The organism is Lentzea xinjiangensis, from assembly GCF_900110955.1.
In the GTDB taxonomy this organism is placed as follows: Bacteria; Actinomycetota; Actinomycetes; order Mycobacteriales; family Pseudonocardiaceae; genus Lentzea; species Lentzea xinjiangensis.
Window position 1 is genome coordinate 55,185 of record NZ_FOFR01000018.1, and the last position, 54,670, is coordinate 109,854.

Annotated in this window: 67 protein-coding genes (2 of these 67 only partly in view); 21 read left to right on the top strand and 46 right to left on the bottom strand. The window is 70.2% G+C overall.

All coding sequences use genetic code 11. The features are described from left to right. The 28 genes from BMW88_RS42260 to BMW88_RS30800 form a co-directional block, all read right to left on the bottom strand. On the bottom strand, positions 1-856 hold the 5' portion of the coding sequence (locus tag BMW88_RS42260) for a hypothetical protein (RefSeq protein ID WP_177221481.1). The gene continues 152 nt to the left of window position 1, outside the view; the window shows 856 of its 1,008 coding nt (coding positions 1-856); it begins with the start codon at positions 854-856; its stop codon lies beyond the left edge, outside the window. Then, entirely contained in the window at positions 853-1,062 is a 210-nt protein-coding gene (locus tag BMW88_RS30680; RefSeq protein WP_143116336.1) for a hypothetical protein, read from the bottom strand. Before BMW88_RS30680 ends, BMW88_RS42260 begins: the two co-directional genes overlap by 4 nt. Before the next feature lie 5 nt (positions 1,063-1,067). Further along, positions 1,068-1,259, bottom strand: a complete 192-nt coding sequence (locus BMW88_RS30685) for a hypothetical protein (protein ID WP_089957388.1) — start codon at positions 1,257-1,259, stop codon at positions 1,068-1,070. Then, a complete protein-coding gene (locus tag BMW88_RS30690; RefSeq protein WP_089957392.1) occupies positions 1,256-1,540 on the bottom strand; it encodes a hypothetical protein in 285 nt (94 codons plus the stop codon). The genes BMW88_RS30685 and BMW88_RS30690 overlap by 4 nt, the downstream gene beginning before the upstream one ends. Further along, on the bottom strand, positions 1,537-1,773 hold the full coding sequence (locus BMW88_RS30695) for a hypothetical protein (protein ID WP_089957396.1): 237 nt from the start codon (positions 1,771-1,773) through the stop codon (positions 1,537-1,539). Before BMW88_RS30695 ends, BMW88_RS30690 begins: the two co-directional genes overlap by 4 nt. 58 nt (positions 1,774-1,831) lie before the next feature. Next, a complete protein-coding gene (locus BMW88_RS42265; protein WP_177221482.1) occupies positions 1,832-2,008 on the bottom strand; it encodes a hypothetical protein in 177 nt (58 codons plus the stop codon). Further along, positions 2,005-3,189: a DNA cytosine methyltransferase gene (locus tag BMW88_RS30700; RefSeq protein ID WP_089957400.1), complete on the bottom strand. Its 1,185-nt coding sequence runs from the start codon at positions 3,187-3,189 to the stop codon at positions 2,005-2,007. Before BMW88_RS30700 ends, BMW88_RS42265 begins: the two co-directional genes overlap by 4 nt. Next, complete coding sequence (locus BMW88_RS42270; RefSeq protein WP_177221483.1) at positions 3,186-3,359, bottom strand: hypothetical protein; 174 nt, start codon at positions 3,357-3,359, stop codon at positions 3,186-3,188. Before BMW88_RS42270 ends, BMW88_RS30700 begins: the two co-directional genes overlap by 4 nt. Beyond that, complete coding sequence (locus BMW88_RS30705; RefSeq protein ID WP_143116337.1) at positions 3,356-3,562, bottom strand: hypothetical protein; 207 nt, start codon at positions 3,560-3,562, stop codon at positions 3,356-3,358. The genes BMW88_RS42270 and BMW88_RS30705 overlap by 4 nt, the downstream gene beginning before the upstream one ends. Positions 3,563-3,582: 20 nt before the next feature. After that, entirely contained in the window at positions 3,583-3,765 is a 183-nt protein-coding gene (locus BMW88_RS30710; protein WP_089957406.1) for a hypothetical protein, read from the bottom strand. Continuing rightward, positions 3,762-4,175, bottom strand: coding sequence for a hypothetical protein (locus BMW88_RS30715; RefSeq protein WP_089957411.1), 414 nt, complete (start codon positions 4,173-4,175; stop codon positions 3,762-3,764). The genes BMW88_RS30710 and BMW88_RS30715 overlap by 4 nt, the downstream gene beginning before the upstream one ends. Continuing rightward, positions 4,172-4,615 carry a hypothetical protein gene (locus tag BMW88_RS30720; RefSeq protein WP_089957414.1) on the bottom strand — a complete coding sequence of 148 codons (444 nt, stop codon included), beginning with the start codon at positions 4,613-4,615 and terminating at the stop codon, positions 4,172-4,174. Before BMW88_RS30720 ends, BMW88_RS30715 begins: the two co-directional genes overlap by 4 nt. Positions 4,616-4,689: 74 nt before the next feature. Further along, entirely contained in the window at positions 4,690-5,226 is a 537-nt protein-coding gene (locus tag BMW88_RS30725; RefSeq protein ID WP_143116338.1) for a zinc finger domain-containing protein, read from the bottom strand. Then, positions 5,213-6,193 carry a hypothetical protein gene (locus tag BMW88_RS41240; protein WP_143116339.1) on the bottom strand — a complete coding sequence of 327 codons (981 nt, stop codon included), beginning with the start codon at positions 6,191-6,193 and terminating at the stop codon, positions 5,213-5,215. The genes BMW88_RS30725 and BMW88_RS41240 overlap by 14 nt, the downstream gene beginning before the upstream one ends. A 43-nt stretch (positions 6,194-6,236) precedes the next feature. After that, the gene (locus tag BMW88_RS30735; RefSeq protein ID WP_089957422.1) at positions 6,237-6,503 is read right to left on the bottom strand and encodes a WhiB family transcriptional regulator; all 267 of its coding nucleotides are present in this window, start codon (positions 6,501-6,503) and stop codon (positions 6,237-6,239) included. Further along, positions 6,500-6,991, bottom strand: a complete 492-nt coding sequence (locus tag BMW88_RS42275; RefSeq protein ID WP_089957425.1) for a hypothetical protein — start codon at positions 6,989-6,991, stop codon at positions 6,500-6,502. The genes BMW88_RS30735 and BMW88_RS42275 overlap by 4 nt, the downstream gene beginning before the upstream one ends. 75 nt (positions 6,992-7,066) lie before the next feature. After that, positions 7,067-7,450: a hypothetical protein gene (locus BMW88_RS30745; protein ID WP_089957428.1), complete on the bottom strand. Its 384-nt coding sequence runs from the start codon at positions 7,448-7,450 to the stop codon at positions 7,067-7,069. Next, positions 7,438-7,809: a hypothetical protein gene (locus BMW88_RS30750; RefSeq protein WP_089957431.1), complete on the bottom strand. Its 372-nt coding sequence runs from the start codon at positions 7,807-7,809 to the stop codon at positions 7,438-7,440. Before BMW88_RS30750 ends, BMW88_RS30745 begins: the two co-directional genes overlap by 13 nt. Next, the gene (locus tag BMW88_RS30755; protein WP_143116340.1) at positions 7,806-8,117 is read right to left on the bottom strand and encodes a hypothetical protein; all 312 of its coding nucleotides are present in this window, start codon (positions 8,115-8,117) and stop codon (positions 7,806-7,808) included. Before BMW88_RS30755 ends, BMW88_RS30750 begins: the two co-directional genes overlap by 4 nt. A gap of 22 nt (positions 8,118-8,139) precedes the next feature. Next, positions 8,140-8,421 carry a hypothetical protein gene (locus BMW88_RS30760; RefSeq protein ID WP_089957437.1) on the bottom strand — a complete coding sequence of 94 codons (282 nt, stop codon included), beginning with the start codon at positions 8,419-8,421 and terminating at the stop codon, positions 8,140-8,142. Continuing rightward, on the bottom strand, positions 8,414-8,926 hold the full coding sequence (locus BMW88_RS30765) for a hypothetical protein (RefSeq protein ID WP_089957440.1): 513 nt from the start codon (positions 8,924-8,926) through the stop codon (positions 8,414-8,416). The genes BMW88_RS30760 and BMW88_RS30765 overlap by 8 nt, the downstream gene beginning before the upstream one ends. Beyond that, entirely contained in the window at positions 8,923-9,435 is a 513-nt protein-coding gene (locus tag BMW88_RS42280; protein ID WP_089957442.1) for a hypothetical protein, read from the bottom strand. Before BMW88_RS42280 ends, BMW88_RS30765 begins: the two co-directional genes overlap by 4 nt. Next, complete coding sequence (locus tag BMW88_RS30775; protein ID WP_089957446.1) at positions 9,435-9,686, bottom strand: hypothetical protein; 252 nt, start codon at positions 9,684-9,686, stop codon at positions 9,435-9,437. Before BMW88_RS30775 ends, BMW88_RS42280 begins: the two co-directional genes overlap by 1 nt. Beyond that, entirely contained in the window at positions 9,683-10,543 is an 861-nt protein-coding gene (locus tag BMW88_RS30780) for a recombinase RecT (RefSeq protein WP_089957449.1), read from the bottom strand. Before BMW88_RS30780 ends, BMW88_RS30775 begins: the two co-directional genes overlap by 4 nt. Continuing rightward, entirely contained in the window at positions 10,540-11,460 is a 921-nt protein-coding gene (locus BMW88_RS30785; protein WP_089957452.1) for a lambda-exonuclease family protein, read from the bottom strand. The genes BMW88_RS30780 and BMW88_RS30785 overlap by 4 nt, the downstream gene beginning before the upstream one ends. Continuing rightward, on the bottom strand, positions 11,457-11,690 hold the full coding sequence (locus tag BMW88_RS30790) for a hypothetical protein (protein WP_089957457.1): 234 nt from the start codon (positions 11,688-11,690) through the stop codon (positions 11,457-11,459). Before BMW88_RS30790 ends, BMW88_RS30785 begins: the two co-directional genes overlap by 4 nt. After that, complete coding sequence (locus tag BMW88_RS30795; RefSeq protein WP_089957461.1) at positions 11,687-11,977, bottom strand: hypothetical protein; 291 nt, start codon at positions 11,975-11,977, stop codon at positions 11,687-11,689. The genes BMW88_RS30790 and BMW88_RS30795 overlap by 4 nt, the downstream gene beginning before the upstream one ends. An 86-nt stretch (positions 11,978-12,063) precedes the next feature. Further along, a complete protein-coding gene (locus BMW88_RS30800; RefSeq protein ID WP_245778171.1) occupies positions 12,064-12,321 on the bottom strand; it encodes a helix-turn-helix domain-containing protein in 258 nt (85 codons plus the stop codon). A gap of 125 nt (positions 12,322-12,446) precedes the next feature. Here BMW88_RS30800 and BMW88_RS30805 point away from each other — a divergent pair, with 125 nt between their 5' ends. After that, entirely contained in the window at positions 12,447-12,884 is a 438-nt protein-coding gene (locus BMW88_RS30805; protein WP_177221484.1) for a helix-turn-helix domain-containing protein, read from the top strand. A gap of 131 nt (positions 12,885-13,015) precedes the next feature. Continuing rightward, the gene (locus BMW88_RS30810) at positions 13,016-13,339 is read left to right on the top strand and encodes a hypothetical protein (RefSeq protein WP_089957468.1); all 324 of its coding nucleotides are present in this window, start codon (positions 13,016-13,018) and stop codon (positions 13,337-13,339) included. 175 nt (positions 13,340-13,514) lie between these two features. Here the strand turns inward: BMW88_RS30810 and BMW88_RS30815 are convergent, their stop codons facing one another. Continuing rightward, a complete protein-coding gene (locus BMW88_RS30815; RefSeq protein WP_089957470.1) occupies positions 13,515-14,273 on the bottom strand; it encodes an alpha/beta hydrolase family protein in 759 nt (252 codons plus the stop codon). 19 nt (positions 14,274-14,292) lie between these two features. Between BMW88_RS30815 and BMW88_RS30820 the strand changes: the two genes are divergently transcribed. Then, on the top strand, positions 14,293-16,050 hold the full coding sequence (locus BMW88_RS30820; protein WP_143116342.1) for a hypothetical protein: 1,758 nt from the start codon (positions 14,293-14,295) through the stop codon (positions 16,048-16,050). A gap of 69 nt (positions 16,051-16,119) precedes the next feature. Here the strand turns inward: BMW88_RS30820 and BMW88_RS42285 are convergent, their stop codons facing one another. Beyond that, positions 16,120-16,296, bottom strand: coding sequence for a hypothetical protein (locus BMW88_RS42285; protein WP_177221485.1), 177 nt, complete (start codon positions 16,294-16,296; stop codon positions 16,120-16,122). Between the two features lie 168 nt (positions 16,297-16,464). Between BMW88_RS42285 and BMW88_RS30825 the strand changes: the two genes are divergently transcribed. Further along, the gene (locus BMW88_RS30825; protein ID WP_089957477.1) at positions 16,465-17,601 is read left to right on the top strand and encodes a cytochrome P450; all 1,137 of its coding nucleotides are present in this window, start codon (positions 16,465-16,467) and stop codon (positions 17,599-17,601) included. A gap of 84 nt (positions 17,602-17,685) precedes the next feature. Here the strand turns inward: BMW88_RS30825 and BMW88_RS30830 are convergent, their stop codons facing one another. The 6 genes from BMW88_RS30830 to BMW88_RS30855 are packed head-to-tail and all read right to left on the bottom strand — an operon-like array spanning position 17,686 to position 25,576. After that, positions 17,686-18,585, bottom strand: a complete 900-nt coding sequence (locus BMW88_RS30830; RefSeq protein WP_089957480.1) for a glycoside hydrolase family 18 protein — start codon at positions 18,583-18,585, stop codon at positions 17,686-17,688. A gap of 3 nt (positions 18,586-18,588) precedes the next feature. After that, a complete protein-coding gene (locus BMW88_RS30835; protein WP_089957483.1) occupies positions 18,589-21,495 on the bottom strand; it encodes an alpha-mannosidase in 2,907 nt (968 codons plus the stop codon). Positions 21,496-21,515: 20 nt separating this feature from the next. Further along, entirely contained in the window at positions 21,516-22,634 is a 1,119-nt protein-coding gene (locus BMW88_RS30840; RefSeq protein WP_089957487.1) for a glycoside hydrolase 5 family protein, read from the bottom strand. 4 nt (positions 22,635-22,638) lie between these two features. Continuing rightward, entirely contained in the window at positions 22,639-23,460 is an 822-nt protein-coding gene (locus BMW88_RS30845) for a carbohydrate ABC transporter permease (RefSeq protein ID WP_089957491.1), read from the bottom strand. Beyond that, entirely contained in the window at positions 23,457-24,326 is an 870-nt protein-coding gene (locus BMW88_RS30850) for a carbohydrate ABC transporter permease (protein ID WP_218148259.1), read from the bottom strand. Before BMW88_RS30850 ends, BMW88_RS30845 begins: the two co-directional genes overlap by 4 nt. Next, the gene (locus BMW88_RS30855; protein ID WP_089957495.1) at positions 24,323-25,576 is read right to left on the bottom strand and encodes an ABC transporter substrate-binding protein; all 1,254 of its coding nucleotides are present in this window, start codon (positions 25,574-25,576) and stop codon (positions 24,323-24,325) included. The genes BMW88_RS30850 and BMW88_RS30855 overlap by 4 nt, the downstream gene beginning before the upstream one ends. 97 nt (positions 25,577-25,673) lie before the next feature. Here BMW88_RS30855 and BMW88_RS30860 point away from each other — a divergent pair, with 97 nt between their 5' ends. Continuing rightward, a complete protein-coding gene (locus tag BMW88_RS30860) occupies positions 25,674-26,663 on the top strand; it encodes a LacI family DNA-binding transcriptional regulator (RefSeq protein WP_089957500.1) in 990 nt (329 codons plus the stop codon). 58 nt (positions 26,664-26,721) lie between these two features. Here BMW88_RS30860 and BMW88_RS30865 read toward each other — a convergent pair whose 3' ends face one another. After that, on the bottom strand, positions 26,722-27,624 hold the full coding sequence (locus BMW88_RS30865) for a LysR family transcriptional regulator (protein ID WP_089957505.1): 903 nt from the start codon (positions 27,622-27,624) through the stop codon (positions 26,722-26,724). A 472-nt stretch (positions 27,625-28,096) separates the two neighbouring features. Here BMW88_RS30865 and tig point away from each other — a divergent pair, with 472 nt between their 5' ends. The 5 genes from tig (at position 28,097) to BMW88_RS30890 (ending at position 33,004) form a co-directional block, all read left to right on the top strand. Beyond that, positions 28,097-29,440, top strand: a complete 1,344-nt coding sequence (gene tig, locus BMW88_RS30870) for a trigger factor (protein ID WP_089957508.1) — start codon at positions 28,097-28,099, stop codon at positions 29,438-29,440. 145 nt (positions 29,441-29,585) lie between these two features. After that, positions 29,586-30,173 carry an ATP-dependent Clp protease proteolytic subunit gene (locus BMW88_RS30875; RefSeq protein ID WP_089957689.1) on the top strand — a complete coding sequence of 196 codons (588 nt, stop codon included), beginning with the start codon at positions 29,586-29,588 and terminating at the stop codon, positions 30,171-30,173. Positions 30,174-30,207: 34 nt separating this feature from the next. Next, positions 30,208-30,822: an ATP-dependent Clp protease proteolytic subunit gene (locus BMW88_RS30880; RefSeq protein WP_089957693.1), complete on the top strand. Its 615-nt coding sequence runs from the start codon at positions 30,208-30,210 to the stop codon at positions 30,820-30,822. A gap of 246 nt (positions 30,823-31,068) precedes the next feature. Next, positions 31,069-32,349 carry an ATP-dependent Clp protease ATP-binding subunit ClpX gene (gene clpX / locus BMW88_RS30885; RefSeq protein WP_089957511.1) on the top strand — a complete coding sequence of 427 codons (1,281 nt, stop codon included), beginning with the start codon at positions 31,069-31,071 and terminating at the stop codon, positions 32,347-32,349. A 76-nt stretch (positions 32,350-32,425) separates the two neighbouring features. Beyond that, positions 32,426-33,004: an RBBP9/YdeN family alpha/beta hydrolase gene (locus BMW88_RS30890; RefSeq protein WP_089957514.1), complete on the top strand. Its 579-nt coding sequence runs from the start codon at positions 32,426-32,428 to the stop codon at positions 33,002-33,004. Positions 33,005-33,037: 33 nt separating this feature from the next. Here the strand turns inward: BMW88_RS30890 and BMW88_RS30895 are convergent, their stop codons facing one another. From BMW88_RS30895 to fdhD, 3 genes are read right to left on the bottom strand one after another with little or no spacing between them, the layout of a single operon-like run. Beyond that, a complete protein-coding gene (locus BMW88_RS30895; RefSeq protein WP_089957517.1) occupies positions 33,038-33,922 on the bottom strand; it encodes an alpha/beta hydrolase in 885 nt (294 codons plus the stop codon). Positions 33,923-33,961: 39 nt separating this feature from the next. Then, positions 33,962-35,092, bottom strand: coding sequence for a CaiB/BaiF CoA transferase family protein (locus BMW88_RS30900; RefSeq protein WP_089957520.1), 1,131 nt, complete (start codon positions 35,090-35,092; stop codon positions 33,962-33,964). Further along, positions 35,079-35,906: a formate dehydrogenase accessory sulfurtransferase FdhD gene (gene fdhD / locus BMW88_RS30905; RefSeq protein ID WP_089957523.1), complete on the bottom strand. Its 828-nt coding sequence runs from the start codon at positions 35,904-35,906 to the stop codon at positions 35,079-35,081. The genes BMW88_RS30900 and fdhD overlap by 14 nt, the downstream gene beginning before the upstream one ends. 65 nt (positions 35,907-35,971) lie before the next feature. Here fdhD and BMW88_RS30910 point away from each other — a divergent pair, with 65 nt between their 5' ends. Beyond that, positions 35,972-37,486, top strand: a complete 1,515-nt coding sequence (locus tag BMW88_RS30910) for a phytoene desaturase family protein (protein ID WP_089957526.1) — start codon at positions 35,972-35,974, stop codon at positions 37,484-37,486. Positions 37,487-37,538: 52 nt separating this feature from the next. Beyond that, positions 37,539-38,030 (top strand): hypothetical protein, encoded by a 492-nt coding sequence (locus tag BMW88_RS30915; protein WP_089957528.1) that lies wholly within the window; start codon positions 37,539-37,541, stop codon positions 38,028-38,030. A gap of 107 nt (positions 38,031-38,137) precedes the next feature. Here the strand turns inward: BMW88_RS30915 and BMW88_RS30920 are convergent, their stop codons facing one another. Both BMW88_RS30920 and BMW88_RS30925 read right to left on the bottom strand, forming a co-directional pair. After that, the gene (locus BMW88_RS30920; protein ID WP_089957531.1) at positions 38,138-40,426 is read right to left on the bottom strand and encodes an FdhF/YdeP family oxidoreductase; all 2,289 of its coding nucleotides are present in this window, start codon (positions 40,424-40,426) and stop codon (positions 38,138-38,140) included. Between the two features lie 147 nt (positions 40,427-40,573). Beyond that, complete coding sequence (locus BMW88_RS30925) at positions 40,574-41,428, bottom strand: hypothetical protein (protein ID WP_089957534.1); 855 nt, start codon at positions 41,426-41,428, stop codon at positions 40,574-40,576. Between the two features lie 136 nt (positions 41,429-41,564). Between BMW88_RS30925 and BMW88_RS30930 the strand changes: the two genes are divergently transcribed. The 3 genes from BMW88_RS30930 to BMW88_RS30940 are packed head-to-tail and all read left to right on the top strand — an operon-like array spanning position 41,565 to position 45,942. Then, positions 41,565-44,192 (top strand): valine--tRNA ligase, encoded by a 2,628-nt coding sequence (locus BMW88_RS30930; RefSeq protein WP_089957537.1) that lies wholly within the window; start codon positions 41,565-41,567, stop codon positions 44,190-44,192. A 5-nt stretch (positions 44,193-44,197) separates the two neighbouring features. Continuing rightward, positions 44,198-45,535, top strand: a complete 1,338-nt coding sequence (gene folC / locus BMW88_RS30935) for a bifunctional tetrahydrofolate synthase/dihydrofolate synthase (RefSeq protein WP_089957540.1) — start codon at positions 44,198-44,200, stop codon at positions 45,533-45,535. Continuing rightward, a complete protein-coding gene (locus tag BMW88_RS30940) occupies positions 45,532-45,942 on the top strand; it encodes a DUF4233 domain-containing protein (RefSeq protein ID WP_089957543.1) in 411 nt (136 codons plus the stop codon). Before folC ends, BMW88_RS30940 begins: the two co-directional genes overlap by 4 nt. Here the strand turns inward: BMW88_RS30940 and BMW88_RS30945 are convergent. The 4 genes from BMW88_RS30945 to BMW88_RS30960 are packed head-to-tail and all read right to left on the bottom strand — an operon-like array spanning position 45,926 to position 48,739. Beyond that, positions 45,926-46,969: a hypothetical protein gene (locus tag BMW88_RS30945; RefSeq protein WP_089957696.1), complete on the bottom strand. Its 1,044-nt coding sequence runs from the start codon at positions 46,967-46,969 to the stop codon at positions 45,926-45,928. The two genes, BMW88_RS30940 and BMW88_RS30945, sit on opposite strands and share 17 nt — an antisense overlap. Before the next feature lie 2 nt (positions 46,970-46,971). Beyond that, positions 46,972-47,277, bottom strand: coding sequence for a hypothetical protein (locus tag BMW88_RS30950; RefSeq protein ID WP_245778172.1), 306 nt, complete (start codon positions 47,275-47,277; stop codon positions 46,972-46,974). A gap of 9 nt (positions 47,278-47,286) precedes the next feature. Beyond that, complete coding sequence (locus tag BMW88_RS30955; protein WP_089957549.1) at positions 47,287-47,724, bottom strand: YbaB/EbfC family nucleoid-associated protein; 438 nt, start codon at positions 47,722-47,724, stop codon at positions 47,287-47,289. 37 nt (positions 47,725-47,761) lie between these two features. Further along, positions 47,762-48,739, bottom strand: coding sequence for a DUF6346 domain-containing protein (locus tag BMW88_RS30960; RefSeq protein ID WP_089957552.1), 978 nt, complete (start codon positions 48,737-48,739; stop codon positions 47,762-47,764). Positions 48,740-49,022: 283 nt separating this feature from the next. Here BMW88_RS30960 and BMW88_RS42290 point away from each other — a divergent pair, with 283 nt between their 5' ends. From BMW88_RS42290 to BMW88_RS42295, 6 genes are all read left to right on the top strand, one after another. Further along, a complete protein-coding gene (locus tag BMW88_RS42290) occupies positions 49,023-49,328 on the top strand; it encodes a PE domain-containing protein (protein WP_177221486.1) in 306 nt (101 codons plus the stop codon). A 4-nt stretch (positions 49,329-49,332) separates the two neighbouring features. After that, complete coding sequence (locus BMW88_RS30970; RefSeq protein WP_089957558.1) at positions 49,333-49,953, top strand: DUF3558 domain-containing protein; 621 nt, start codon at positions 49,333-49,335, stop codon at positions 49,951-49,953. Beyond that, on the top strand, positions 49,950-51,224 hold the full coding sequence (locus tag BMW88_RS41250; protein WP_143116343.1) for a PPE domain-containing protein: 1,275 nt from the start codon (positions 49,950-49,952) through the stop codon (positions 51,222-51,224). Before BMW88_RS30970 ends, BMW88_RS41250 begins: the two co-directional genes overlap by 4 nt. Position 51,225: 1 nt before the next feature. Continuing rightward, positions 51,226-51,924: an ESX secretion-associated protein EspG gene (locus BMW88_RS30975; RefSeq protein WP_177221487.1), complete on the top strand. Its 699-nt coding sequence runs from the start codon at positions 51,226-51,228 to the stop codon at positions 51,922-51,924. A 72-nt stretch (positions 51,925-51,996) separates the two neighbouring features. Next, the gene (locus BMW88_RS30980) at positions 51,997-53,505 is read left to right on the top strand and encodes an alkaline phosphatase D family protein (protein ID WP_089957563.1); all 1,509 of its coding nucleotides are present in this window, start codon (positions 51,997-51,999) and stop codon (positions 53,503-53,505) included. A gap of 21 nt (positions 53,506-53,526) precedes the next feature. Further along, positions 53,527-54,670, top strand: the 5' portion of a protein-coding gene (locus BMW88_RS42295; protein WP_177221488.1) for a hypothetical protein. Its footprint extends 98 nt past the window's final position; only the first 1,144 of its 1,242 coding nucleotides appear in the window; its start codon is at positions 53,527-53,529; its stop codon lies beyond the right edge, outside the window.

Here is a 54,670-nt window from a genome sequence, read left to right on the forward strand (position 1 = left end):
GGACCAGCCCCAGCTCGGTGGGCTCCAGGTCGCCCTCGCGCCACACCCTCGGCTCGCCTGGAGTGCGCACGGTGTCCGCGTCGAGGTCGAGGACTTCGTCCAACTCGCCGGCGGTGAGCGGTGCCGCCTCGGGCGGCCCGTAGTGGACCCAGCAGCCGTTCGTCTCGGGCACGCGCGGTTCGAGGCACTCGGTTCCGTCGTGGATCTGCCCGCATGCGGGCGGGAACGCGCGGTCGAACGCGGCGGCGCCGGTCAGCGATTCGAGGTCGACCTGTTCCTCGCGGTGCTCCTGAGGGCTGAACGCGTACCCGATCGACGGGCGGTGCGCGGCTTCGCGGTCGGCGCGTTCGGCCGCTTCGAGCGGGAACTCGGCGGCGGGCGTGAACCACGGGTTCGGCTTGGCGCGGCGGCGTTCGTCCTGCCGGACCCACCCGCTGATGATCCCGTCACGGGCCGCGAGCTCGGCGGTGAGACGCTGGACTTGGTCAGCGAGCCGCTGGTTCTCGGCGAGCATGGCCTCGTCGTTACGGCCCCAGTCCTCGACGGCCTGGGCGTGCTCGCTGGTCAGTTGTCGGTGCATCGCGTCGACGGCCCGGCGGTACTGGACCGCGCGCCGGGCCATGCCGCGCAGCAGGCCGGACAGCACAAGGTTGCGCTGCCGCACGAACTCGGCGAGTCGCTGGAACTCAGTCATCAGCGCGCCCGCGGACTCCAGTCGTTCCGAGACGATCTCCAGCACCGCGTCGGCCATCTGCTCGTACGTGGCGTCGGCGAGCGGTTCGAGTCCGAGCTGTCGGCCGTCGGCCTTGGCGATCGCCTCGGCGGCGCGCGCTCGCACTGCGGGCGGGATCGTCACAGGTCCTCCAGGTACTCGGGCGCGTGGGTGCGGTCGGGGTGTTCGGCCGCCCAGGTGAGCAGGTCGTCGCCGCGGGTGTTGCCGTCCGGCAGCGGCAGATCGGCCGGCTCGTCCGGCACGGTGTCGGGGACGTGCATGACCGCGACCACGACGATCGCGACGGCGACCACGACGATCGCGCCGAGGAACTGCACTGCGAACGCCACGCGCCTCACCGCCCCGGCTCCGCGGCGGGCCGCTTGCCGTAGAAGGCGAGCAGCATCCACGCGATGAGCACCAGGTCGGCGACGAGCACGCCGATCCGCCAGCCCGACACCTCGTCGAGCAGCTCGGTGACGTCGTCGAGCAGGATGACGGCGGCGAGCACGAGAGCCCAGCCGCGGGCGTTCAGGGGCCGGTTCACGGGTGCAACCTCCGGATGAGGCCCGCGACCAGCGGGCGGCGGGGAACGGGCTTCGGCTCCGGTCTCTCGGGCATCGCGGCAATCTCGTCCACGTAGGCGCCGTGGAACTCCAGCCCGCGGACCTCGGGCGCGATCGGCCGGCCGCGGTACGGCTCGACGGACGGGCCGACCGGGTACGGGGCGCCGGTGGGCGTCCAGCGCATCGCTCCGGCGGTCACCCACGGTCCGGGCTTGCACGTCCAGCAGCCGGGACGGCACGGCACGAACTCGTCCTCGGTCATCTCCCACCGTCCCCTTCGGCTGGCGGGTCGATGGCGTCCGCGAGCAGCGACAGGTCGCCCGAGTCCGGCCATTCGATGCCGGCGTTCTCGGCGTCGTCGACGAGCGCGGACAGGGCGCGCAGCACGGCGGCGGTGACGGCGGCGGCGGTCACTTCGAACTGTTCGGGCTCGATCGCGCGGGGCGGCCCCATCGCCTCGGTGGCTGCGTCGAGCAGAGCCTGGGTTTCAGACACGATGTCCTCCAGGGACGGTTAGCGGGTGAGGGTGGTGCAGGGGGCGGGCCGGCACCGGTCACGCGGCAGGGATCAGCGGTTCGAGCAGCGGACGCGCGTACCAGAGCGGCACCCAGCCGCCCGAGAACGTGCGCGGCCCGTGCTCGCCGGACGCCCACACGAGGCGGCAGTTGCGGCCGGCCGGGTCCAGCTCCCACAGGTCGCCGTGGCGGTCCCAGAACGCGCGGGGGGTCATGCGGCGCCCGCCTTGCGCTTGCGTCTCCGCCCGATTCCGAGCAGCAGACGCAGCAGGGCGGCCTCGCCTTGCTGCGGCACGACGCCGTTGCCGAGCAGTCGCAGCTGCTGCGACCGGGACAGGTCGGGCACGTCGGTGACCCAGCCGGCCGGGAGACCCATCAGCCACTCGACGAACCGCGGGTTGAGCACCCACGCCGGACGCAGCGATCCGCGCATGCCGACTGGCTTCGGGTGGCGGCACTCCATCCGGAGCTGACGCGCCTTGCGGTAGGCGGCGGACCACACGGTCGGTGCCGGGACAGGCCTGCCTAGGACGGCTTCCCAGCGTCGGATGGCGGGCTCGAACTGTCCCCAGTCCACGTGCGCGCGAGACTCGACAGCGACGGGCGCACCGCTGCGCCAAGGCTCGGCGACTGGTTGGTCCCGTAGTCCGCCGCGGTGGGCGTCGGCAGCAGCGCCCCCACGAGCGTCGGGTTGCCCCGCACGTAGGTCGCGCTCGACCGGTCCGCGTCCGCCGCAGTCGGTGTCGGCAGCAACTGCTCGTTCACCACCTGCGACAGCGGCGGCCTGAAGCCCGGTGACGCGCGCCGACCCGGCGTCCCGGTGTCCGAGGCCTTCGGCGTGGGCAACAACGCACCGCGCAGGCACGTTGTGTCGCCGCGTTGGTTCGGACCCTTGCCATCCCGCGCTGTCGGCGTCGGCAGGTGTGGCGTATCCGAACCAACGGTCGCGGCGGTGGGGTGCGCCGACGTCGGAAGCGCGTAGGCAAACCCAGCGGAGGTCATACCCGAGCGCGGCCAGGTCGGCGGCGACTCGGTCAAGTCCTCGAACAAGGAGGGCAGAGACGTTCTCCAGGACGACGTGTCGGGGTCGTAGAACGCGAACGGCTGCGACGACGTGGGACCAGAGGCCACTCTGCGCTCCTTCGATCCCGGCACGTTTGCCGGCGACGCTGATGTCGGTGCAGGGGAAGCCCGCGGCGAGCACGTCGACGGGCTCGACCTGCTCCCAGTCCACGCCCGTGATGTCGCCGAGGTTGGGCACGTCGGGGTGCCGGTGCTGGAGCAGGGTGACGGCGGAGGGGTGGTTGTCGCACACCCAGGCGAGTTCGCCTCCGAACACGGCGCGTGCGGCTTGGTCGAGGCCGCCGTAGCCGGTGAACAGGCTGCCGATTTTCACCGCGGGCTCACCTCGGTTTCGTGGACGCTCCAGCCGACGTTGCTGTCGACGGGGAGGACGGTGGGCCAGGGGCCGTCGGCGTCGAGGAGGACGGCTTCGGTGTCGCGCCAGGTGACGAGCTGGCCGGCGGTGTGGCCGACCGGCTCGTCGTGCACCTTGGGCGCGGTCACGCGTTGCCCCACTGCGGCGTGTTGGTCCACTCCTTGGCCGTGACCTCGTGGCCTGAGTTGTCCAGGTGCTGCGGCAGGCCGAAGCGGTACTCGGCGGTGGAGTGGCGCCAGCCGTTGAACTCGCTCCACACGGCTGGCTGCTTGCAGGTGTCGCACCAGGGGAAGCCGTCGACGGCTTCGCGCGGGATCTGGTCGTCAGCCACCGTGGTCTCCTCGTCCGCGCTCATGAGCTGGGGGTTTCGTAGGCCATGCACTGACCGCTTGCCTGGCCGTGTGCGCAGTCGCAGCGCTCCTTGCGGAGGACGCGGTGGCCGGGCTTGGTGGACAGGACCGTCTTGACGTGCCACGTGTCCGTGGTGTTGTCGTTGTCCTGCGGCTCAGGCTTGCTCTTGCTGAACCAGCTCACGGCTGCACCGCCTCGGCGGCCAACTCGCGCAGCTGCTGCGCGGTGAGCTCGTGGCGCTTCTCGTTCGCGTCGAGTCCGGCCTTGGCGTAGAACGCGACGGCGGTCGCGAAGTCCATGCCGGACCAGAGGCGCACGGGGTGCTGGTAGGCGTCGCACGTGATCGTGATGCCGAAGCGGTTGGACTCCTGCTCGATGACGACGTTGGCCTCGAACAGTTCGGCCCAGCCGGCGAGGTCGCTCGGCGTGGCGCGCGGCATCATCTGGATCTCGACGCCCGCTTGGGCGGTGATGGTCATCAGGTTGAAGTTGACGCCCGCGATCTGCGGAACATCGTCGATGATCGCGAGCTTGTTCAGGACCTCGAAGCTGATGCGCGCGAGGTCGGCGGCGAGCTGGTTGCGGTCGCTCATCGGGTCACCGCCGCGTTGTTGAGCTTGTCGACGGTGCCCTGCTCGACGCTGGGCCGGCAGCCGCCGATGAGGACGACGACGGCGACGCAGGCGAGCACGACCGTGACGCGGGCGACGGCGGCGAACCGCTCCAGCGGGCGGCGGTCGTCCCACCACTCGACGAGCGGCAGCAGCAGGACGGCGCCGACCGCGAGCAGGTCGTGCCGCAGCGGGTTGCGCTTGGGGACGTCGCGGCGGGCGATGGTGAGCGTGAGGCTCGGCGAGAGCGCGAAGCCCTGCACGGTGTCGGTCCAGATCATGACCAGGGCGCCGTAGCGGGTGGCCAGGTGGATGGACTGCCGTTCGCCGGTGGCGGGGTCGATGATCGTGTCGCCGGAGCGGAGGGCTCTGGCCTCGATGGTCTCGGTGCCGCTGGTCAGGCGGCTGGTTTCGGTCTGCATGTCGTCTCCAGTTGCTTGGTGTCACCTGAGGTGATGCGTGCACGTTAGTATACTACGTGCATGCATGCAAGTAGCTAGGCACGCGAAGACTCGTCAGAGGTGACACGAACTCCCGCCTGGGCGGCCTCGATGCGCGCCGGATGTGCCGGCGACTTCGTCAACGGCTGGCCCTTCCACGTCACGCACGGCCGGCTGGGCTCGGCTTGGCACACCGGACACGGCACCGACCGGTACAAGCGCCGTACCGCGGTCTCGCCCTCAGCGATCGCCTGCGCCGTGTTCAGGTCCTCCCCGGACTTCAGCGCCTTCCGCTCCACCAGGGCCGCCAGCGCGCGATCCACACCGGCTTGGATCTGCGCGTCGTTGCGCACCGCCCCGGCGCCGACCGGCGGCTGCTGTCGGCGGGCCCGCCAGTAGTTCGCGATGTCGTAGGGCGTGATCGTCTCCGACGTGCCCCGATAGTGGTGCCGGAACGCCTCCCGTGCCGCCGCAGCCGGGATGTCGGCCAGCAGCTCGTACCAGGCATCCAGCACGTCATCGTCTGCAGCCGGGAAGTACCGGTCCACACCGGACGCCACGCCCATCAGCACTGCGAGTTCATCCCGCGTCACGGGTGCCTCCTTCGATCATGCGAGGGGCCCAACCGGAGGGCTCCTCGGTGGTGGGTTGGGTGAGGCTCAGCCAGCCGCGGACCTTCTCGCCACGAGCCGACCGTGCGGGCGAATGCGCACGCGACCCCCGGACGTCCCGCGTGGAGTGCCCTCCGTTGGCCTCTGCTCGGGCTGCTCGGGCGGCTTCGGTGTAGGCGTGGGGGAGGTAGTTGGGTGATCGTCCTTCGACGGCCCAGAGGTCGAGGGCGTCTCGGAGGATGGGGAGTTGGGCGCCTTGGCTCAGGAGGGTGGTGACGTGTTTGGCGAGTTCGCGTTGTTGGGGTTTGAGCACGGGGGTGCTGAGGGTGTCGGCCCATGAGGCGACGAGTCGGTAGGCGTCGGGTCGGCTGGCGGTGGTGTTGAGTTCGGCGGGGGTCACGCGCTCGCGGGGGCGTGCGGGGGCGCGCTCGCGCGGGGGAGCGGAGCGACCTGCCTCTGTTCCCCTGTTCCCCTGTTCCTCTGTTCCAGTCGAGGGGGTGTCGCGAGGGTGTCGCGAGGGTGTCGCGGGGTCTTCTTCGTCGGGGGGTTCGGCGGGCGGCTCCCAGGTGTCCTGATCTGGGGTTTCGTCTGCGGGTGGGGGCGGGAGGTCGGCAGGTGGCCTGGGGTACCTGGGCTTGTTGGGGCGGTCGACGCGTTGGTGTCGGTCCCAGCCGGTGATGTGGATGTAGCGCTTGCCCGCGACCTCGTAGCGGGCTACCAGCAAGGCTCGCGAGAGTGTCGCGAGGCCGTCGCGAACGAATTCGCGGGTCTCGACGGGGTCGTCTTCGAGGCCGAAGCAGTCGGCGGCGATGGCCCGGTCGCTGTCGATGCCGACACCGTTGTCGTCCACGTAGGACCAGAGAGCGATGAAGAGGAGCCGGTGCTCGCGTGAGAGGCCGGCGATGTCGTCGCTGCGGTAGAACTCTGGCTTGATGGAGCGGATGCGCACGAGGGTTGCCTCTCCTGGTGAGGGGGAGTGGGGAGGCGGGGGTTCAGGCCGCGTCGTGATCGGGTTCGGCGTCGAGGGTGCCGCCGGGGTGTTCCTTGATGTTGCGCATGGCTACGCGTTGCCGGTTGCTGGTGCCGCCCCAGATGCCGTCGAGCTCGGGGCGGGCGACGGCGTAGGCGAGGCATTCGGCGCGGACTTCGCAGCTCAAACAGGTTCGGACGGCGTGGCGGATGCCGTCGCCCTTGGTCGGGAAGAACGCGTCGGGGTCGGTTTCGGCGCAGCGGCCGTGCATGAGGAAGTTGGGGATCATGCGGCGGTCCCGGTCTTCTTGGCGCCTCGTGCGCGGGCGGCGTGTTCGCGGACGACCCAGCGGTGGATGAGTGCGGGTTCGCCGTCGAGGTGGTCGCGGATCTCGTTCTCGGGCCAGCCGCGTTCGAGGAGGATGCGGACGACTTCGGCGCCTTCGTCATTGGTGAGGGCGTGTGCTGGGAGGTTGCCGGCGAGGGCGAGTTCGATCGCGAGGCGGGTGTTGATGTTCTGATGGGGGATGGGGAGTGCGTCGGTGCCGGGGTCGAGGTGGCGGACCCAGCCGAGGGTGTCTTCGGTGCCGCGGTTGGGGTCGGACATGGCGGCGAGGGTGACGGCGAGCGCGGTCCAGGGGTGGACATCGTCCGGTGCGTCGAGGGCGGCGATGGCGTCGAGCGCGGCGGTGGTGGCTGCGGGGCCTTCGTCGTGGACGGCGCAGACGAGGCGGACGGCGAGGGGGACGAGGTTGTCGAGGTAGGTGGCTCTGTCCACTGTGGTCTCCGTGGTGCGTGAATGGCTGTGCGGGCCGCGCCGAGGGGAAGTTGGCGCGGCCCGCGGGTGGACAGGTCAGGCGGCGGGCTCGTCGAGGAACCGCCACTCGATCCGGGTCACGGTGTCGTTCTCGGTCATGCCCTGTGCCTCGGTGAAGTAGCGGCGCACGAACTCGGCGGGCTCCAGGCCGGGGAAGCCCTCGCGGGTCATCTCTGCCTCGCCGTACTTCCGGCGACCCCAGGACGGCAGGACCATCCCGAGTGGCTCCCGCCACACCTCGACGACCTCGACCTCGGCGACGCGGACGAGCGGCTCGCCGGGCTTGCGGCCCATGACCTTGCGGCACAGGGTGAGGCGGTCGCCGGGCTTGAGGAAGGTCCAGCCCTTGCGGCGGGTGACGGTCTTGGTGCGGTTGCGCACGGCGTCCTCGGTGAACGCGACGCTCATCAGGCGGGGCACGGGAGGACCTGCTTTCCGTCGCGGGCGCCGCGCCAGTACGAGTTGCGGCTGCCCTTGCGGGAGCGGTTGCGGCTGGGGCTGAGTCCGGCTTCGAGCTCGCGAACGATCCGGCCGGCCTGTGCCCACGTGCCCATCACCGACGAGACGAGGTTGCGGTCGTAGCCGTCGGGCCGTTCGTGCCGGACGAGCTGGTGCACGTCGTCGGCGGTGAACGGGCGGTTGTTGCGGGCGCAGACGGCCACGGCGATCTCGATGACGGTGCGGTCGTCGCGGTGGCCGGTGGTGCCGGCGGCGAGGTTGGCGGCCTGTCCGGCACGCCGGTCCGCGTACGCCAGTTCGAGCGTGGTCTGGTCGGTCATGGCGTCCTCTCGGGGGTCGGCCAGGTGACGGTCATCGAGTGACCACCGGCCTCGGCTTGCGCCGGGGTGGTGGTACCGATGTGCGGGAGTGCGTGGTGCCTGTCGAGGCCACAGGCGATGCCCGTGGAACCCTCGATCTCGCGGCAGGTCGGGTGCTCGAAGGTGAGGTCGGCTGCCCAGGAGAACCGGGTGCCGTCGTCGCGTTCGATGACGAACGTGGGGCAGGCGTAGTAGCCGACCACGTGCCCGGCGTCGTGCGGCAGGCCCCCGCCGTTGGTGTACGTCAGGACCTCAGCCCGCTTGTGCACAGCTGCGTGGGGGTTGATCGGTTCACGAAGCGGCACGGCGGGCCTTCCTCTCCATCTTGCGGATGTGGCGGAGTTCGGCGCGGCGCTTCCATGCGCACACAACGGCTGCCCGGACGAGGTAGCGGGCCAAGCGGAGCGCGTCGGGCGGGTCCATCACGGTCGACTCGAAGCCGTCCACGTAGGACTCGACACGGATCCACACGTTCCACCAGCCCCAGCCGGACACCTGAACGTTGATCTCGCCGCCCGCCTCCGGGGCGACGCCAGCGCTGAACGGCTCACCCGCGTACTTCTGCTCAGCCACGGTCGGCCTCCAGCTCGTCGAGCGGGATCATGATCTGGTTGGGGTCATCCCGGCGCGGCACCAGCAACGGCTGCCAGTCCGACGCGTCCGGACTGCCCGACTCGCACGCGTCGCAGCCGCCCGAATCCGGCGCCTCAGCGCGCGGCCACTCCTCAACGTGGCCGCAGACGTGCTGCCACAGCACGCCCTTCGCTCCCCACCCGCCAGCGGGCGCCTGAACCAGCGCGTCCGGCACCGTGAGCGGCTGCCGCACCTCGGCCAGCGCCAGCAGCATCCGGCCGTGTCCGCGCGCGAAGTACTCGACCTTGCCGTCGTCCATCTCGACCGCGTCGCCGTTGAGCGTGGTGACCAGACGTCTGATGATGCGACCGAGGTCCTCGTCGACCGCCGCGTACTTCGCGGTCGTCTGAAAGAGCGCTTGGAACAGGGGCCGCGACAGGTTCTGTCGGCGGAGCAGTTCGGCGGCGTCCTCGGGGGTGAGATCGTGCGTCTTGCTCTTGATCATGCTGCGGTCACCTCCAGGTGAAGTTGCTTCGCGGTGGTGCCGGCGACCCGGCAGGCCTTGCTGATCGCGCTCGTGCCCAGCCCGCGCTCGGCGAGACGGCGCGCGACGATCCGCTGCTCGGCGTGCGTCAGCGGGCGCCCGATCTGGAACCGGTCGGCGTCCCGGATCGCCCAGTTCTCGGCGCGGCCGATCGCCCGCTCGACGACCTCCTCGTCCACGGTGGCGTTCAGGCGCTCGACGCACGCCTCGGCGACGGGCAGCCCGAGCGCGGCCACGAGACGCTGGAACACCGGCTGTTTGTCGATCTCGCGGAGCAGGTCGCCGAGAACCTCGACCGGAACGCGGACGCTGTCCTGCCTGCCGGTGCGGATGTGGTAGCCCCTGCGGTGCAGGCGGTAGGCCTCGGCGCACGCGTCGCAGCCGCGTTCGTTCGCGGCGCGGTGCGCGTCGTGGCCGGGCAAGGTGCCGCACGACGGGCGGTCGACCGGCTCGTCCTGGTACTTGGTCACTAGGCGCGTCCTTCCTGGTCCTGTCTGGTGAGGTGCCACACCTCGCGGTTGCCGTGCCGCCGGCACTGGTAGGCGTGGGCTTCGATCGGGCCGCCCCGTCGGCGCTGCCACAGCTCGCCGAGTGAGTCGTCGGCCGCCTCCCTGGTGGGGTAGGACTTCTTGCGGCAGTGCCACTCCGGGGTGCGCTTGGCCAGGGGCGGCCGGTACGGGTGCACCGGCCGCTTCCTCGGCATGTCCGCCGGGGAGATCACTCGTCGACCACTTCGCCGTCGATGACGCCGTCGTCCACAACCGGCAGGTTCGACAGGTCCGCGGGCTCGCCGTCAACTTCGACGCCAGGCGCGAAGTCCGCCGGCCTCTGCTCGGCGGCCACCTCCTGCGCCGCGCGCAACTGCTCGCGCATGTACTCGGCTGAGGTCGGCACCCACTTCGCGAGCTGGCGCACCGCGGACTTGAGCCACATCGACGCCTCGTGCTTCACCCACGGCGAGTACTCGGAGTTCGCGCCCTGCGACGAGGCCTTGATTTTCTCGATCGCGGCCCTGTTCAGCACGACGACCTTCGATGTCGCGCCGTCCTTCATCACCGCGTACGCGTAGACCAGGCGCAGGCGCCCGCGGTCCTCGGAGTCCCAGTCGATGCGGTGGATCGGCCGCTCGTGCACGCCGGGCTGGTACTCGAACTCGTCGCCGCCGTAGACGCACTCGGCCACCACCGAGGAGATCGCACCGGCTCGGAACATCAACTCGATGTAGCCCTGGTAGCCGACGATTCCGAGGATCTCCAGCTTGCCCTTCACCTTGCGCGGAGTGAGGTAGTACTGCTCGGTGCCAGGCTCCAAGCCAAGGCGCGCGGACTCCAGCAGCGACGCCAGAAACACGCCGGGGTTGTTCGTGGCGGCGAGCTCCAGTTCGGTGCACGAGCCGCCGCCAGGCGCCGGAACCCGCTTGCCCTTCTTCAGCGCGCCCTGCGCGAGCCGGACCCACGTGTCGGGCTTCACGTGCGACGGCAGCACGGCGGTGAAGCTCTGCGAGTACTGCTTGACGAGACCGCCGGGCGTGTTGTCGCGGGTCGCGACAGCCGCCGTGATCGTCTGTGCTTCGGTCATGCTGCTCGACTCACCTTCTGGCCAGGGGCCTTCTTCGGGGTGTGCTTGAGATAGGGCGGCTTGTCGCCGCGGCCGGGGATGCGCATGGCGATCTGCTGCCCGTTGTGGACGGCGCGGCGGGCTCGGCCCATCGCGTCCAGCAGGACGCCGGAGGCACGGGCCTTCTCTTCTTCGGCGGTCGCGAGTGCCGTGAGCGCTTTGAGGTACGGCACCGCGACGTCGTCCGTGACCTCGATCGCCTCGTCGTCGATGTCCGGGTGGAGTTCGCGGACGGTCTGCCAGGTCGAGGAGTGGGCGTCGATGTCCGGTCGGACGCCGGGGCTCTCGCCGTTCGGCAGGGTGTCGAGGAACGCGCGGGCTTCGTTGCGCATCAGCCGGCACTCGTCCGCCGAGTAGTCCACGTGGTACTCGGCATAGCCGGTGACGCCGAAGAACACGGCGAGGTCGACGCGCTCGAAGCCCTGCGCGGGGCCGCCGAACGTGTCGAGGTACCAGAGGCACTGCGCCCGGTAGTAGATCGGGATCTGGTCGGTTCCCTGCTCGCCCCAGCCCTCGGTCATCGGCGAGTACTTCGCCTCGACGATGCGCGGCCCGAGAGCGTCGACGTTCGCGACCTGCCAGGGCCGCAGACTGTTGCGCCACGTGCCCGGCCGGGTGTTCAGCTCGGCGTCGTGCTGACGGGCGTACTCGCCGAGGATCACCGGTTCCAGCAGTTTGCCCCAGCGCATCAGGTCGTTCTCGACCTCGTCCGAGACCATTCCGGCCATGCGGTGCCACAGCGAGAAGCGGGACTCCCACGGGCTGAAGCCCATGACCGCGGCGATGCGACTGCCAGTGATCGCGTTCGCGCGGGCAGCGTGCCATTCCGGCGAACCAGCCTCGAAGGCGCCGACATGCTCGGCGATCCCCAGCGTCATCGCTGCTCCAGCCCAACCAGGGCGGCAAGCTGCCGCATGCCTTCGTCGGGATCGGTGACGTGCTGGCGCTCGAACTCGCGGCGCACCAAGTCCTCCAGCTCGGCGGCAGGGATGAGCTGTGCCGGAGCCGGCGCGTTCGCGAACTCGTTCGCCGCCTCGATCACGAAGCCGATGAGCAGTGCGAGCAGCAGACCGGTCGCGAGCGCGCCGAAGATCTCCAGGCCGCTCACAGCGACACCTCGACCAGCACCTCGTGCCCGGCGCGGTCCCAGTGCGCGGCCTTCGCCTCGTTGACCAGGCGCGGCACGCAGTGGTGGCAGCACTCCTTGCGGAAGTCCTCGCGCGTCTCGTGCGGGTTCGGCTCGGCCGACACCCTCACCTTCGCCACCGCGCCCTCCGCACCGCAGTGCACGCACGGGTCCGGCACGATGTCGTCCGTCGGCTCAACGTCGACACCGAACTGCAGGGCCATGAACGTCAGCGCGGTGGTCAGGCGCGTGTCGTATGCTGTCGTCATCGGTTCACTTCCTTCGCGGGTGGTGGGTCGTCTCCTGAGGGCCCCGCCGCCGGGGTGGTTCCTGGCGATGCGGGGCCTTCGCACGTTCAGAACTTGAAGAGGTCCTCGAACTTCGCTCTGGGCAAGGCCTTGAGCACGCCAGCGATGAACCGCGTGGACGGCTCGACGTGGTTGCCGATCACGCGCTGCAGGGTCGACTCGTTCACGCCGATGCGTTCCGCCAGCGCCGCGTTCGAGGTAATGCCGGCGGCGTCGCGGTGCGCGAGCAAGACCTCGCGGTCGACGCGCAGAGCGGGCTCCGCTGATCTGGAGTTAGGGGTGTTGCTGGGGGAGGTGGCTTGCATGCATGCACGTTAGTACATGCCATGCATGCATGCAAGTAGTTGCGACCGTGTAACTACGGCGTTCGGGGCAAAAAGGTTAGGTGGGGCTAGCCGTACTTGCATGCATGCAAGTACGATGCACGGCTATGGACAGCCATCGGGGGCGGCCGTTCGGCGACTACCTACGAGCCGAACTCAAGCAACGCGACATGACCGCATACCAACTCGCCGAGAAGACGGGCATCGCACAGCCCGTCCTCAGCAGATGGATGGGCGGCAAAACCGTGCCCACCATCGACAACCTGCGGCCCGTCGCCGAAGCGCTCAACCTGCCGCTCCTCGAACTCGTCGTACGCGCCGGCCTCCTCACCGAGGAAGAAGCCGGAGCCAAGCTGAAGCTCGTCAACACCACCGCCGACAAGCTCAGCGACGACGAGCTGCTCGCCGAAGTCGGCCGGCGCATGAAGAGGCCTGGGGCGCTGCGGCCGCCGACGCGTGCCGAAATCGAGGCGAACCCCGAGCGGTTCATCGTCGTTGATCCAGGCAAGAGGGACCACCGCGAGCCGGGGCGCAAGCGGTCGTGAGCGGCGCCACACCCTAGCGGTTGAAGGTTGAACAAGCCACGATCTTCATAGATTCGTGAAATAAATTCGGCCAACCGAGTGGCCCCGTGAATTCCAAGTAACAAGACAAAGATCATCCGCGCTACTCGGTCATGACCATCGCAGACGCCGCCTCTGCACTGGTAGCTCGGGGATTCGCAGCCGGCAACCACCTGGGGCGCTTCACCATCGAATTCCACGACGACCTCGACGTACCCGCCGTCGTCGACCCGGAGACCAACACCATCTGGCTACGGAAGGGCGACCCGCTCGAAGACGCGATCTTCGTGCTCTACGCCTGCTTCGACAAGCTCACCGGCGGCACCGTCGTGCAGGCCGAGAACGGCGAGCTGGACGTCGTGGCCGATGTCGCCGTCGGCGCGGAAGGCCTGGCGCTGCCCGGCCTGCCGCGGCCCCAACTGCGCATCGTGAAGTGATCCTTCTTGGACACCCCAACTGTGGCGGTTGCGTTCGCCGGTATCCTGAGGAAGTACCTGGTTAGCACAGGGCTCAGGGTTCACCGCTTTGGGAGCGGGGGGTCGCAGGTTCAAATCCTGTCGCCCCGATCGGTTGAGGGAGCCCGCAGCGATTCGTCGCTGCGGGTTTTCGCGTTCAGCGCAGGTAGCGGCTGGCCCACGCCGCGAGCACTTCGGCGACGTAGGTGGCGTCCGCGCGGCCGGTCAGCAGGTGGTCGGCGCCGTCGAGTGAGATGAACGACTTGGGGTGGCGGGCCGCGTCGTAGACGAGCCGGGCGTTGTCGATGCCCACGAGGTCGTCCTGCGGCGAGTGCATGACGAGCAGTGCGCGGTCGAGGCCTGCGATGCAGGCCGTCTGGTCGTGCTGGTTGATGTCGCGCAGGAAGCTGTCGCTGATCCGGAACGGCCGTCCGGCCAGCAGCACTTCGGCGATGCCGTGTTCTGCGATCTCCGCTGTGGAGGGGCCGAGCAGGTGTTCGACGTGGGAGGTGTCGGCGGGTGCGCCGATGGTCACGACGGCGCGTGCCTCGGGGATGCGGTGTGCGGCGGCCAGCACGGCCGCGCCGCCCAGTGAGTGTCCGATGAGGACGGTGGGGGCGCCGATGGTGTCGCGCAGGTGGGCGGCGGCGCAGACCAGGTCGTCGACGTTGGACGTGAAGGTGGTGTTGGCGAAGTCGCCGTCGGACTGGCCGAGGCCGGTGAAGTCGAAGCGCAGCACGGCGACTCCGCGGGCGGCGAGTCCGCGGGCGATCCGGGTGGCGGCGACCGAGTCCTTGCCGCAGGTGAAGCAGTGCGCGAAGACGGCGGTGGCCTCGATGTCGCCGGCGGGCAGTTCGAGGCGGCCCGCGAGTGCCTGGCCGTCGGCGCCTGTGAAGAGCGCCTTCCTGTTGTCCATGACGTCTATGGTGCGTCACGTGCGTTACCAGTACCTCGACGCCCGGCTCAGGCAGGCGTTCGACGACGCCGGGCTGGTGCGCGGCCAGCGGGCGTTGTTGCAGGGCGTGTTGCGCGCGCTCGATCCGGACGCGCACCTGGGTGAGCACGTGGCTGGGTTGAACAGCGCGTTCCTCGCGGTCACCCGTGCCAGGACGGCCTTGGAGAGCCACGCCGCCGAGGACCAGCCGCGGTGGAACCTGTTGCGCCGCATCATCGCCACGTCGCTCGCGTGCGTGGACGCCGCCAAGCCCGCTTACGCCCACGGCGGCGCGCTGGAGCTCGCGAGGGCGCGCAGGGTGCTGGTGCAGGTCGACGCGGCCATCGCGGCGGACGGCCAGAAGCTCGATCCCCGGGTCACCGCCGCCGCTGCCGCGCGGCTCGACCCGCGGGCGCTGCGCGAGGCCGTGCGCAGGTGGGTCGCTCCACTGTGGAACGGGGTCGAGCTCCCGTTGCGGGCCAGGATGATCGCGGAGGTCGCGGTCGTCGTGGCGGTGCACGGCAGGGACGGCGGGCAGCTCCGGGCGGATCTGCTGCGCTGGCTCAGGAAGCCCGACGGCGACCTCGGCCGGGTGCTCTGGCCGCAGCGGCGCCGGCACGTCGTGGCCTTCGTGGTCGGGGGCGCGCGGGTGCTGCGGCACCTGGACGAGCTGTTGCCACAGGCGCGGCAGGAGCCGTTGCACCGCGGCAGGCTGCCCAGGGACGACTTCCTCAAGGACGCCGTCACCGGTTCGTCGGTGCTGGTGCGGTTGCCGGTCAGCGCCGCGGACGTGCGCACCGCGGCGCTGCGCGGGCGGCGGGTCCTCAACGAGGTGCTCGACCAGTACGCGGCGGGGGAGCGGCTCACCGAGCTGCGCATCGCGCCGGTCTGGCAGGTCAGCGGTCCGGGTGGCCGGGTCACGCGCGGCACGGAGCACCGGCGCACGGTCAACAACGCGTACCCGCTCACCGCGTACTGGCCGGCCGAGCTGCGCAGCGCGATGCGGGTGGCGAACCTCGCCCGGCAGGTGGACGCGCCGATGGCTAGCGCGGGGCTCGCGTGGAGTGCGCTGGAGGCGACGGGCCTCGACCCCGGCAAGATCGCGTGGCTGGCGAAGGCGTGCGCGTTGCAGATGTTGCGCCAGCACCTGGTGAGCCTGCACGTCGTGGTCACCAACCACGACAGCGAGCTGCGCAAGCCCCTCGACGCCAGGGTGCCGACGACGGGGGTGAAGCACCACCTCAGGTCCGTGGACGCCTGGCTGGAGGTGCTGGTCCGGCACCAGCGCCCGGACGAGCAGCTCAGGGCCGCCCAGGACGCCGTCACGGCGCTCGCGGAGAACGAGGGCGGGCTGGTGCAGGACCTCGTGGAGCTGTGGCGGAGCAGGCTCGCCGACTCGGCGTCCCTCGCGAACTGGCTGCGCGAGCAGGAGGGCACCACCGCCGCGGTGCTGGAGTGGCTCTACGTCACCAGGAATCTGGCGTTCCACGCGGGCCGGTTCGCCTCACCGGCCGACGTCCTCACCGCGCACGCCGGGCAGGCCGTCACCGATCTGACCCTCGAGTTCCTCGGGAACTGGCGCACCGTCGAACGGCAGCGGAACCTCTCGGAGACCTCGGCGGTGGAGGTCTACCGCCGGCTCGCGCAACGGCACGACCAGCTCGTGGCCCGGCTCACGCGGGCGGGGTCGGTGCGCCGGCTCAGCGTCGAGGACATCTCCGGTCCCGACGAGAAGTGGTGGTCCCGCGGCACGGGCTGAGCCGCGGGACCACCAGCGGTGGGGGTGGTTCCCGGACGAGAGGAACCACCCCCACCGCCGCCCCCGGCATCACGCGGCCCGGTGCCCGTCGGGTACCTCGGGCTCGTGCCGATGCGTCATGCGGTGCCACCACGACCGCGGCTTTCCGCCGTTGCGGTAGTACTCCTGGACGCGGCGGGCGTCCTCGCGCAGGGCGGCCTGCCGGTAGTCGATCTCCGCCTTGATCGCTTCCGGTGTCCATTCCATCCGGCTCACTCCTTCGGCTCGTTCGCTGACAACGCCGAGAGTGCTCCTGAGGGAGGGTCCCTCACATCGGACGATCACCCAGCCTCGTGCCGCGAGACCCCTTACGCCGGGGCCGGTAGCCGGATCAGAGGCTTCCGGCGGCGGGCCTGAGGCACCACGATCGAGCCCATGACTGTCGCCGACTTACCCACGCGACCTGCGAAGTTCTTCGACCCCGCCACGGAGGTCCACTTCGACGAGGTCCTCGACACCTGGCACGTCTTCAGCCTCGGGGACGTCCAGCGCGTGCTCTCCGACGAGGCGTGCTTCTCGGCCGGGTACGGGCTCACCGACGAGACGAGGCCCCTCGCCAACGCCATGATGAACGGCATGTGGGCCGCGGACGGGCAACGCCACCGCGACCTGAGGGCCGCGGTCGCCGACCCGTTCAGCCCCCGCGTGATGACCCGGCTGGAGCAGCAGGTGCGGGCCATCGCCACCGAGCTGGTCGACGGCCTCGCCCCCGGCGGGTTCGACCTGGTGGAGTGCGTGGCCAAGCCGTTGCCCGCCAGGGTGATCTGCCACCTGCTCGGCCTCGACCCCGCCGCGGAGACGCGGATGAGCGAGTGGCGCGAGGCGTGGTACGAGGCCTCGGTCACGACCAGCACCGTCCCGCCCGACGAGGAGATGACGGCGTTCTTCGCCGCGGAGATCGAGCGCCAGCGCGCCGATCCGGGGGACGGCCTGATCGCCGAGCTGATCGCGGTGCAGGCCTCCGGCTACCTCGTGGACGGCCGCCCGATGACCGACCCCGACCTCATCGGCTACTGCGCGATGCTGCTCGGCGCCGGCGTCGACACGACCTACGCGAGCATCCCGAACGCCGTGCTGTTCCTGACCGAGCACGGCTGCTGGGACGAGCTGCGCGCCGACCCGTCGCTGATCCCCGGCGCGGTCGAGGAGACCATGCGCTGGTACCCGGTCTTCCCCGGCCCGCGCAGGCTGGTGGTGCGCGACGTCGTGCTGGGCGGCCGGGAGATCAAGGCGGGGCAGTGGGTCACCGCGTGGCTCAGCGCCGCGAACCGCGACCCGGAGCGCTACCCCGACCCCACCACGTTCGACATCCGGCGCAAGACCCGCATCATGACGTTCGGGCACGGTCCGCACCACTGCCTCGGCGCGGGACTGGCGCGGCTCGAACAGCGGGTGGTCATCGAGGAGATGGTGCGCCGGCTTCCCCTGCTGCGCCGGGAGACCAGCGCACCGCTCGTGCGGCGGGAGTGGATGCTCGACAACCTCGAGACAGCCACCTTCCGCTTCGACTAGCGCTCGCTCAGCGGTCCGTTGACGTGGGCCGCGAGGAGTGCGGGGCCGGTGCGGAGGTCTCGCGATCCACACCGGCCCCGGGACCTACCTCTGCATGGCCGTCACGTCCGCGCTCCACTGCCACGGCGCCGCGGTGCCGCCGGGCAGCGAGTTGAAGTACTCCCACCCGGCCACCCCGCCGAAGTCGGCGTACTTGGTCTTTAACGAGCGCACCGTGGTGCCGAGCGCCGTCATGGAGACGTACCCGGAGCCGCCGTTGGCCGGGTTGGTGAGCGTGCCGAGCACGACCTTGTTCGCGGGGATCAGCCGGCGGTTGATGATCTGGTCGTAGTGGGCGGTGCTCCCGGCGTTGCCCCAGCCGTTGTAGAACTGGCCGTTGAACCACGCGATCTTCGAGCCGTGGCTGCGGTACAGCTCCTCGTAGTTGAAGCCGGACAGGTTGCCGCCGCCCCACAGCGCCGACGCGACCGGCGACAGCGTGACGATGAAGCCCGCGCCGAAGTCCGCCTTGAGCTGGTCGATCACGCGCCGGATGCCCGCGATCGACATCCGCTCCTCGACGTCGAGGTCGACGCCGTTGAGCCGGTAGGTCCGGATCGTGTCCCGCAGCAGCGGGTAGTACTCGTCGAACCTGGTGTCGAGCCGCTGGAACGAGCCGGGCGCGGCGCCGCCGACCATGCCGATCACGTTGACGCCGCGGGCCTGGATCGCGGCGAGGTCCTGCCACATCTGCGCGTACCGCGAGTGCGAGGGCGGGTGGTCGTTGAGGTGGACGATCCGGTTGTCGTTCAGGTGGATCGCGGCGACGAGCACGTCCGTCACGCCGGTGTTGCGGTCGACCAGCGGCTTCGGCGAGACGTACGTGCCGGTCGCGCCGTTGCTGTACTGGGTCTGGTAGTAGACGACGGTGCGCTTCTGGGTGGCCGCCTGGGCCGGTGGCGCGGCGAGCGCCACCAGCAGCAGGGCCAGGAACAGCTTTTTCATGCGTTACCTCGTGAATCGCAGGGTGATCACTTGGAAGGGACGCAGCACCACCTCCGCCGACGCGGCACCGAGAGGCCGTTCGAGCAGGTCCGTCTCCTGGATGCCGGTGTGCGCGAAGGAGGTGCCGATCACGGCGCGGGCCCGGCCGCCGTGCGCCTCGTAGAGCCGGACGACCACATCGCCCGACCGGTCGTCGGCCAGCTTCACGGCCTCGACCCTGACCGCGGGGTTGTCCGTGCGCACCAGCGGTTCCGGTGTCACGGAGCCGCGGACCGACCGCGGCGGCAGGTTGATGCGGTAACCGGCGTCGACGGCCGCGGGCAGGTCACCGACGACCAGGGCGTAGCGGAAGCGGTGCTCGCCCTGGTCGGTCTCGGGGTCGGGGAACCTCGGTGCGCGCAGCAGGGAAAGGCGCACGGTCGTGGTGGTTCCGCCGTCGTCACGGGTGGTGCGGGTGACCTCGTGGCCGTAGGTCGAGTCGTTCACCACGGCCACGCTGTAGCCGGGCTCGCCGACGTGCAGGAAGCGGTGGGCGCAGATCTCGAACTTCGCCGCCTCCCACGAGGTGTTGGTGTGGACCGGGCGGTGCAGGTGGCCGAACTGGGTCTCCGCGGTCGACACCTCGGCGCGCAGGTCGAGCGGGAACGCGATCTTGAGCAGCTTCTCGCGTTCCTGCCAGTCCACCTCGGTGTCGAAGTCGACCTGCTTGGCACCCTCGCGCAGCCGGATGGTCTGGGTGAGGACCGAGTCGCCGAACTTCGCCCGCACGACCACGCCGTCAGGGGAGTCGACGCGCTCGGACGGGGTCAGGTCGGCCTTCCAGTTGCGGTAGAACGGGTCGATGTCCCAGGCGTCCCACTGGTTCGGGTTGTCGCGGTGCAGCTGCGGCATGCCGGCGAACCCGTGCGGCGGCAGGACCTCGCGGTTTTCCTCCAGGTCGAGGATCGACGTCACGATGCCGTCGGCGTCGACCGTGACGCGGAGCCTGCCGTTGTCGAGGACGCCGTCCCGCGGCGCCACGAACGGCCTGGGCGCCTCGCCGCCGAGCACGTCGAAGGTCAGCTCGTCGTCGCCGTCACCCTTGATCGCGTCGATGGCACCGGCCGTGAGCGCCTCCAGCTCCGCCGCGACGCGGGCGTAGGTGGCCTCGGCCTCGCGGTGCACCCAGGCGATCGAGCTGCCCGGCAGGATGTCGTGGAACTGGTGCAGCAGCACGGTCTTCCACAGCCGGTCGAGGTCGTCGTACGGGTACTCGCGGCCGTGGAGCGCGGCCGCGGTCGCCCAGTGCTCCGCCTCGCGCAGCAGGTGTTCGCTGCGGCGGTTGCCCTGCTTGGTCTTGGCCTGCGTGGTGTAGGTGGCGCGATGCTTCTCCAGGTACAGCTCGCCCGCCCACACCGGCGCGTCCGGGTACTCCTCCTGCGCGGCCTGGAAGAACTCGCGCGGCGGTTCCACGCGCACGGTCGGCGAGCCTTCGAGGTCCGCGACCCGGTGCGCGGTCTCCATCATCTCGCGGGTGGGGCCGCCACCGCCGTCGCCGTAGCCGAACGGCACCAGTGACCGGGAGGCCCTGGCGTGCTCGGCGAACTGCCGCGACGCCCGCGCCAGTTCCTCACCCGAGAGCGACGAGTTGTAGGTGTCGACCGGCGGGAAGTGGGTGAAGATCCGCGTGCCGTCGATGCCCTCCCACCAGAACGTGTGGTGCGGGAACCTGTTGATCTGGTTCCACGACAGCTTCTGGGTGAGGAACCAGCGCGAGCCGGACAGCTTGATCAGCTGGGGGAGCGCGGCGCTGTAGCCGAACGAGTCGGGCAGCCACACCTCCTCGGTCTCCACGCCGAAGTTGTCGAGGAAGAACCGCTTGCCGTGCACGAGCTGGCGGGCCATCGCCTCGCCGCCGGGCATGTTCGTGTCCGACTCGACCCACATGCCGCCGACCGGCACGAACTGCCCGCCGCGGACCTTCTCGCGCACCCGGTCCCACACGTGCGGGTGGTGCTCCTTCATCCACGCGTACTGCTGGGCCTGCGAGCACGCGAAGTAGAAGTCCGGGTAGTCGTCCATCAGCCTGGTGACGTTGGAGAACGTCCTGGCGCACTTGCGGACGGTCTCCCGCAACGGCCACAGCCACGCGGAGTCGATGTGCGCGTGGCCGATCGCGGACACCCGGTGGGCGGACGCGCTGGCGGGCAGCGACAGCACGTGCTCCAGCTCGGCGCGGGCGAGGCCGGCGGTGGCGGCGACGTCGTTGAGGTCCAACGCGTCCATCGCCCGGTCGAGCGCGTGCAGGACCTTGTGCCGGCGCGGGTCGTGGTCCGGCAGTTCCTTCATGAGCGACTGCAGCACCTCGATGTCGAGCATGAGGTGCCAGACCTGCGGCCGGAACACCGCGAGCTCGGCCTTGAGGATCCGGTACAACGGCTCGGTGCCCGCGGTGGCCTTGTCGCCCAGCGGGGTCGGCAGGAACGGGTGGAAGTCGAGGATGGTCGGGTTGCCCGCGGCCTCCAGGTAGAAGAGGACCTCGCGGCCGTCGACGGGCAGGTAGGTGTTGCGCGGCTCGATGCCCTTGATGGGCTCGCCGGCGGCGGTGTAGGCGAGGCCTTCCGCCTGGAAGCCGGGGCCGGGGTGGGTGAAGCCGAGGTCCAGCACGACCTCGACCTGCCTGCCCTCCCACTCCCGCGGGACGCTGCCGGTCAGCCGGAACCAGCTCGTGCTCCACGGCGCGCCCCAGGCGTCGCCGACGTTCGCCGGTTCGTAGGTGGCGGCCAGCGCCTCGGCGACCGGGACGGGCTCGTCCGGCACGGTCCAGACGGCCAGCTCCAGAGGTGCGGTCTCCCCGTAGACCGCCGGGCGGATGCGTTCCTTCAGCGTGCGGTTGAGTCGTTCTTCCAGCAGCGCGCGTTCGTCGTGCACAGCTTTCAACCCCTTTTGGTTCATCCCCGCGCAATCGAGGCCCGCACGCCGTCGCGCGCGAGGGTCATCCACTCTTCGAAGAAGGCCCCACCCGGTCCCCACGAGGGCCGGTCGCCGTGCAACGTGATCGGTGTGCGCACGGCGGGCGCCGGTGCTGCCTCGCGCACGATCCTGGCGATCGCCTCCCCGAGCGGCTTGACCTTGCGTTCCGTCGTCAACAACCCCAACTCGTACTCGCGTTCGGGGAAGTCCACCAACGCACGGTCGACGTCGTGCGAGCACCACCACGTGACGCCCCAGAGGTTCGAGCACGTCAGGACGTTCGCAAGCGTTTGCTCGGCGAACTCGGGCGCCTGCTCCGCGCTGATCTCGGGCTGGGCGGCGCCGACCTCCTGCAGCCACACCGGCCGCTCCGGGTCCTTCGCGTGCGCCTTCGCCAGCTCGACCAGGTACTCGGCGTGGTGGACGCTCTCGGGGGAGAGGGGGCCGTAGCGCTGCGCTGTGCCGTTGAAGACCCACGAGTGCACGGTGGTCATCGCGCCCTTGTTGGCCGCGTGCTCGGGCAGGAACGAGTGCTCGCTCTCGTACCAGACGGCGTCGTATTCGGAGTGGACGTGCGGGAGACCGGGTGCGGCCTCCTCGCATTCGCCGAGCAGTGCGTCGATCCACTCGCCGGCCTGTTCGGGAGTGCACGGGTTGGACTCGGTGAGGAGGTTGACCTCGTTGCCGAGGGTGAAGCCGAGGAAGTTCGGCTTGTCCCTGAGCGCCTCGGCGAGCGTGCGGACGTAGAACCGCTGCCCGCTGATCACCTCGCGGTCGGTGAAGATGTTGCGGCGGTGCCAGGTCTGCACCCAGGACGGGTAGAAGTCGAAGCTCGACAGGTGGCCCTGCAGCACGTCCACCTGCACGTCCAGCCCCGTCTCGCGGGCGGCGTCGAGGAGCTGCGCGAGCTGCTCGACGGCCCGCGGGCGGACGAGTCCGCGGTTGGGCTGGAACACCGGCCACAGCGGGAAGACCCGCACGTGGTCGAGGCCGAGCCCCGCGACGGACTCGAAGTCGGCTTTGACGTCGTCGATGGAGAAGTCGAGCCAGTGGTGGAACCAGCCGGCCGACGGGGTGTAGTTCACGCCGAAACGCACAGATTCATCCCTTGATCGCGCCTTCTCCGACACCGCGGAAGAAGTGCTTCTGCAGCAACAGGAACAGCAGGATCAGCGGGAGGACGGCGATGATCGTGCCCGCCGCCACCAGCCGCTGGTTCTGCACGAACGTGCCCTGGAGGTACGCGAGCCCGATGGTGAGCGTGTACTTCTCCTGGTCGCTCAGCACCACGAGCGGCCAGAGGAAGTCGTCCCAGCTGAACATGAACGAGAACAGCGCCACCACGACCAGCGTGCCCTTCACCGACGGCAGCGCGAGGCGGGTGAACCGCTGCCACGCGTTGGCTCCGTCGATGACCGCGGCTTCCTCGACCTCGGCGGGGAGTGCGAGGAAGGCGTTGCGCAGCAACAGGACGTTGAGCGCGGCGATCGAGCCGGGCAGCACGACCGCGGTGAGCGTGTCGGTGAGGCCCAGCCCGCGCATCACCAGGAACAGCGAGATCAGGATCGCCTCGAACGGCACCAGGATGCTGCTGGCGAAGACGACCGCGGCGAGCTTGCGGCCGCGGAACTTCAACCGCGCCAGCGCATAGCCCGCCATGGCGGCGCCGAGGCAGTTGGTGACGACGTTGACGCTCGCGACCCCGAGCGAGTTGAGCGCGAACGACCAGACCGGCACCACGTCGGCGACGGCCGCGTAGTTGCCGAACGTCGGGTCGTCGGGGATGAAGTCGGGGACGAAGACGTCCTCGGCCGGCCCCTTGACGCTGGTCGAGAACTGCCAGAGGAACGGGCCGATGCTGATCGCGAGGATCGTCAGGAGCCCGAGGTAGCGCAGTGCGAGGGAGAACCGGGCGGGCTTCACAGCTGGTCCTCCCTGCGGTTCAGCTTGAGGGTGACCAGCAGCAGGCCCAGCAGGATGACGAACAGCACGAAGCTCAGCGCCGAGGCGTACCCGACCTCACCGGTGAGGCCGCGGCCGACCGACTGGATGAGCATGACCATCGTGGTGCTCGCCCCGCCCGGCCCGCCGGTGCCGCCGGACAGCAGGTAGATCTCGGAGAACACGCGGAACCCGTTGACCGCGCTCAGGGCCGCGATGAGCACCATCGTCGGGCGCAGCGCGGGCACGGTGACCGACCAGAACCTCCTGACCGGTCCCGCGCCGTCGACCATCGCGGCCTCGTGCAGGTCTTTCGGTACGTTCGCGAGCGCGGCCAGGTAGATCACCATGTAGTAGCCGAGGCCGCGCCAGACCGTCACCACCATCGAGCTGACCAGCAGCAGCGTCGAGTCGGTGAGGAACCCGATCCTCGTGCCGCCCAGCGCCTCCACGACGTTGTTGACCAGGCCGCGGCTGTCGAGCAGCCACGTCCAGATGAGCCCGACCACGACCGCGGAGGCGATGACCGGGGTGAAGAACGCCGTGCGGAAGATCCCGATGCCCGGCACGACCTTCTGCGCGAGCATCGCGATCAGCAGCGGCAACAGCACCAGCGGCGGGACGACGCCCGCCATGTAGAGCAGGCTGTTGCGCGCAGCCAGCCAGAACTTCGGGTCCTGGGCCATCCGCACGAAGTTGTCCACCCCGGTGAACCGCCCGCCGCCCAGCGCGCTCGCGTCGGTGAACGCGAGCACGATCATGTTCAGGAACGGGAAGATCGTGAACATGAGGCAGACGCCCAGTCCCGGCAGCAGGAACAGCCAGGGCGTGTACGGGCGGTGGGTCACTTGAGGAGCCTGTTGCACTCGGCGACGGCGTCGTCCAGGGCCTGCTTCGGCGACTTCTTGCCGAGCATCGCGTCCGCGAGCTGCTGCAGGAGCGCCTCGCGCATCTGGTCGCTGAACTGCACCGGCGTGTAGTTCACCGCGGTCTTGAGCTGCTTGGCCGCCGCGACCCGCACGCGTGCCTCGTCGGTGCCGTCCTCGGTGGTGAAGTAGGGGTCGTCGCCACCCTTCGACGTGGAGGGGAAGATCGAGGCGAGCTTGGCGAACTCCACCTGGTTCTCGGCGTTGGTGAGGAACCGGCCGAACGCGAGCGCGGTCGCCTGGTTCTTGCTGCTCTTCGGCACGCTCACGCCGTGCAGGAACATGTTGGCGCTGCCGGTGTTCGTGATGGGCGTGCTGATGCCGATGTTCGCGTAGAGGCTGGGCGCGTCGGTCTTGAACTTGCCGAGGTCGTAGGCGCTGCCGGGGTTGAGCGCCGTCTGCTGCGCCATGAACTTCGCGCCGGCGCCGGTGTAGTTCTGCGTGAGCGCCTCGGGGATCAGCGCGCCCGCGTCGTACATCCGCTTGTAGCTCTCGACGAGCTCGACGCCCTTGGGCTCGTTGAAGGTGAACTCGTCGTTCTCGAACAGCTTCACGCCGTACAGGCCGAAGTCGGCGATGCTCGGGGTCTGGCCGAGGATGGCGATCTTCTTCTCGGCGAGCTTGAGCGCCTGCTCCTCGAGCTCCCTGAAGTTCGTGGGCGGTTTGTTCGGGTCCAGGCCGGCCTGGCTGAACAGGGCCTTGTTGTAGAAGATCGGCCCCGTGTTGAGGTACCAGGGGAAGCCGTAGCAGCCGCCCTTGCCGGGGATCTCGAACGCCTGCCAGGCGTTGGCCAGGTAGTCGGCCTTGGCGTCCGCGGCCGACTCGTCGAGGTTGACGAGCTGACCGGCCTTGGCGAGCGGGAAGCTCAGGTCCGGCGGCACGTTGACGACGTCGGGCAGGCTGCCCGCGCTCGCGTCGGCCATGACCTTGGCCAGGTACCCGTCCGCGGGCTGGTCGACCCACTTCACCGCGGTGCCCTGGTGCTGCTTCTGGAACGCGTCGACGACACCGTTGACGTAGTCGGTGTACTTGGGTTTGAGCGACCACGTCTGGAACGTGATCTCGCCGGTCACCTGGCCACCCGTCGTGGAGCCGCCTCCACTCGTGCCGGACAGGCCGCAGCCCGCGACAGGTACCGCCACCAGGCCCGCGAGGAACGTGCGCCTCTTCATTGACACCCACCTCCTTGCTCGCGGACCCTAGCTAAACCGGTTTATCTCCGGCTAGCCTCCGACCGTCTTGTTGTCTCGTTCCGGACAGGTGCACTGAGTGAAGAGGCCGACCATCAAGGACATCGCGGCGGAGGCCGGGGTGTCGAAGGGGGCAGTCTCCCTGGCCCTGAACGGGCGTTCCGGGGTGTCGGAGTCGACGAGGGCCCGCGTGCTGGCCGTGGCGTCGTCGCTGGGCTACCGGCCGTCGGTCACGGCCAGGGCGCTGTCGTCCGCGTCCGCCGACGCCGTGGGACTGGTGCTGGTGCGGCCACCACGGGCGCTGGGGGACGAGGCGTTCTTCTTCCAGCTGATCGCCGGGATGCAGTCCGCGATGTCGTCGGCGTTGCTGCTGCAGGTGGTGGCGTCCCGGTCCGACGAGATCGCGCTGTACCGGCGGTGGTGGGCCGAGCACCGGGTGGACGGCGTGTTCCTGGTCGACCTGCTGGTGTCGGATCCACGGGTGGAGCTGATGTCGTCCCTGGGGCTGCCGGCCGTCGTGGTGGGCGGTTCCGGGCACCACGGGTCGCTGGCCTCGGTCTGGGCTGACGACTACGCGGCCATGACCTCGGTCGTCGAGTACCTGAAGTCGCTGGGGCACCGGCGGATCGCCCGGGTCGCCGGGTTGCCCTCGTTGCTGCACACCGTGCGGCGGGACCAGGCGTTCCTGGCGTCCGCCGGGGACGGCGTGATCGTCGCCGGGGACTACACGGCCGAGTCCGGTGCCGTGGCGACGCGGACGCTCCTCGGGTCGGACCGCCCGCCCACCGCGATCGTCTACGACAACGACGTCATGGCGGTGGCGGGAGCCGAGGTGGCGGCCGCGGCCGGTGTCGGCGTGCCGGCGCAGCTGTCCATCGTCGCCTGGGACGACTCGGTCCTGTGCCAGCACGGCCGGCTGACCGCCCTGTCCAGGGACACGTTCGCGTTCGGGGCCAGGGCCGCCCGCGCGTTGCAGGCCGTCGTGGAGGGGGCTTCGCCCACCGACGTCGAGGACGTCCTGCCCGAGCTGGTGGTCCGGCGGTCCTCCGGGGTCGCACCCGCCCCGTAGACCGTCCCCGCGCCCGGAAGCCGTGGGAGCGCGCTCCCACGGCTTCCGCCCTCGTCCGTCAGGTCAGCGACGCGACCTGGTCGCTGACCACCTGCGCCGCCGCCGAGACCAGCGCCGTCACCGCCGGGTTCGTCGAGTTGTCCTGGCGCCAGCCGAACTGCGTGTACACGCGGAAGGCGGGGGACCAGGGCAAGCGGACCAACCTGCCGTCGGACAGCTCGGCGGACACCGTCACCTCCGGCATCAGGGCGATGCCCAGGCCCGAGGCCACGGCCCGCTTGGCGGCGTCCACCGAGTCCAGCTCGAGCACCGGGGCCCTGGTGTCGTCGAAACCCAGGGAGTGCTCGAGGAGCTCGTGGTAGGAGGCGCCGTTCTCGGCGCGGACGAGGGTGCTGCTCGTGATGTCGTCCTCGGCCAGCGACTGGCGCTGGGTGAGCGCGTGGTTCGGACCGGCGACCATCACGAGGGGCTCCGGGCAGAGCACCGTGGTCTCCAGTCCCTCGCGGGGCTCGATGGCGCCGATGAAGAAGGCGCAGTCGAGCTGGCCGTCGCGCACGGAGTTCAGGTTGTTGTTCAGGGCGTTGCGCGAGTGCAGCGAGAGTTGGACCGACGGGTAGCGCCAGCACATGTATTCGATGAGCGGTAACAGGCGGTAGTCGGTCAAACTCTGAGCGGAACCGATGACCAGTTTGCCGTGCGGCTCCCCGTTCATCGTGATGGCTTTTCGGGCCTTTTCGGTGAGGTTGATGATGTTCCGCGCGAACGGGAGCAGTTCGACCCCCGCGGACGTCATCTGGATACCTCGCGGGAGGCGCCGGAAAAGGGAGACCCCGAGGGCCTCCTCCAGCGCCTTGATGCGGGTGGTGATGGTCGGCTGCGAGCAGTTGAGCGTGGCAGCGGCCTTGGTGAAGCTCCCTGTCTGAACCACGGTCGTGAACGCGAGAAGCTGGCGTGTCTCCATCAGGCGGATCCTCGGGGTAAAACAGTGCGACGACTTTTTCTCGTTCGTTCCCGTGGTCCTGTTACGGGTGGTGCGCGGGTCGCAACGCTACCTGTCGGCTGCGGCGCGCTGATTGGTGCTAACGGAGTCATCTTGATCGGCCGAGAAAGACGGTTTCGTCCGAAAGAGTGAAATTGAGCCGGAGCCTTTGACGACCCGTAGTCGCGTGACTCTTTTCGGTGAAGCCTTTCGCGGCGCGAACCAGGACACCCTGGCCGCCGGTTCTCGTCACCGGCTCGACGTCCGCCTGACGGGCGGGCGGGCGGCCGCCGGCCGGGCCACCCGCCACCGGCGCCCGCGAGGCGTGGCACCGCGCGAAAGCGGGGTGGCGGCGGTCACGGTGCGGGTCTCGCCTAGACTCGCTGGGAATCCGGGCGCCCCTGAGGTGGTACCGGCTGTCTTGCACGTTCTTGTTCGTATCGAGGAGTCCACGTTGAAGAGCACCGTCGAGCACCTGAGCCCGACGAGGGTCCGGATCAACGTCGAGGTGCCGTTCGACGAGCTCAAGTCGAACTTCGACCAGGCGTACCGGAAGCTCGCGAAGCAGGTCCGCATCCCCGGCTTCCGCCCGGGCAAGGTTCCCGCCAAGGTGCTGGAGAGCCGCATCGGCCGCGCCCCGGTCCTGGACGAGGTCATCCAGGAGGCCATCCCGGCCAAGTACCTGGAGGCGGTCTCCGCGGGTGAGGTGCGCACGCTGGGCCGCCCGGACTTCGAGGTCACCAAGATCGAGGACGGCGAGACGCTCGAGTTCACCGCCGAGGTCGACGTCCGCCCCGAGATCACCGTGCCCGCGTTCGGCGAGCTGTCGGTGACCGTGGACGAGCAGGAGGTCGCCGACGAGGACGTGGCCACCCAGCTCGACGAGCTGCGCGCCCGCTTCGGCACGCTGACCGGCGTCTCCCGCCCGGTCGAGACCGGTGACTTCGTCATCGTCGACCTGTCCGCCACCGTCGACGGCGAAGAGGTCGAGGAGGCGCGCACCACCGGCCTGTCCTACGAGGTCGGCTCCGGCCAGCTCGTCGAGGGCATCGACGACGCGCTCGTCGGCGCGTCCGAGGGCGAGACCAAGACCTTCGCCACCACGCTCGTCGCCGGTGAGCACGAGGGCCGCGAGGCCGAGGTCACCGTGGTGCTCACCAGCGTCAAGGAGCGCCAGCTCCCCGAGCTGGACGACGAGTTCGCGCAGCTCGCGAGCGAGTTCGACACGCTCGACGAGCTCAAGGACGACCTGAGGACCCGCCTGGGCCGCGTCAAGAAGATGCAGCAGGGCGTCCAGGCCCGCGACAAGGTCCTCGAGGCGCTGCTGGAGACCACCGAGGTCCCGCTGCCGGAGGGCATCGTCCAGGGCGAGATCGACGCCCGCAAGCACGACGCCGTGCACGCCTTCGACCACGACGACGCGAAGTTCGCCGCGTGGCTGCAGGAGCAGGGCCAGTCGGAGGAGGAGTTCGACGCCGAGCTGCGCAAGGCCGCCGAGCAGGCCGTCAAGACGCAGCTCGTGCTCGACTCGATCGCCGACGCCGAGCAGGTCACCGTGTCCGACGGCGAGCTGACCGAGCGGATCATCTACCAGGCGCAGCGCTTCGGCATCTCGCCGGACGAGTACGTCAAGCGCGCGCAGCAGTCCGGCCAGCTCGGCGCGATCTTCGCCGACGTGCGCAGGGGCAAGGCGCTCGCGAGCGTCGTGCGCCAGGCTTCGGTCAGCGACACCGCCGGCGAGAAGCTGGACCTGGACGAGCTGTTCGGTGAGACCAAGTCCGAAGAGGACGCGGAGTAAAGCTGTCAGCGAACGCGGGCGGTGTCGGGCATCTGACGCCGCCCGTCTTCGTTAAGGTCGATTGCAGAGAGTTTTGGCATTTAGATTCGTTCCACCTGGAGTTAGGCAGGCAGACGTGACGCAGCACTCCTTCCCGACCCCCGAGATGCGGTCGGCCACCGCCGGGATGAACCTCAACGACTCGGTGTACGAGCGGCTGCTCCGCGAGCGGATCATCGTCCTGGGATCGCAGGTCGAAGAGGGCATCGCCAACCAGATCACCGCTCAGCTGCTGCTGCTGGCCGCTGAGGACCCCGAGAAGGACATCACCCTCTACATCAACTCGCCGGGTGGCTCCGTCACGGCGGGCATGGCCATCTACGACACGATGCAGCTCATCGAGCCGGACGTGGCCACGTACGCGATGGGCCTCGCCGCCTCGATGGGGCAGTTCCTGCTCTCCGCGGGCGCGCCCGGCAAGCGCCACGCGCTCCCGCACGCGCGGATCCTCATGCACCAGCCGTCGGCCGGTGTCGGCGGTACCGCCGCGGACATCGCGATCCAGGCGGACATGCTGACGCGCACCAAGCGCGAGATGGCGGAGCTGATCGCCGAGCACACCGGCCAGCCGGTCGAGCGCATCATCCAGGACTCCGACCGCGACCGCTGGTTCACCGCGCAGGAAGCGCTGGAGTACGGCTTCGTCGACCGGGTCGTCACGCGGTCGCAGCCCGTCGGCGACTCGAACAACTGACGTCAGTAGGAGACCTCAAGTGAGCCAGTTCCACATGCCTCAGTCGCGGTACGTGCTGCCGTCGTTCGTCGAGCGCACCAGCTACGGGATGAAGGAGTCGAACCCGTACAACAAGCTGTTCGAGGAGCGCATCATCTTCCTCGGCGTGCAGGTTGACGACGCTTCGGCCAACGACGTCATGGCGCAGTTGCTGGTGCTCGAGTCCGAGGACCCGGACCGCGACATCCTGATGTACATCAACTCGCCGGGTGGCTCGTTCACCTCGCTGATGGCCATCTACGACACCATGCAGTTCGTCCGCCCGGACATCCAGACGTACTGCCTCGGCCAGGCCGCCTCGGCCGCCGCGGTGCTGCTGGCCGCCGGCACCCCCGGCAAGCGCCACGCGCTGCCGAACGCGCGAATCCTGATCCACCAGCCTTCGATGGAGGGCGCGTACGGTCAGGTGTCCGACCTGGAGATCCAGTCGAACGAGATCCAGCGCGTGCGCCGCCTGATGGAGTCCACCCTCGCGCGGCACACGAACCGGACGGCGGAGGAGGTCCGCGAGAGCATCGAGCGCGACCGGATCCTCACGGCCGACGAGGCCAAGGACTACGGCATCGTCGACTCGGTGCTGCCCTACCGCAAGCTTTCGGCCAAGTCCTGACGGCGTGGCGGTGCCGGGGGACCGGAACTCCCAGTCCCCGGGCACCGCTCGCCCACCCGACACGCCGACGCGAGGGCCAAGAGGCCTGATCGGCGCGTCGAGGGGGTGCGGGTCCTCCCCGGAAACGGGGTCGGCCAGGTACCGTCAGGAGAACGGGCTCAGCACCCACAGCCAGTGGGACTGCCACAGCAAGTCAGCAGGCGCACTACAGCAGGTGTGCGCCGGAGGGGACATAGGTCAGCGGTCATGGCGCGTATCGGTGACGGCGGCGACTTGCTGAAGTGCTCTTTCTGCGGAAAGAGTCAAAAGCAGGTGAAGAAACTCATCGCCGGCCCCGGCGTCTACATCTGCGATGAGTGCATCGATCTCTGCAACGAGATCATCGAGGAGGAGCTGGCCGAAGCCGGTGACGTGAAGCTCGACGAGCTGCCGAAGCCCGCCGAGATCCACGAGTTCCTCGACCAGTACGTCATCGGCCAGTCCGAGGCGAAGCGGACCCTCTCGGTCGCCGTCTACAACCACTACAAGCGCATCCAGGCGGGCGACCGCGGACGCGAGGGTCGTGACGACGGTGTCGAGCTCGCGAAGTCGAACATCCTGATGCTGGGCCCGACGGGCTGCGGCAAGACCTACCTCGCGCAGACGCTCGCGAAGATGTTGAACGTGCCGTTCGCCATCGCCGACGCGACCGCGCTGACGGAGGCCGGCTACGTCGGTGAGGACGTCGAGAACATCCTCCTGAAGCTCATCCAGGCCGCGGACTACGACGTGAAGCGCGCCGAGACGGGCATCATCTACATCGACGAGGTCGACAAGATCGCTCGAAAGAGTGAAAACCCGTCGATCACGCGCGATGTGTCCGGCGAGGGTGTGCAGCAGGCGCTGCTGAAGATCCTCGAGGGCACGACGGCGTCGGTGCCCCCGCAGGGCGGCCGCAAGCACCCGCACCAGGAGTTCATCCAGATCGACACGACGAACGTGCTGTTCATCGTGGCCGGTGCCTTCGCGGGCCTGGAGAAGATCATCCAGGACCGGGTCGGCAAGCGCGGCCTGGGCTTCGGTGCCGAGGTCCGCTCCAAGGCCGAGGTGGACGCGGCGGACTACTTCGCCGACTCCATGCCGGAGGACCTGATCAAGTTCGGTCTGATCCCCGAGTTCATCGGGCGTCTGCCGATGGTCGCCTCCGTCACGAACCTCGACAAGCCGTCCCTGGTGCAGATCCTCACTGAACCGAAGAACGCGCTGGTCAAGCAGTACCAGAAGCTCTTCGAGATGGACGGCGTCGAGCTCGAGTTCACGAAGACCGCGATGGAGGCGGTCGCCGACCAGGCGATCCTGCGAGGCACCGGTGCCCGCGGCCTCCGCGCGATCATGGAGGAGGTCCTGCTGCCGGTGATGTACGACATCCCGAGCCGCACGGACGTCGCCAAGGTCGTCATCACCGAGCAGACGGTGAAGGAGAACGTGAACCCGACGATCGTGGCCCGGCAGCCCTCGCGCCGGGAGCGGCGGGAGAAGTCGGCCTAGTCCGCGGGCAGTGGTGATCTCGCCGAAGGGCGCCGGTGTCCCACCGGCGCCCTTCGGCGTTCTCTAAGGTGGAGCCATGTCGCTGCCCCACGTCCTGCTCATCCACGGCTACACCGGCTCAGGCCCGGACCACTGGCAGAGCTGGCTGGCCCGCACGGTGTCCGAGCACGGCGGCCTCGCCGACATGCCGCACTTCAGCGACCCGGACGCCCCGGACCTGACGACGTGGCTGCGCGAGCTGGACACCCACCTGGAAGCCGCGCCGGCCGACCGCGAACGGGTCGTCGTCGCGCACTCCCTCGGCTGCTACCTCTGGCTGCACCACGCCGCCCGCGAGGGCATCGGTCACGTCGACCGTGTGCTGCTGGTCGCCCCGCCGGCCCCGAACTACCCGGAACGGGCCATCAAGTCGTTCTTCCCGGCCCCGCTCGACCCGGCCGGGCTGCGCCGCGCGGCCACCGACACGCGCCTCGTCGTGGGCGACGGCGACCCGTACTGCTCGATGCAGGAGGCCAAGCAGCTCGCCGAGGCGTTGCGGATCGAGGTCGACGTGCTGCCCGGCGCGGCGCACATCAACACCGACGCGGGCTATGGCGAGTGGCCGGCGGTGCTCAAGTGGGTGCGGTCGAAGACGGTGCCGCTCTCCCCGCGCTAGCGACCGCCTCGCCGCCCGCTCCTGCCCGCGGGGTCAGACGGCGCGCTTCGCGTACTTGGCGAGGAACCGCACGACGTCCGGCGTCACCTTGCGGTAGAGCCCGTCGTCGTGGCCACCGTCCTTGACGGTGCCCACCTCGGGCCGGACGTCGCGGATGAACCGGCGGGTGCCCTCGATGAACCTGTCGCGGTCGCCGATCCAGACGCCCAGCGCGGTCGAGCCCGTCGAGGCGGGGTGCCGCAGCGGGTCCAGCGCGGCCCACTCGGCCTCGTCCTTGAACGCCCTGCGCTTGGCCATCTCCGGCCACGAGGTGAGCAGACCGGGGGAGATGGCCGCGGCGGCGGCGATCGGGTCGCCGCGTTCGGCACGGCGGCGGGCGTAGAGCAACGAGCCGAAGCCGCCCATGGACACGCCCGTCACCGCGAACGGTTCGCCGTAGCCGCGTTCCTTGAGCCAGCGGGGAACCTCGTCGAGCAGCATGGCCATCGGGTCGTCGCCGGGAACGTGCTCGTGCCAGTAGTTGTCGCCGCCGTCGACGGCGACGAAGCCGAACGCCGGGACCGAGCCCTTCGCGACGGCGGTGGTCAGCACCTCGGGCAGGTTGCCGACGGCCGCGTGCCTCGCGTCGCCGTGCAGGCCGTGCAGCAGGATCGACATCGGCAGGCCGCGGGAGTTCGCACCGGTCGGCAGGTAGAACGCGAGGGTCACCTCGCGGCGGCGGGCGGCCGAGTACACGCGTTCGTAGCGGATCGTCGGCTTGGCCGCCGGCGTGCGGTTGGCGCTGTCCGCCTTGGCGATCTGCTGCTCGACGACCTGGGAAGACGGCGACGACACGTACGTCACGACGCCGACGGCTGTCGCGATGACCACGCCGACCGCCGCGAGGAGGGTGCGGCGGCTGTACCTCGGTTCCCCCATGCTCACCTCATCGCGTGGGCACCGTTCCTCGTTTCCCTCTCACAGGACGGAACGCGCGCGCAAAGAGGACAGTTCCTCATCGGAGTAGCCCAGCCATCCGAGCACCTGGTCATTGTGAGCGCCCAGCCAGGGGACCGCACCCGGTGACCACTCGAAGCCGGTCACCGGCGGCGGCAGCATTCGCACCGACCCGCCGGGAACGCGCACGTCAACCCACCTGTCGAGCTGCGGGTGGGTGGGCAGCTCGGTGATCGGGCGGGTCAGCGCGGCGGGCACGTCGGCGGCGTCCAGGGCGGTCAGCAGATCGGCCGTGGTGAGGCCGGAGAACGCCTCTTCGAGGATCTTCTGCAGCTCCCGGCGGTGCTCCACCCGGGAGGTCACTGTGGCGAACCTCTCCTGCGGCGCGAGCCCGATGAGACGGCACAGCCGCTGCCACTGGCCGTCGTTCTGCACGGCTAGGTGCACGGAGCCGTCCGCGCAGGCCACCGGCCCGTACGGCGCGATGCTCGGGTGGTGCGCGCCCGACCGCGGGGCGGCGGCGCCCGTTCCGGCGGCGTAGAGCATCGGCTGGTGCATCCACTCGGCCATCGCCTCGAACAGCGACAGCCGCAGCCGCGCCCCCGAGCCCGTCCTGGAGCGCTGCAGCAACGCCGCCAGCACCGCGGCGTGGAGCTGGACGCCCGCGGCGATGTCCGCGACCGAGATGCCGGCCCTGGCCACCACCTCGCCCTCACCGGTCAGCGACACGAGCCCGGCCTCGGACTGCACGAGCGCGTCGAACGCCTTGCGGTCGGCGTACGGGCCGTCCCAGCCGTAGCCGGACAGCTCGCCGACGACCAGCCGCTCGGGCAGCTCCAGTGCGAGGCGCTGCCACACGCGCGGGGACAGGTTGCACAGCAGCACGTCGGCGCGGTCGACGAGCCTGGTCAGCACCTCGCGGCCGGCGGGGTGGGTGATGTCGAGCGACACCGACTCCTTGCCGGCGTTCGTCCACGCGAAGTACGACGACACCTCGCCGCACGAGATGTCGTAGTGGCGCGCGAAGTCACCCGTTCCCGGCCGTTCGACCTTGATGACGCGAGCCCCGAGGTCGGCCAGCAACCGGGTCGCGTACGGCACGGCGACGGCCTGCTCCAGGCTCACCACCACAACACCGTCAAGCGGTCTCAAGCACGCGCTCCCCACCGGTGTAGACGTTCATCGAGTCGCCGCGCAGGAAGCCGACCAGCGTCATGCCCTGCTCCTCGGCCAGCTCGACGGCGAGCGACGAGGGCGCCGACACCGCCGCGAGCACCGGGATCCCGGCCATCGCGGCCTTCTGCACCAGCTCGAACGACGCCCGTCCGGACACCATCAGCACCGCGCCGCGCAGGGGCACGAGGTGTTGCAGCACCGCCCAGCCCAGCACCTTGTCGACGGCGTTGTGCCGGCCCACGTCCTCGCGCACGACGAGCAGCTCGCCGTCCACGAACAGCCCGGCCGCGTGCAGGCCGCCGGTGCTCTCGAAGACCTTCTGCCGTTCCCGCAACGCGTCCGGGAAGCCCGTCAACGCCTCGGGGGTGATCCTGACCTCGTCCGCGGCGGGGGAGTAGCGGGTCTTGAGCTTCACCGCGTCGAGCGCGGCCTTCCCGCACACCCCGCACGACGAGGTGGTGTAGAAGTTCCGCTCCACGCCGGTGTCCGGCGGTGGCACACCCTCGGCCAGTGCGATGTCCAGCACGTTGTAGGTGTTCATCCCGTCCGGCCCGGTGCCCTCGCAGAACCGGGCGACCGAGATGTCCTCCGACGAGCCGATCACGCCTTCGCTGAGCAGGAAGCCGTGCGCGAGCTCCACGTCCTTGCCTGGCGTCCGCATCGTGACGGCCAACGCCTTGCCGTTGACCCGCAGCTCCAGCGGCTCCTCGGCGGCGAGGGCGTCGACCCTGCGGCGCCGGCCGTTCGGCGACACCCGCTCGACGTTCCGGCGCACCGTCACTCGGCCCATGTGCACATCTCCTTCGGACCGCTATGTTCCCCACCGACCAGGCTACGTGGGAGGGATCTCGGGGCATGGACGACGTGGTGATCGTGGGAGGCGGCCACAACGGCCTGGTGGCGGCCGCGTACCTGGCACGGGCGGGGAAGTCGGTCAAGGTCCTGGAGAAGCTGCCGCACGCCGGCGGGGCGGCGGTGAGCGCCTCGCCGTGGGAAGGCGTCGACGCGCGGCTCTCGCGCTACTCGTACCTGGTGTCGCTGCTGCCCGACCGGATCGTGTCCGACCTCGGGCTGAACCTGGCGCTGCGCTCGCGGGCCGCGTCGTCGTACACGCCCGACGGCAGGACCGGGTTGCTGGTCGAACGCACGCCCGGCGAGGCCACGGTGGCGTCGTTCGAGGCCGTCTGCGGGTCGCTGGACGACTGGGAGCGGTGGCGGCGCTTCTACGCCGACCTGGAGCTGATGGCCGCCGCGCTCGCCCCCACGCTGCTGGAACCGCTGGTGCCGCGCGAAGATCTGCGCGTGCACGTCGACGCCGTGGCGCGCGGCCGGGTGTGGGACCAGGTCTTCGAACGCCCGATCGGCGCGACGTTGCAGGAGCTCTTCGGCAACGACCTGGTGCGCGGCGTCGTCGGGACCGACGCGTTGATCGGCACACATTCGTCGCTGCACTCGTTGAGCGCCAACAAGTGCTTCCTGTACCACGTGATCGGCAACGGGACCGGTGAGTGGAAGGTCCCCGTCGGCGGCATGGGCGCGGTCACCGCCGAGCTGGAACGGGCCGCGCGTGAGGCCGGCGCGCGGATCGTGTGCGACGCCGAGGTGACGTCGATCTCCTCGGACGGCAAGACGGCGTCCGTGTCCTACGGCGACACCACTGTGGACGCCCGCTTCGTGCTGTCCAATGTGGCTCCGTCGGTGCTCGGACGGTTGCAGGGCAGGGAGGTCCACGACGCGCCGGGCTGCCAGTTGAAGATCAACATGTTGCTGCGCCGGCTGCCCGCGTTGAGGTCCGGCGTGGACCCGCGGATCGCGTTCGCGGGCACGTTCCACCTCGACGAGTCCTACGACCGGCTGGAGACGGCGTACCGGGAGAGCGCGGCCGGCCGGGTGCCGCCGGTGCTGCCCGGTGAGATGTACTGCCACTCGCTGACCGACCCGTCGATCCTCGGGCCCGGCCTCGCGGGGCACGAGACGCTGACGTTGTTCGGCCTGCACCTGCCCGCGTCGCTCTTCGAGGGCCGCAACGAGGCGCTGCGCGACGAGCTCGTCGCCCGCTACCTCGACCAGCTCGACGCGCACCTGGTCGAGCCGATCCGGGACTGCCTGGCCACCGACGCCGGGGGGCGGCCGTGCATCGAGGCCCGCACACCGCTCGACTTGGAGGACGAGCTCGGGCTGCCGGGTGGCAACATCTTCCACGGCGAGCTCGGCTGGCCGTTCGCCGAGACCGGCGCCGAGGTCGGCACGTGGGGTGTCGAGACCGACGTGGACAACGTGTTCATCTGCGGTGCGGGCGCCCGGCGCGGCGGCGGGGTGAGCGGCATCGGCGGCCACAACGCGGCGCGGGCCGTCCTCGAACGCCTCTGACCTCACGACATGCTGGATGACATATCGCGTCATCTCTGGTTACAGTTGTCCCGTGGGGGACTTCTACGGGATCGCCGAGATCGCCGACGCCATGGGCCTCAGCCGCCAGCTCGTGACGGTGTGGCGCAAGCGCCGCTCGCACGGCATCCCCGAGCCGGACGCGGAACTCGCCTCCGGGCCGATCTGGCGCAAGGAGACCGTCGAGCCGTGGATCGAACGCACCCGCGGCCGGCTGGGCCTCGCGGGTGGCCGTGAGTCGGCGAGCAGGAGCCTCCGGCTGAGGGTGTGCCGCCGCGTGCTGCGCCTGGCGGCGTTGATGCTGGAGGACCCGCAACGCCCGCGCGTGCTGAACGAGGCCGCCGCCCAGCTGCGCGACCTGGCGCACGAGATCGACCAGACCGCGGACGACGTCGTGGGGGCGTTGCTGCGCGAGCTCGTCGAGCCGGTGCGCGACCCGGACGAGGCCGCCGAGCTGCTGCGCGTGCCGATCATCGAGTCGTTGCCGCTGGTGACCGCCGTGGCGCGCAACTCGCCGGACTGGTGAGCTGCGCGCTCTCGCACCCGTTCCGGCGAAAGCTGATCTCGCTGCTCGGCGTGCGCGGACCCGGACGGCACCGCGCACGGCTGTTCGTCCGGGTCCGCCACGCCTGATCAGGCCGCGGGCTCCAGCCGCACGATCACCGACTTGGACGTCGGCGTCCCGGAGATGTCGGCCTTGGAGTCCAGCGGCACCAACGGGTTCGCCTCGGGGAAGTACGTCGCGACGCAGCCGCGCGCGGTCGGGTACGCGACGATCCGGAACGCGTCGGCGCGGCGTTCGACGACACCTGTCGGGTCGTCCTTCCACTCCGAGACGATGTTCACCATCTGACCGTCGGCGAACCCCAGCTCCGCGACGTCATCGGGGTTCACGAACACCACCCGGCGGCCGTCCTTCACGCCGCGGTAGCGGTCGTCCAGGCCGTAGATCGTGGTGTTGTACTGGTCGTGGCTGCGCAGGGTCTGCATCAGCAGCCGGCCCTCCGGCACCTCGATGACGGTCAGCTCGTTCGCGACGAAGTTCGCCTTGCCGGTCGCCGTCGCGAACTCCCGCGAGTCGCGCGGCGGGTGCGGCAGGACGAAGCCGTCGGGCTGGCGCACGCGCGTGTTGTAGTCGGCGCAGCCCGGCACGACGCGCGCGATGTGCTCGCGGATGACGTCGTAGTCCTTCTCGAACTCCTCCCACGCCACGGGGTGCGACGGGCCGAGCACCTTGCGCGCGAGGCGGCAGACGATCGAGATCTCGGACAGCAGCTGGTCGGACGCGGGCTTGAGCCGGCCGCGCGAGCGGTGCACGACCGACATGGAGTCCTCGACCGTCACGAACTGCTCGCCCGAGTGCTGCACGTCGCTCTCCGTGCGGCCCAGTGCGGGCAGGATGAGCGCGGTGCGGCCGTGGACCACGTGTGAGCGGTTGAGCTTCGTGGAGACGTGCACCGTCAACGAGCACTGCTCCAGTGCCTTCTCGGTCACCGGGGTGTCCGGGGTGGCGCTGACGAAGTTGCCGCCCATCGCGATGAAGACCTTGCCGCGGCCGTGGCGCATCGCGTTGATCGCGTCGACGGTGTCGTAGCCGTGCTTGCGGGGCACGGAGATGCCGAACTCGTTCTCCAGGGCCAGCAGGAACCTCTCCGGCATCTTCTCGTAGATGCCCATGGTCCGGTCGCCCTGCACGTTCGAGTGGCCGCGCACCGGGCACAGGCCCGCGCCCGGCTTGCCGATCATGCCGCGCAGGAACATCACGTTCGTGATCTCGCGGATCGTCGGCACGCTGTGCTTGTGCTGCGTCAGGCCCATCGCCCAGCAGGCGATCGTGCGCCGCGAGTCGACGAACATGCCGGCCACGCGCGTGATCTGCTCGCGGGTCAGGCCGGTGGCGGCGACCACCCGGTCCCAGTCGAGCTCGCGCACGCTCTCGGCGTAGGCCTCGAACCCGTGGGTCTTGGAGCTGATGAACTCCTCGTCGACCTTGTCCCACTGCAGCAGCAGGTGGCCGACCGCCTGGAACAGCGCCTGGTCGCCGCCGACCTTGATCTGGACGAACTCGTCGGCGAGCGCCGTGCCGCGGCCGACGACGCCCGCGACGTTCTGCGGGTTCTTGAACCGCATCAGGCCCGCCTCCGGCAGCGGGTTCACGGCGATGATCTTGGCGCCGTTCTTCTTGGCGTCCTCCAGCGCGCTGAGCATGCGCGGGTGGTTGGTGCCGGGGTTCTGGCCGATGACCACGATCAGGTCGGCGAGGTCGAAGTCCTTGATCGACACCGAGCCCTTGCCGATGCCGATGGTCTCGGTGAGCGCCGAGCCGGACGACTCGTGGCACATGTTCGAGCAGTCCGGCAGGTTGTTGGTGCCGAACGAGCGGACCAGCAGCTGGTAGAGGAACGCGGCCTCGTTGCTGGTGCGGCCGGAGGTGTAGAAGATCGCCTCGTCGGGCGAGGACAGCGACGTCAGCTCGCCGGCGATGAGCGTGAACGCGTCGTCCCAGCTGATCGGCGTGTAGTGGGTGGCGCCGGGACGCAGCACCATCGGCTCGGTGAGCCTGCCCTGCTGCCCGAGCCAGTAGTCGGTCCTGGTCCGCAGGCTCTCGACGGAGTGCTCGGCGAAGAACGCGGGCCCGATCCGCCGCTTGGTGGCCTCCTCGGCGACGGCCTTGGCGCCGTTCTCGCAGAACTCCGCCATCTTGCGGTGGCCCTGCGGCTCCGGCCACGCGCAGCCGGGGCAGTCGAACCCTTCACGCTGGTTGAGCAGCCGCAACGTCTTCACGGTGCGCCCGACACCCATCTGCTCGACCGCGCGGTCGAGCGACACGAGCACACCGGGAATCCCCGCTGCCCATGTCTTGGGGGTGCTGACTTCGAGCGCGGACTCGTCGACGTCGTGCTGCGGGGGCTTGCTGCTCATGGCCTCATTCAACGCCGATCGACGTCGGCGCCGCCAGCGCCCCCGAAGAACGCGGCGGCGTCGCGTCACGGGCCCCAAGGGGTTGAACGGTCCGTGGCGGTCAATTGTGAGCGCCGCCACTGCCGCCCGGCACCCCTGAAAGGGTGATCAGTCGCAGTTGTCCCCGGTCGGGACCTCTCCGCCGACGGTGAAGTGCTTCCGGTCGTCCCGGACCTCCGTCAGGTGCTGGGACGGCTCGACGAACCGGGGGGCGAGGAAGCCCTCGTCGGACGCCCGGCACGCGATCGAGTACCGGTGGCCGTGGGCCTCGGTCGGCCACAGTCCCTCCGGCGTCACCGCGTACGTGACCTTCTCGCGGACGGCGGCGATCATCTCCATCTGGTCGAGGAGCTTCTCCGGGGCCGGCGGCTCGAACGCGTACGCGTACACGAAGTCGGCGGTCACGGTCCGGTGGCCGTCGGCCTCGCCGAGCGTCATCGTCCCGGACGCCCTGATGCCGCCGGGGAACAGCTTCGTGCCCGGCTTGAGCCGGGTGGTCCAGTCGTGCAGCCGGGTGGAGACGTGCTCGCGCGCCCCGGGGGCGAGCATCGCGAGGTACCGGCCGGGCTTGTGCTCGCTGATCGCCACCGGGTCCAGGCGGGCCGCGACGAGCGCCCGCCGCACGTGCTCGAACGCCGGGTCGGCGGACGGCACGACGATGCCCTTCTCCCCTTCGGACCAGTTCTCGGCGGGGGTGCCGGTGAACGGGGCCTCGACGTTCACGCCCGCGCGCGGCAGCTCCGCGTCCGGCAGCGAGACGCCGTCGAACGCCCCCGCCCGCTGCAGGCCCACGACCACCCCGCCGACCGCGACCAGCGCGAGCGCGGTGACGACCTTGCCGCTGTGCCTGCGCAGGCGCGCCCGCCGCCGCTGCGTGCGGACCTCCCGCTTCGCCCGCCTGGTCGCGGCACGCATCCACGCCGCGTCTCTCAGGTCCGGGTGGTCCTCGATGCCGTACTGCACGTTCCCCCCTGGGTGATCGGCGCACATCATTGATCACCGGGGACGCCGCGCAACCTGTCCGGTGCGAATCGACGCCCGGCCGTTATCAGGTATCTCGTTTCAAGTCGATACCCCCGGCTCCGTAGACTTGACAGCTGTGACTGAACTCGACACCGCAACCCAGCGTCCCGACCTCCCCGCCGCGTGGACTCCGGCGGAGGTAGAGGCGGAGCTGTACCAGCGGTGGGTCGACCGGGGCTACTTCACGGCGGACGTCAAGAGCGACAAGCCGCCGTTCACCATCGTGCTCCCGCCGCCGAACGTCACCGGCTCCCTGCACATGGGCCACGCCCTCAACCACTCCGTCATGGACGCCCTCACCCGGCGCCGCCGCATGCAGGGCTACGAGGTCCTGTGGCTGCCCGGCATGGACCACGCGGGCATCGCGACGCAGAACGTCGTCGAGCGCGACCTCGCCGGTCAGGGGCTGTCCCGCCACGACCTGGGCCGGGAGAAGTTCGTCGAGCGCGTCTGGGAGTGGAAGGAGGAGTACGGCGGCAAGATCCTCGGCCAGATGAAGCGCCTCGGCGACGGCGTCGACTGGTCGCGCGAGCGCTTCACCATGGACGAGGGGCTGTCCCGCGCCGTCCAGACGATCTTCAAGAAGATGTTCGACGACGGCCTGATCTACCAGGCCGAGCGGATCATCAACTGGTGCCCGCGCTGCCAGACCGCGCTGTCGGACATCGAGGTCGACCACTCCGACGACGAGGGCGAGCTGGTCTCCATCCGCTACGGCGACGGGGACGCGTCCATCGTCGTCGCGACCACCCGCGCCGAGACGATGCTCGGCGACACCGCGGTCGCCGTCCACCCGGACGACGAGCGCTACCGGCACCTCATCGGCACCGAGGTCGAGCTGCCGCTCACCGGCCGCCGCATCCCGATCGTCGCCGACGCGCACGTCGACCCGGAGTTCGGCACGGGCGCCGTCAAGGTCACGCCCGCGCACGACCCGAACGACTTCGAGATCGGTCAGCGGCACGACCTGCCGAACCTCACAGTCCTCGACGAGCGCGCCACCATCACGGTGCCCGGCCCGTTCGAGGGGCTCGACCGGTTCGAGGCGCGTCCCGCGATCGTCGCCGCGCTGCGCGAGCAGGGCCGGATCGTCGCGGAGAAGCGTCCGTACGTCCACTCCGTCGGCCACTGCTCGCGGTGCGGCACGGTCGTCGAGCCGCGCCTGTCGCTGCAGTGGTGGGTCAAGGTCGAGTCCGTCGCCGCCGCGGCTTCCGCCGCCGTGCGGGACGGCCGGACCAAGATCCACCCGCAGGAGCTCGCGAAGCGCTACTTCGACTGGACCGACAACCTCAACGACTGGTGCATCTCGCGCCAGCTGTGGTGGGGCCACCGGATCCCCGTCTGGTACGGCCCGGCCGGCGAGGTCGTCTGCGTCGGACCGGATGACGAGATCCCGACCGGCGAGGGCTGGCGCCAGGACGAGGACGTCCTCGACACCTGGTTCTCGTCGGGCCTGTGGCCGTTCTCGACGCTCGGCTGGCCGGAGTCCACGGAGGACCTGAAGAAGTTCTACCCGACGAGCGTCCTGTCGACCGGCTACGACATCCTGTTCTTCTGGGTCGTCCGGATGATGATGTTCGGCCTGTACGCGATGGACGAGGTCCAGCCGTTCGACCACGTCTACCTGCACGGGCTCATCCGCGACGCCAACGGCAAGAAGATGTCGAAGTCCAAGGGCAACGTCATCGACCCGTTGGCGTGGATGGACACCTACGGCGCCGACGCCACCCGCTTCACGTTGCTGCGCGGCGCGAACCCCGGTTCGGACATGGCGCTCGCCGAGGAGTGGGCGGCCGGGTCGCGCAACTTCACCACGAAGCTGTGGAACGCGACGCGGTTCGCGCTGGCCAACGGCGCCACCGTCGAGCGCCCGCTGCCCGCCCGCGAGGAGCTGACCGCCGCGGACCGCTGGATCCTCGACGAGCTGGACTCGCTGGTGTCCACCGTGGACGCGCACTTCGAGTCGTTCCAGTTCGCCAAGGCCTGCGAGGCGCTCTACAGCTTCACCTGGGACGAGTTCTGCGACTGGTACCTGGAGATCGCGAAGGTCCAGATCGCGGACGGCCGCGCGGAGCCGACCCGGTCGGTCCTCGGCCACGTCCTCGACGTCGTGCTGCGGCTGCTGCACCCGGTGACGCCGTTCGTCACCGAGACGCTGTGGACCACGCTCACCGGTGGTGAGTCGCTGGTCATCGCGTCGTGGCCGCGGCCTTCCGGCGCCGAGCGGGACGACGACGCCCGCGCGCAGGTCGAGGGCCTGAAGAAGCTCGCGACCGAGATCCGCCGGTTCCGCTCCGAGCAGGGCCTCAAGCCGGGCCAGAAGGTCGCGGGCAAGGTCCGCGGCGCGTGCTGCGTCGGCCTGGTCGACCAGGTTCCCGCCGTGCGGTCCCTCACCCGGCTCACCGAGCCGGGCGAGGAGTTCACCGTCTCGGCGACGCTGGAGGTCGGCCTGCCCAAGGGCGCGGTGAAGGTCGAGCTGGACCTGTCCGGCGCGATCGACGTCGCGGCCGAGCGCAAGCGGCTGGCGAAGGACCTGGCCGCCGCGCAGAAGGAGCTCGACGGCACGACGAAGAAGCTCGGCAACGAGGCGTTCCTCGCCAAGGCGCCCGCCGAGGTCAAGGCCAAGATCGAGGAGCGCAAGGCCGTCGCCGAGGCCGAGATCGCCCGCATCAACGAGCGCCTGGCCGCGCTGCCGGAGGCGTAGCACCAGTGGACACCAACCTCGACGAGTTCCTCGACGTCGAGAACGAGCTCAACCAGCGCTGGCCCGAGACCAAGCTCGAGCCGTCGCTGGACCGGATCAAGGCGCTGGCGCACGTGCTGGGCGACCCCCACACGAACTACCCGGTCGTGCAGCTGACGGGCACGAACGGCAAGACGTCGACGTCGCGCATGACCGATGCGCTGTTCACGCGCATCGGTCTGCGCACCGGCCGGTACACGAGCCCGCACCTGCAGCTCGCGACCGAGCGGATCAGCCTCGACAACCAGCCCATCAGCCCCGGCCGCTACGTCGAGGTCTACCGCGACATCGAGCCGTACGTCGCGATGGTGGACGCGCGCTCCGAGATCCGGATGAGCAAGTTCGAGGTGCTCACCGGCATGGCCTACGCGGCGTTCGCGGACGCCCCGGTCGACGTCGCCGTGGTCGAGGTCGGCATGGGCGGCACGTGGGACGCGACGTCCATCGCCGACGCGAAGATCGCCGTGCTGACGCCGATCGGCCTCGACCACACCGAGTACCTCGGCACCCGTGCCGAGGACATCGCGGTGGAGAAGGCCGGCATCATCAAGCCGGGCTCGGTCGCGATCGTCGGTGAGCAGACGCCCGAGGTCATGAAGGTGATCCTGGAGCGCGTGGCCGAGGTCGACGCGATGGTGGCCCGGTTCGGCAGCGAGTTCGGCGTCGTGTCGCGCTCGGTGGCGGTGGGCGGCCAGCTCATCACGTTGCAGGGCCTGGGCGGCGTCTACGAGGACATCTTCCTGCCGCTGCACGGCGAGCACCAGGCGGCGAACGCCGCGCTGGCGCTCGCGTCCGTCGAGGCGTTCTTCGGCGCGGGCCAGGACCGCCGGCTCGACGTGGAGGCGGTCCGCGAGGGCTTCGCCTCCGTCCTCACGCCGGGCCGGCTGGAGCGGGTGCGCTCCGCGCCCAACGTGTTCGTCGACGCGGCCCACAACCCGCACGGCGCCGCGGCCCTGGCTCGCGCGCTGGACTCCGAGTTCGGCTTCCGCAAGCTCGTCGCGGTCGTGGCCGTGATGTCCGACAAGGACGCCGAGGGCATCCTCTCCGCGCTGGAACCCGTCGTGCAGGAACTGGTGATCACCACCAACTCGTCCTCGCGCGCGATGGACCCGGACGTGCTGGCCGGGCTCGCCGTGCCGATCTTCGGCGAGGACCGCTTCGAGGTGCGGCCGCGGCTGGTCGACGCCATCGAGGAAGCCATCCACCTCACCGAGGACGAGCTGTCCGGCGGTGGCGTGATCGTCACCGGGTCGGTCGTCACCGCGGGCGAGGCCCGCGCGCTGTTCGGGAAGGAACCGGCATGACCTCCCCCGCCCCGCTGAAGAAGGACCCGATGAAGGCGTTCCGGGGCATCATGGCCGGCACGCTGATCCTCGAGGTCATCGTCGTGGCCCTGGCGCTGCCGGTGATCGCCAAGCTGCACGGCGGCATCACGTCGCTGGTGGGCTGGGTGGCGTTCGGCTTCATCGCGCTGTTCATCGCGATGTGCGCGTTCGTCCGCCGCCCGTGGGCGATCGGCGCGGTCGTCGGCCTGCACGTGCTGCTGATCGCGACGTGGTTGCTGCTGCCCGCGCTGGGTGTGATCGGCGTGATCTTCGGCCTGGTGTGGGTCTACGTGCTGTGGCTGCGCAAGGACCTGCTCAAGCGGATGGCGGAGGGCAGGCTCCCCGCGCAGCAACAACAGCAGGGGCCGTCTACTTCTGCCCGCTGAGCTCCTGCTGGCCCTTCTCGTAGCTCTCGTCCCAGTTCGCGCCTTCCTTGAACGCCTCGGAGGCGCCGGTGCGGCCGAGCGCGACGGGCTTGATCGTGTCCGCGAACCCGTCGCGGCCACGCGGGGCCATGATGTCGTCGACCCGGTTCGCCGCGTTCTTCGCGGCGTCGTTGCCGAACGTGAGCTTGTCGCGGATGGCGTTGTTGGCGCTGGCGAACCCGTCCTCGATCTGCCGCACCGAGGAGTGGTTCCTGCCGATCGCCTGCCCGACGCTCTTGGCCTTGCGGCCGATGCCGACGGCGGCCTTGGCGAGCGCGTCGGACACCCCCTTGAGGTTGTCGAACTTGCGGACGGCCTGCGCGAGCTTCATCAGCAGCTTGCTGACCTTGCCCGCGATCTTGCCCGCCGTCGACGCCGCGCGTGCGACGGCCCACCCGGTGAACGCGGCGATCGAGGCGCCGAAGCTGCACCAGCTCGTCGCGAGCGCGGTCACCGCGGCGATGATGAACTCGGCCACCACGTCGGCCACGATGTCGCGGATGATGCCGCGCACCGCCGCGACCAGGACACCGGTGCCCCGGATGCCGCCCGCGACCGCGTTCGCGGCCCCCTCCAGCGCCTTCACCTGCTCGGCGAGCGTGGCCGCCGCCCTGCGGTAGCCGTCCCCGGACTGCCCGGTCCACGTGCCGGTCTCGCCGGTGGCGGCCCGCGCGTAGTCGTTGCCGACCTTCGCGCACGCCTTGGCGACCTCACCCCAGGCGGCCGCGACGACGTTGATCGCGCCGGGGTCGCCGGCGAGGTCGTCGAGCGGCTCCTTGAGGAACGACACGTGCTCGATCAGCCAGCCGATGCCCGCGCCGACGAGCGTGCCGAGCGGGTTCGCGACGAACCCGAGCACGTCGAGCCCCAGCGCGACGCCGTCGAAGGCCCAGTCGCTGGGGTTGTTGAAGTCTTCCGCGCACTTCCAGACGGTGTCGACGATCCGCGCACCATCGGTGGCGTTGTCCGCACTGACGTCGAGAACCATCATCACCCCTTGTACTTGGCGAACAGCTTGGCGTGGTCGTCGTCGGTCTGCCGGGTGGCGTCCGCGCAGTCGCGCAGCGCGTCGGCGACGTCCGGCAGCGCGTTGGCCAGCTCGTTGATCGAGTTCGCGATCGCCGCGATGTGGAGGCGCACCGGCACGCTGAAGACCTGGCCGATGATCCCGTACGTCTCGACGCCGAGATCGACGCTCTGACCGCGCGCGGCGGCCCTCGTGAGCTCCATGCCCATGGCCTGGACGTTGCCCGCGTGGCTGATCACGTCAGCGGGCTCCATTGCGAAACTTGTCACCGGGACCCCTTACCGGTAGATGGTGCCGAACGGCTCGTCGTCGTCCGGCCGTTGCCGCCCAGGCTGCTGCTGTTCGGTCTCCTCCGGCTGCTGTGCCGCGGTGACCTGGTCGCGCAGGAAGTCCATCGCCGGCGTGCCCCCGATCAGGGGCTGCATGGTCGCCTCCATCTGCTCGGCGACGGCGGCGTGCCCCCGGCTGACGGTCTCCGTGATCATGGCGGCGAGCTGGTCGTGCGACATCCGCATCGCGGACGGCGTCAAGCTCAGCTTCTCCAACCGCCCACCCGGCGCCATCGTCACCGTGACCGAGCGGTCGGCGCTGCTCACGTGCGCGCGCAACGCCTTGAGCTGAGCCTGCGTCTCCTCGGCTCTCTGCTGGATGTCGTTGACGCGCCGCAGGTACTCGTCGAGGCGTTGCTGCCCGGCACCCAGTTCTGCAGAACTCATGGTCCGTCAGACTGGGACTGCGGCGATCCGGTTCCCGTCAGTTTCGGACGAGCCGGCCGACCATGTCCTTTGCGGACTGCCTCGTGCAGACCGTGATCGCCAGCAGCGCGAGCAGGACCAGCGCGTCCCTGCCACCCGCGAGCCACACCGCCGCGGGCGCGTGGGCGGGCACGGCGAGGACCACCTTGACCACCGCCGCGACGACCAGGGCCGCCATCACCCCGACGGGCACCCAGCTCGTGCCGCCGTTGACCTGCTTCTTCGTGTCGAGGTACGACTGTCCGTACCGGACCACCCGAGCCGCGTCCTTGTGCACGCTCTCCGCGACCACACCCGCGGCGGCGGCGACCAGCACGGCGAACCCGGCGAGCACGCCGGACGGCAGGTCGACCAGCCAGGCCCGCTCCAGCTCCGGCCACGGCGACACGAACCCCCCGGCCCGGCGCGGCGCGTCGAAGAACGGCAGGGAGGCCAGCCCTTCCGCCGCCGCTGCGGCGAGCCCGAGCCAGGCGTACCACCGCAGCCTGCGCACCCTGCGGGTGACCGGGGTGGCCTTGATCTCCTCCTTCGTCACGTGCCACTGCTCTTCCCCCTTGCCCTTCTTGCCCTTGGCGGGCACGAGCGAGAGGACGGCGCCGACCAGGAACCACAGCACGAGCAGCCCGAGCGCCGTGACCGCGAGCGGGCCGGCCAGGAACCAGCGGCCGCTGTCGTTGCGGCCGGGAGCGCGGTCGGACCGGAAGACGGGCACGTCGCCCTCGGCCGGTTCGAGCTGGCCGGGCGGGAAGGTGAGCCGTTCGGTGGTGCCGTCGTCCCAGCGCACGTCGGCGGTGCACTCGTGGCTCGTGCCGATGCCCCACCTGCCGATCGGGCCGTGCTCGGCGCAGGAGGTGACGGTGGCGGTGCCGACCCGTCGGGCGTCGACCGTGCCGGTCAGGACGTCGGTGGTCCGGATCGTCGTGGCCAGTGCCAGGAAGGCCAGGACGGCGGCCAGGCCGAGGGCGAGTGCGCGCACCCGGCCACCCTAGACAAGCCGGGCCTGGTCATGGGCGGGTTTCCACTTCGCGAGGCGAAAGCCGGAAAGGCTGTTGTGAATGAGCCCGGCATTTCCTCGAAGGCGCGCATCGTGGCTGACGAAAAGCATCGAAGAACGACGCGTGCGCGCTTCGTACCTTCACTCGTCGCAATGCGGAGGTGACGCTTCCGCTTCTTCACCCGATCGTGTTTGGAAACCGGGACGAGGCCGGTGGCCTGGCGCTATGCTGCTGGGCGCACAACTGCAGGGGAGGGTACTGGGGATGAGTGGGACCAAGGTAGATCTCGACACACTGCGCGCTGCCATCAAGGAGTACGAGTCGATCCGCGATGAGCTCATGACCGCGAAGCAGACGGGTGAGGCGCTGATCCGGGTCAAGGGCGCCGGTCGCGACATGCCCAGCCAGGTGTACGCGAACTGGGCGACCAACGCGGGTCACATGCACCAGCAGTCGAACCAGCAACTCCAGGACGCGCTGACCACCCGCATCGACAACTTGAAGGCCACCCTGCAGCAGTACGAGCAGACCGAGCAGGGCAACCAGGCCAACCTGAAGCCGAAGGACTGAGCAGTTGCGCATCCGAAACATCGTCATCGGCGCCACCGCCCTCGTGCTGCTGGCCGGGTGCAGCACCGGCAACGGCACGACCGGCACGCCGACGGCCACCACCCAGCCCGCCGGCACCAGCACCAGCACCGGCACCGGCGGCGGAGCGCCCGAAGTCAAGAACCCGCTCGACGTCAAGGCGTTCGAGGCCGATCCGTGCAGCGCGGTCACCTCGGCCCAGATCGACGCGTACGGGATGCCGGGCGTCGCGGGCAAGGTGAACACCAGCTCTCCCGGTGCGTCGTGCATCTGGCTCGGCGCGAGCACGCCGGCCAAGGTCGCTCCCGGTCTGACGATCCTGCCGAAGGGCACCAACCTCGACTCGATGTACAAGAACAAGGACAACGGGACCTACGCCGTCTTCGAGCCGCTGGCCGATGTCCAGGGCTACCCGGCGGTCCTGACGCTCGCCACCGACCAGCGGTCGAAGGGCAACTGCGAGATCGCCGTCGGCGTCACCGCCGAGCAGGCGATCCTCTTCACCGTCCAGGCCATCACCGGTAGCTCCCGCTTCGCGGACCCGTGCGGCGCGGTCACCGAGTTCGCCGGTCTCGCCGTCACCACGATCAAGGCAGGTGCGAAATGACAGGACCCGCGCCCAGCTGCTTCACCCAGGACAACACCCGCGCCGACGGGTTCTCCGGGGCACAGATCTACAACCTGATGACCACCGGCCCCGGCACGGGCAGCGCGCAGGCGGGAGCCACCGCCGCCACCGCGCTGGAACGCACCTACGCCGGCATCGAAGCAAGGCTCAAGCGCGTCGGCGAGACCCTCGGCGAGTCGTGGACCGGAGCCAGCGCGGACGCCGCGCAGGCCGCGGGCAGCCCGATCAACCAGGCCATGATGCAGATGCAGGACGCGCTGCGCCAGGCCGACCACTCGCTGTCGAACCAGGTCTACCAGTTCAACTACAACAAGGGCCAGCTCAAGAACATGCCGGCGAGCAAGCCGGAGACCGGGTTCTGGGACGACGTGTCGCCGTGGGACACCGACACCGAGGACGCGGTCAACAGCTACAACGCCGAAGAGGCGCACAACCGCAAGGTCTACAGCGAGTTCCAGAGCGCCAGCAACACCAACCGGGGGGACCTGCCCAAGGAGTTCCCCGGTGTCACGGCCGACAGCCTGCAGGTCGAGGTCGTCAACACCGGGGGCGACGACGGGCGCGACAAGACCGCGGACGTGAACAACACGGGACGTCCCACCGGCACCCCGACGTTCCCGTCCTCGACGGGGTCCCCGCAGGGGACGACCGGCAGCTCCTGGACCGGGCCCGGCAGCCTGGGTGACCAGACCAACACGAGCTGGGTCGGTGGCGGCAACGACGGCACCGGCGGCACGAGGCCCGGTCCTGACATCGGCAACCCCGGTGGCAAGCCGCCCGCCGGCGGCGTGATCGAGCGGCCGCCGAACACGGGCCTGCCGCCCATCGGCCTGCCCGGCGGTCCCGGTCTGGGCGGTGGCGGCGGGCGCGGTGGCGGTGGCGGTGGCGCCGGTGCTGGCAAGTTCGGTGGTGGCGGAGCCGGCGGTGGCCGGTTCGGCGGCGGCGGCGGTGGCATTGGTGGTGTCGGCGCCGGCAGCGGCTCGGCGGCCCAGCAGCCCGGCGGCAAGGCCGGCGTGTTCGGCGGCATGGGCGAGAGCGGTCCGAACTCGGGTGCGCGTGGTGGCGCGGCCGCCGGTGCGGCCGGGCGGGCCGGTGCGGCGGGCATGGGTGGCATGGGTGGCCACGGTCAGAAGGGCCAGGGCGAGGACGACCTGGAGCACAAGACCGCCGACTACCTCATCACCGAGGAGAACACCAACGAGATCATCGGTGACATGCCGATGGTCGCGCCGCCGACGATCGGGGGGTGACGTGCTGCGGTCGTCCATACAGCTGTCCGACCTCGCGTTCGACGTGTTGTGGAAGCAGGAGAGGCTGGGGGCGTTCCACCCGGCGCTCTCCGTCGACTCGCCCGGTGAGACCGAGGACGAGCGCGCGGTCATCGAGCGCGACGTCATCGGCGAGCTGCGCAAGGTCGGGCTGGACCACCCGGATGTGCGCGGCACGCTGCGCCTGATCGCCAACGCCGACGCCGACTACTCGGCGTGGATCGCGGTGACGCCGAGCGAGACGCGGCCCGTCGTGGCCGCGGCGAGCTCGCAGCACGGCGTGCTCGCCGTGCACGACCAGGGGTTCGTGCAGCTGCACCCGATCCGTCCGGAGAACGCGCCGGAGGTCCTCGCGATGCAGCTGCCGGACGTGCCGCCCGGCAAGGGCGCGTCGATCAACGTGCACGAGTCGGAGCTCAACGCGCACCAGCCCGGCAGGGCGGCGCCGTCGATCACGCTGCGGCAGCTGCTCGCCCGGCCCCGCAAGGGCACGGCGAAGCTGTACGCGGCGAAGCGCGGCCCCGAGGGCAGGCAGCGGGCCAAGACCTTCCTCACCACGATCGACTTCGAGGACGGCCGCTGGCTCGTGGTCAAGTACACCGACCAGAACCGCCAGACGTGGGTGCACGCCACGCCCGCGTCGCGGCAGATCATCACGGACTGGCTCAAGCGCCTCGCGTGATCCACGCGGTGCGACGGTCGAAGTTCACCCGCGGTTTCAGCGCCGGTCAGACCCGGCGACTAGAAACCGCGCATGACCTTCGACCGTCGCACGTTGTTCAAGGCAGGCGCACTCGGCACGGCCGCGGCGCTGGTGCCCTCGGGCGCCAGCCTCGCCAGGACTGACCGCCCCGTCCTCACGCACGGCGTGCAGTCCGGGGACGTCACCTGGGACGGCGGCATCGTGTGGACGCGCGCCGACCGGCCGTCCCGGATGCTCGTCGAGGTGTCCCACGACCCGGAGTTCCGGTTCGCCCGGCGCATCCGCGGCCCGCTGCTCACGCCCGAGACCGGCGGCACGGGGCACGTGCGGGTCAACCACCTGCTGCCCGGCCGGCCCGTCCACTACCGCGTCACGGCCGAGGACCTCGACGGCCGCACCCGCAGCGAGGCCCTCACCGGCAGCTTCACCACCGCTCCGCTCGGCCGCGACGAGGTGCGCTTCGTGTGGTCCGGCGACGTCGCGGGCCAGGGCTGGGGCATCAACCCCGACATCGGCGGCATGCCGATCTTCAAGGCGATGGCCGACCGCCGGCCCGACTTCTTCATCCACAGCGGCGACAGCGTCTACTCCGACAACCCGTTGCAGCCGGTGGTGACGCTGCCGGACGGCCGCGTGTGGCGCAACCTCGTCACGCCGGAGAAGTCCAAGGTCGCCGAGACGCTCGACGAGTACCGCGGCCAGTTCGCCTACAACCTGCTCGACGAGAACGTGCGGCGCTTCGCCTCCCAGGTCCCCACCTTCGCGCAGTGGGACGACCACGAGGTCACCAACAACTGGTACCCCGGCGAGGTCCTCGACCTCCCGCAGTACACCGAGAAGCGCGTGGACGTGCTGGCGCAGCGGGCTTTCCAGGCGTTCCACGAGTGGATGCCGATCGACCGCAAGCGCGCTGTCGACGGCCGGGTCTACCGGAAGTTCGCCTACGGCCGCAACGTCGAGATCTTCGTGCTCGACATGCGCACCTACAAGGACCGCAACACCTCGCCCAAGGACCAGCCCGGCGTGGTCCTCGGTGCCGCGCAGGCGCAGTGGCTCGTCCGCGAGCTGTCCCGCAGCACCGCCACGTGGAAGATCATCGCGGCGGACCTGCCGATCGGGCTCACCGTGCCGGACGGCACCGACATCGAGGGCGTCGCCAACGGGCTGCCGGGTGCGCCCAACGGCCGTGAGCACGAGATCGCCTGGGTGCTGCGGGAGCTCAAGAGGCGTCGCGTCAAGAACACCGTGTGGCTGACCGCGGACGTCCACTACACCGCGGCACACCACTACTCGCCGGACCGCGCGGCCGTGGGCGACTTCGACCCGTTCTGGGAGTTCGTGTCCGGACCGCTGCACTCGGGCGCCTTCGGGCCGAACGCGCTCGACCCGACGTTCGGGCCGCAGGCCGTGTTCGTGCACGCGCCGCCCGCCGCCAACACCACGCCGCTCGACGGGTTCCAGCACTTCGGCGAGGTCGAGGCCACCCGGCACGAGCTGACGGTCTGGCTGCGGGACGCGACGGGCGCCTCGCTGTGGTCCAAAACGCTCAGGGCCGCCTGACGACCGCCGTAGGGTCGACGGGTGCCCATCTCGTTCGACACCACCGGCTTCCACCGGCTCGACCAGAACACCTGGCAGCACCCCAGCGGTGACCAGGCCGAGCTGACCTACTACGGCCTGGTCCCCGACCTGCCCGCGGGACTGGACGACCTGCCGAAGCTCCGGCACGACCTCGCCCTGGTCCACGGCGAGAGCGGCTGCCTGGTCGAGGCGCACGTCGTCCAGCTCGACGGTGTGCCGGCGCTGCTGCGGATCGTCAAGGTGCCGCTGCCGAACCAGCCGAACGGCCAGGCGTTCATCTGCTCGTTCACCGTTCCCAAGGCGAACTGCAGCGCCGTGCTGCAGCTCGGCGCGCTGGAACGCGGTATGACGGGCGCGCGGGAGGCCGTGCTGGCGGCCGAGATCGGGTTCGGGAACTGGGTCAGGCCGCACCCGTACGCGCCGGAGCTGGAGGGCAGGCTCCCGTTCCACGCGGGCGACGACCCCCGTTACGACGCACGGTTCCCGGACCACCCGTTGTCGCGGGTGCGGGCGTGGGCGCACCACGTCGTCCGCACGGCGCGGCTGGACCCGCAGTTCGCCGCGCTGCCGCCGTTCCAGGTGCAGGCGCCGCCACCCGTCGCGCCGGGGCAGACCCTGGTGACCGCACTGCCGAGCCTGCCGGTCAAGGACTTCGTCGGCCTGCAGATCGGCGAGGAGACGACGTACTGGCGGATGACCGATCCGAAGCTGGGGGAGATGCTCGGCCGCGGTCTCATGGGCCGGTCACCGCTCACGGACACCAGGTTCCGCGACATGCTCCTCATCGACGTCGCGACCGGCGAAGCGATGATCCCCGACCGCTTCACCACCGACGGCAACATGACCGCGCACGGCACGCACCTGGTGCAGGTCTCGTTGTCGCAGGCGGATGCCGAGCTCTCCGACGACGACGTCGTGGACGCGTTCAAGTGGGCCGGCCGGATGTGCGGCGAGGCGGCTGGCCGCGGCGAGCACCTCTCCCTGGAGCCGATCCAGCACCAGGGGGAGCAGGCCGACCCGCACGTCCTGCTGGCCGTGCGGCCGCACGAGGGGCAGCGGGTGGTCATCGCCCAGTTCTCGCCGCCGCCCGCCGGGGGACCGTTCGCGGGCTCGCCGAGCCGCAGCGCGCCCGCGACGGCGGAGT

What these genes read in the sequence shown, in the direction of transcription:
- BMW88_RS30690 (WP_089957392.1), bottom strand. Translation starts at nt 1,540, where the DNA reads ATGACCGAGGACGAGTTCGTGCCGTGCCGTCCCGGCTGCTGGACGTGC.
- BMW88_RS42265 (WP_177221482.1), bottom strand. Translation starts at nt 2,008, where the DNA reads ATGACCCCCCGCGCGTTCTGGGACCGCCACGGCGACCTGTGGGAGCTG.
- BMW88_RS30715 (WP_089957411.1), bottom strand. Translation starts at nt 4,175, where the DNA reads ATGAGCGACCGCAACCAGCTCGCCGCCGACCTCGCGCGCATCAGCTTC.
- BMW88_RS30720 (WP_089957414.1), bottom strand. Translation starts at nt 4,615, where the DNA reads ATGCAGACCGAAACCAGCCGCCTGACCAGCGGCACCGAGACCATCGAG.
- BMW88_RS30735 (WP_089957422.1), bottom strand. Translation starts at nt 6,503, where the DNA reads ATGATCCCCAACTTCCTCATGCACGGCCGCTGCGCCGAAACCGACCCC.
- BMW88_RS30750 (WP_089957431.1), bottom strand. Translation starts at nt 7,809, where the DNA reads ATGACCGACCAGACCACGCTCGAACTGGCGTACGCGGACCGGCGTGCC.
- BMW88_RS30765 (WP_089957440.1), bottom strand. Translation starts at nt 8,926, where the DNA reads ATGATCAAGAGCAAGACGCACGATCTCACCCCCGAGGACGCCGCCGAA.
- BMW88_RS30780 (WP_089957449.1), bottom strand. Translation starts at nt 10,543, where the DNA reads ATGACCGAAGCACAGACGATCACGGCGGCTGTCGCGACCCGCGACAAC.
- BMW88_RS30785 (WP_089957452.1), bottom strand. Translation starts at nt 11,460, where the DNA reads ATGACGCTGGGGATCGCCGAGCATGTCGGCGCCTTCGAGGCTGGTTCG.
- BMW88_RS30795 (WP_089957461.1), bottom strand. Translation starts at nt 11,977, where the DNA reads ATGACGACAGCATACGACACGCGCCTGACCACCGCGCTGACGTTCATG.
- BMW88_RS30800 (WP_245778171.1), bottom strand. Translation starts at nt 12,321, where the DNA reads ATGCAAGCCACCTCCCCCAGCAACACCCCTAACTCCAGATCAGCGGAG.
- BMW88_RS30805 (WP_177221484.1), top strand. Translation starts at nt 12,447, where the DNA reads ATGGACAGCCATCGGGGGCGGCCGTTCGGCGACTACCTACGAGCCGAA.
- BMW88_RS30810 (WP_089957468.1), top strand. Translation starts at nt 13,016, where the DNA reads ATGACCATCGCAGACGCCGCCTCTGCACTGGTAGCTCGGGGATTCGCA.
- BMW88_RS30815 (WP_089957470.1), bottom strand. Translation starts at nt 14,273, where the DNA reads ATGGACAACAGGAAGGCGCTCTTCACAGGCGCCGACGGCCAGGCACTC.
- BMW88_RS42285 (WP_177221485.1), bottom strand. Translation starts at nt 16,296, where the DNA reads ATGGAATGGACACCGGAAGCGATCAAGGCGGAGATCGACTACCGGCAG.
- BMW88_RS30825 (WP_089957477.1), top strand. Translation starts at nt 16,465, where the DNA reads ATGACTGTCGCCGACTTACCCACGCGACCTGCGAAGTTCTTCGACCCC.
- BMW88_RS30830 (WP_089957480.1), bottom strand. Translation starts at nt 18,585, where the DNA reads ATGAAAAAGCTGTTCCTGGCCCTGCTGCTGGTGGCGCTCGCCGCGCCA.
- BMW88_RS30855 (WP_089957495.1), bottom strand. Translation starts at nt 25,576, where the DNA reads ATGAAGAGGCGCACGTTCCTCGCGGGCCTGGTGGCGGTACCTGTCGCG.
- BMW88_RS30865 (WP_089957505.1), bottom strand. Translation starts at nt 27,624, where the DNA reads ATGGAGACACGCCAGCTTCTCGCGTTCACGACCGTGGTTCAGACAGGG.
- BMW88_RS30875 (WP_089957689.1), top strand. Translation starts at nt 29,586, where the DNA reads ATGCGGTCGGCCACCGCCGGGATGAACCTCAACGACTCGGTGTACGAG.
- BMW88_RS30880 (WP_089957693.1), top strand. Translation starts at nt 30,208, where the DNA reads ATGCCTCAGTCGCGGTACGTGCTGCCGTCGTTCGTCGAGCGCACCAGC.
- clpX (WP_089957511.1), top strand. Translation starts at nt 31,069, where the DNA reads ATGGCGCGTATCGGTGACGGCGGCGACTTGCTGAAGTGCTCTTTCTGC.
- BMW88_RS30890 (WP_089957514.1), top strand. Translation starts at nt 32,426, where the DNA reads ATGTCGCTGCCCCACGTCCTGCTCATCCACGGCTACACCGGCTCAGGC.
- BMW88_RS30895 (WP_089957517.1), bottom strand. Translation starts at nt 33,922, where the DNA reads ATGGGGGAACCGAGGTACAGCCGCCGCACCCTCCTCGCGGCGGTCGGC.
- fdhD (WP_089957523.1), bottom strand. Translation starts at nt 35,906, where the DNA reads ATGGGCCGAGTGACGGTGCGCCGGAACGTCGAGCGGGTGTCGCCGAAC.
- BMW88_RS30910 (WP_089957526.1), top strand. Translation starts at nt 35,972, where the DNA reads ATGGACGACGTGGTGATCGTGGGAGGCGGCCACAACGGCCTGGTGGCG.
- BMW88_RS30920 (WP_089957531.1), bottom strand. Translation starts at nt 40,426, where the DNA reads ATGAGCAGCAAGCCCCCGCAGCACGACGTCGACGAGTCCGCGCTCGAA.
- BMW88_RS30940 (WP_089957543.1), top strand. Translation starts at nt 45,532, where the DNA reads ATGACCTCCCCCGCCCCGCTGAAGAAGGACCCGATGAAGGCGTTCCGG.
- BMW88_RS30945 (WP_089957696.1), bottom strand. Translation starts at nt 46,969, where the DNA reads ATGGTTCTCGACGTCAGTGCGGACAACGCCACCGATGGTGCGCGGATC.
- BMW88_RS30955 (WP_089957549.1), bottom strand. Translation starts at nt 47,724, where the DNA reads ATGAGTTCTGCAGAACTGGGTGCCGGGCAGCAACGCCTCGACGAGTAC.
- BMW88_RS42290 (WP_177221486.1), top strand. Translation starts at nt 49,023, where the DNA reads ATGAGTGGGACCAAGGTAGATCTCGACACACTGCGCGCTGCCATCAAG.
- BMW88_RS41250 (WP_143116343.1), top strand. Translation starts at nt 49,950, where the DNA reads ATGACAGGACCCGCGCCCAGCTGCTTCACCCAGGACAACACCCGCGCC.
- BMW88_RS30980 (WP_089957563.1), top strand. Translation starts at nt 51,997, where the DNA reads ATGACCTTCGACCGTCGCACGTTGTTCAAGGCAGGCGCACTCGGCACG.